The 57,671-nt window shown below is 32.5% G+C and carries 57 protein-coding genes and 1 pseudogene (1 of these 58 running past the window's edge); 42 read left to right on the top strand and 16 right to left on the bottom strand.

The window, feature by feature from the left end:
* Positions 1-861, top strand: the 3' portion of a protein-coding gene (locus AC2D8K_RS08905) for a branched-chain amino acid aminotransferase (protein WP_002451994.1). 216 nt of this gene lie to the left of the window's left edge; 861 of the gene's 1,077 nt are visible here — the last part of the coding sequence; its start codon lies beyond the left edge, outside the window; it ends in the stop codon at positions 859-861.
* 231 nt (positions 862-1,092) lie between these two features.
* Positions 1,093-1,782, top strand: a complete 690-nt coding sequence (locus AC2D8K_RS08900; protein WP_207024465.1) for an HAD family hydrolase — start codon at positions 1,093-1,095, stop codon at positions 1,780-1,782.
* A 93-nt stretch (positions 1,783-1,875) separates the two neighbouring features.
* Here the strand turns inward: AC2D8K_RS08900 and AC2D8K_RS08895 are convergent, their stop codons facing one another.
* Together AC2D8K_RS08895 and AC2D8K_RS08890 are read right to left on the bottom strand one after the other, a co-directional pair.
* The gene (locus AC2D8K_RS08895; protein WP_002451992.1) at positions 1,876-2,538 is read right to left on the bottom strand and encodes a deoxynucleoside kinase; all 663 of its coding nucleotides are present in this window, start codon (positions 2,536-2,538) and stop codon (positions 1,876-1,878) included.
* 1 nt (position 2,539) lies between these two features.
* Positions 2,540-3,148, bottom strand: a complete 609-nt coding sequence (locus tag AC2D8K_RS08890) for a deoxynucleoside kinase (RefSeq protein ID WP_049423312.1) — start codon at positions 3,146-3,148, stop codon at positions 2,540-2,542.
* 66 nt (positions 3,149-3,214) lie between these two features.
* Between AC2D8K_RS08890 and tadA the strand changes: the two genes are divergently transcribed.
* From tadA to AC2D8K_RS08865, 5 genes and pseudogenes are all read left to right on the top strand, one after another.
* A complete protein-coding gene (tadA, locus tag AC2D8K_RS08885; RefSeq protein ID WP_484698513.1) occupies positions 3,215-3,721 on the top strand; it encodes a tRNA adenosine(34) deaminase TadA in 507 nt (168 codons plus the stop codon).
* A gap of 77 nt (positions 3,722-3,798) precedes the next feature.
* Complete coding sequence (locus AC2D8K_RS08880; protein ID WP_484698512.1) at positions 3,799-4,665, top strand: Cof-type HAD-IIB family hydrolase; 867 nt, start codon at positions 3,799-3,801, stop codon at positions 4,663-4,665.
* Positions 4,666-4,691: 26 nt separating this feature from the next.
* Positions 4,692-5,258, top strand: a complete 567-nt coding sequence (locus AC2D8K_RS08875) for an NADPH-dependent FMN reductase (RefSeq protein WP_049414917.1) — start codon at positions 4,692-4,694, stop codon at positions 5,256-5,258.
* A 444-nt stretch (positions 5,259-5,702) separates the two neighbouring features.
* Complete coding sequence (locus tag AC2D8K_RS08870; protein ID WP_484698510.1) at positions 5,703-9,572, top strand: SdrD B-like domain-containing protein; 3,870 nt, start codon at positions 5,703-5,705, stop codon at positions 9,570-9,572.
* 131 nt (positions 9,573-9,703) lie between these two features.
* Positions 9,704-11,322: pseudogene (locus tag AC2D8K_RS08865) on the top strand (poly(glycerol-phosphate) alpha-glucosyltransferase).
* Positions 11,323-11,382: 60 nt separating this feature from the next.
* Here AC2D8K_RS08865 and AC2D8K_RS08860 read toward each other — a convergent pair.
* On the bottom strand, positions 11,383-12,867 hold the full coding sequence (locus tag AC2D8K_RS08860) for a glycosyltransferase family 4 protein (protein WP_484698509.1): 1,485 nt from the start codon (positions 12,865-12,867) through the stop codon (positions 11,383-11,385).
* Between the two features lie 190 nt (positions 12,868-13,057).
* Between AC2D8K_RS08860 and AC2D8K_RS08855 the strand changes: the two genes are divergently transcribed.
* A complete protein-coding gene (locus AC2D8K_RS08855) occupies positions 13,058-14,359 on the top strand; it encodes an MFS transporter (RefSeq protein WP_107536230.1) in 1,302 nt (433 codons plus the stop codon).
* Positions 14,360-14,411: 52 nt separating this feature from the next.
* Here the strand turns inward: AC2D8K_RS08855 and folE2 are convergent, their stop codons facing one another.
* From folE2 to AC2D8K_RS08840, 3 genes are read right to left on the bottom strand one after another with little or no spacing between them, the layout of a single operon-like run.
* Positions 14,412-15,290, bottom strand: coding sequence for a GTP cyclohydrolase FolE2 (gene folE2, locus AC2D8K_RS08850; protein WP_002451099.1), 879 nt, complete (start codon positions 15,288-15,290; stop codon positions 14,412-14,414).
* A gap of 12 nt (positions 15,291-15,302) precedes the next feature.
* On the bottom strand, positions 15,303-15,968 hold the full coding sequence (gene bshB2, locus AC2D8K_RS08845; RefSeq protein WP_002451098.1) for a bacillithiol biosynthesis deacetylase BshB2: 666 nt from the start codon (positions 15,966-15,968) through the stop codon (positions 15,303-15,305).
* A 14-nt stretch (positions 15,969-15,982) separates the two neighbouring features.
* Positions 15,983-16,345, bottom strand: a complete 363-nt coding sequence (locus AC2D8K_RS08840; protein ID WP_172852425.1) for a YojF family protein — start codon at positions 16,343-16,345, stop codon at positions 15,983-15,985.
* Positions 16,346-16,582: 237 nt separating this feature from the next.
* Here AC2D8K_RS08840 and nagB point away from each other — a divergent pair, with 237 nt between their 5' ends.
* The 5 genes from nagB (at position 16,583) to AC2D8K_RS08815 (ending at position 21,509) form a co-directional block, all read left to right on the top strand.
* Positions 16,583-17,320 (top strand): glucosamine-6-phosphate deaminase, encoded by a 738-nt coding sequence (gene nagB, locus AC2D8K_RS08835; protein ID WP_002451096.1) that lies wholly within the window; start codon positions 16,583-16,585, stop codon positions 17,318-17,320.
* A 99-nt stretch (positions 17,321-17,419) separates the two neighbouring features.
* Positions 17,420-18,052 (top strand): 3-hexulose-6-phosphate synthase, encoded by a 633-nt coding sequence (gene hxlA / locus AC2D8K_RS08830; RefSeq protein WP_002449613.1) that lies wholly within the window; start codon positions 17,420-17,422, stop codon positions 18,050-18,052.
* 2 nt (positions 18,053-18,054) lie between these two features.
* On the top strand, positions 18,055-18,603 hold the full coding sequence (hxlB, locus tag AC2D8K_RS08825; RefSeq protein ID WP_172852427.1) for a 6-phospho-3-hexuloisomerase: 549 nt from the start codon (positions 18,055-18,057) through the stop codon (positions 18,601-18,603).
* 108 nt (positions 18,604-18,711) lie between these two features.
* Positions 18,712-19,359 (top strand): HAD family hydrolase, encoded by a 648-nt coding sequence (locus AC2D8K_RS08820; RefSeq protein ID WP_002451094.1) that lies wholly within the window; start codon positions 18,712-18,714, stop codon positions 19,357-19,359.
* Positions 19,360-20,096: 737 nt separating this feature from the next.
* The gene (locus tag AC2D8K_RS08815; RefSeq protein WP_002451093.1) at positions 20,097-21,509 is read left to right on the top strand and encodes an MFS transporter; all 1,413 of its coding nucleotides are present in this window, start codon (positions 20,097-20,099) and stop codon (positions 21,507-21,509) included.
* Between the two features lie 150 nt (positions 21,510-21,659).
* Here AC2D8K_RS08815 and AC2D8K_RS08810 read toward each other — a convergent pair whose 3' ends face one another.
* The 5 genes from AC2D8K_RS08810 to AC2D8K_RS08790 form a co-directional block, all read right to left on the bottom strand.
* A complete protein-coding gene (locus tag AC2D8K_RS08810) occupies positions 21,660-21,977 on the bottom strand; it encodes a staphostatin A (RefSeq protein ID WP_037552014.1) in 318 nt (105 codons plus the stop codon).
* Positions 21,978-22,001: 24 nt separating this feature from the next.
* The gene (locus tag AC2D8K_RS08805; RefSeq protein ID WP_002451091.1) at positions 22,002-23,168 is read right to left on the bottom strand and encodes a C47 family peptidase; all 1,167 of its coding nucleotides are present in this window, start codon (positions 23,166-23,168) and stop codon (positions 22,002-22,004) included.
* Between the two features lie 435 nt (positions 23,169-23,603).
* Positions 23,604-23,777 carry a C1q-binding complement inhibitor VraX gene (gene vraX, locus AC2D8K_RS08800; RefSeq protein ID WP_002451090.1) on the bottom strand — a complete coding sequence of 58 codons (174 nt, stop codon included), beginning with the start codon at positions 23,775-23,777 and terminating at the stop codon, positions 23,604-23,606.
* Between the two features lie 209 nt (positions 23,778-23,986).
* Complete coding sequence (thiD, locus tag AC2D8K_RS08795) at positions 23,987-24,817, bottom strand: bifunctional hydroxymethylpyrimidine kinase/phosphomethylpyrimidine kinase (RefSeq protein WP_002451089.1); 831 nt, start codon at positions 24,815-24,817, stop codon at positions 23,987-23,989.
* A 99-nt stretch (positions 24,818-24,916) separates the two neighbouring features.
* Complete coding sequence (locus tag AC2D8K_RS08790; RefSeq protein ID WP_484698505.1) at positions 24,917-25,897, bottom strand: choloylglycine hydrolase family protein; 981 nt, start codon at positions 25,895-25,897, stop codon at positions 24,917-24,919.
* A gap of 147 nt (positions 25,898-26,044) precedes the next feature.
* Between AC2D8K_RS08790 and AC2D8K_RS08785 the strand changes: the two genes are divergently transcribed.
* From AC2D8K_RS08785 to AC2D8K_RS08770, 4 genes are all read left to right on the top strand, one after another.
* Positions 26,045-26,713 carry a uracil-DNA glycosylase gene (locus tag AC2D8K_RS08785; protein WP_002451087.1) on the top strand — a complete coding sequence of 223 codons (669 nt, stop codon included), beginning with the start codon at positions 26,045-26,047 and terminating at the stop codon, positions 26,711-26,713.
* A complete protein-coding gene (locus AC2D8K_RS08780; protein WP_002451086.1) occupies positions 26,706-27,083 on the top strand; it encodes a DUF5327 family protein in 378 nt (125 codons plus the stop codon). Before AC2D8K_RS08785 ends, AC2D8K_RS08780 begins: the two co-directional genes overlap by 8 nt.
* Before the next feature lie 24 nt (positions 27,084-27,107).
* Complete coding sequence (locus AC2D8K_RS08775; RefSeq protein ID WP_100066975.1) at positions 27,108-27,476, top strand: DUF423 domain-containing protein; 369 nt, start codon at positions 27,108-27,110, stop codon at positions 27,474-27,476.
* A gap of 110 nt (positions 27,477-27,586) precedes the next feature.
* Positions 27,587-29,071: an APC family permease gene (locus tag AC2D8K_RS08770; protein ID WP_484698503.1), complete on the top strand. Its 1,485-nt coding sequence runs from the start codon at positions 27,587-27,589 to the stop codon at positions 29,069-29,071.
* 69 nt (positions 29,072-29,140) lie between these two features.
* On the opposite strand, the gene AC2D8K_RS08765 is transcribed toward AC2D8K_RS08770, so the two are convergent.
* The 3 genes from AC2D8K_RS08765 to hemQ form a co-directional block, all read right to left on the bottom strand.
* Positions 29,141-29,593, bottom strand: coding sequence for a threonine/serine exporter family protein (locus tag AC2D8K_RS08765; RefSeq protein WP_002451083.1), 453 nt, complete (start codon positions 29,591-29,593; stop codon positions 29,141-29,143).
* 12 nt (positions 29,594-29,605) lie between these two features.
* Positions 29,606-30,370, bottom strand: coding sequence for a threonine/serine exporter family protein (locus AC2D8K_RS08760; protein WP_002451082.1), 765 nt, complete (start codon positions 30,368-30,370; stop codon positions 29,606-29,608).
* A gap of 516 nt (positions 30,371-30,886) precedes the next feature.
* Positions 30,887-31,636, bottom strand: a complete 750-nt coding sequence (gene hemQ / locus AC2D8K_RS08755) for a hydrogen peroxide-dependent heme synthase (protein WP_002451081.1) — start codon at positions 31,634-31,636, stop codon at positions 30,887-30,889.
* 170 nt (positions 31,637-31,806) lie between these two features.
* On the opposite strand from hemQ, the gene pta reads away from it, so the two are divergent.
* From pta to AC2D8K_RS08630, 25 genes are all read left to right on the top strand, one after another.
* On the top strand, positions 31,807-32,796 hold the full coding sequence (gene pta / locus AC2D8K_RS08750; RefSeq protein ID WP_002451080.1) for a phosphate acetyltransferase: 990 nt from the start codon (positions 31,807-31,809) through the stop codon (positions 32,794-32,796).
* Positions 32,796-33,638, top strand: coding sequence for a lipoate--protein ligase family protein (locus AC2D8K_RS08745; protein ID WP_002451079.1), 843 nt, complete (start codon positions 32,796-32,798; stop codon positions 33,636-33,638). The genes pta and AC2D8K_RS08745 overlap by 1 nt, the downstream gene beginning before the upstream one ends.
* A 448-nt stretch (positions 33,639-34,086) precedes the next feature.
* Positions 34,087-35,007 (top strand): mevalonate kinase, encoded by a 921-nt coding sequence (gene mvk / locus AC2D8K_RS08740; RefSeq protein WP_002451078.1) that lies wholly within the window; start codon positions 34,087-34,089, stop codon positions 35,005-35,007.
* A 4-nt stretch (positions 35,008-35,011) separates the two neighbouring features.
* A complete protein-coding gene (gene mvaD, locus AC2D8K_RS08735; RefSeq protein WP_002451077.1) occupies positions 35,012-35,995 on the top strand; it encodes a diphosphomevalonate decarboxylase in 984 nt (327 codons plus the stop codon).
* Positions 35,996-36,007: 12 nt separating this feature from the next.
* The gene (locus tag AC2D8K_RS08730; RefSeq protein WP_002451076.1) at positions 36,008-37,084 is read left to right on the top strand and encodes a phosphomevalonate kinase; all 1,077 of its coding nucleotides are present in this window, start codon (positions 36,008-36,010) and stop codon (positions 37,082-37,084) included.
* A 445-nt stretch (positions 37,085-37,529) separates the two neighbouring features.
* Complete coding sequence (locus AC2D8K_RS08725; protein ID WP_002451075.1) at positions 37,530-37,871, top strand: YuzB family protein; 342 nt, start codon at positions 37,530-37,532, stop codon at positions 37,869-37,871.
* Positions 37,872-38,058: 187 nt separating this feature from the next.
* A complete protein-coding gene (locus tag AC2D8K_RS08720) occupies positions 38,059-38,997 on the top strand; it encodes an aldo/keto reductase (protein ID WP_002451074.1) in 939 nt (312 codons plus the stop codon).
* 223 nt (positions 38,998-39,220) lie between these two features.
* Positions 39,221-39,769: a flavodoxin family protein gene (locus AC2D8K_RS08715; protein WP_002451073.1), complete on the top strand. Its 549-nt coding sequence runs from the start codon at positions 39,221-39,223 to the stop codon at positions 39,767-39,769.
* 256 nt (positions 39,770-40,025) lie between these two features.
* The gene (locus AC2D8K_RS08710; RefSeq protein ID WP_002451072.1) at positions 40,026-40,502 is read left to right on the top strand and encodes a GNAT family N-acetyltransferase; all 477 of its coding nucleotides are present in this window, start codon (positions 40,026-40,028) and stop codon (positions 40,500-40,502) included.
* Positions 40,503-40,572: 70 nt separating this feature from the next.
* Positions 40,573-41,871, top strand: coding sequence for an HD domain-containing protein (locus AC2D8K_RS08705; RefSeq protein WP_002451071.1), 1,299 nt, complete (start codon positions 40,573-40,575; stop codon positions 41,869-41,871).
* A gap of 67 nt (positions 41,872-41,938) precedes the next feature.
* Complete coding sequence (locus AC2D8K_RS08700) at positions 41,939-42,448, top strand: YwhD family protein (RefSeq protein ID WP_002451070.1); 510 nt, start codon at positions 41,939-41,941, stop codon at positions 42,446-42,448.
* Between the two features lie 602 nt (positions 42,449-43,050).
* Positions 43,051-43,443, top strand: a complete 393-nt coding sequence (locus tag AC2D8K_RS08695) for a hypothetical protein (RefSeq protein WP_002451069.1) — start codon at positions 43,051-43,053, stop codon at positions 43,441-43,443.
* 94 nt (positions 43,444-43,537) lie between these two features.
* Positions 43,538-43,672: a hypothetical protein gene (locus AC2D8K_RS08690; protein ID WP_484698500.1), complete on the top strand. Its 135-nt coding sequence runs from the start codon at positions 43,538-43,540 to the stop codon at positions 43,670-43,672.
* Between the two features lie 139 nt (positions 43,673-43,811).
* Complete coding sequence (locus tag AC2D8K_RS08685; protein ID WP_002451067.1) at positions 43,812-44,225, top strand: YwiB family protein; 414 nt, start codon at positions 43,812-43,814, stop codon at positions 44,223-44,225.
* The gene (argS, locus tag AC2D8K_RS08680) at positions 44,225-45,886 is read left to right on the top strand and encodes an arginine--tRNA ligase (RefSeq protein WP_002451066.1); all 1,662 of its coding nucleotides are present in this window, start codon (positions 44,225-44,227) and stop codon (positions 45,884-45,886) included. The genes AC2D8K_RS08685 and argS overlap by 1 nt, the downstream gene beginning before the upstream one ends.
* Positions 45,887-45,960: 74 nt before the next feature.
* Positions 45,961-46,608 carry an endonuclease III domain-containing protein gene (locus AC2D8K_RS08675; RefSeq protein ID WP_037552033.1) on the top strand — a complete coding sequence of 216 codons (648 nt, stop codon included), beginning with the start codon at positions 45,961-45,963 and terminating at the stop codon, positions 46,606-46,608.
* A 132-nt stretch (positions 46,609-46,740) separates the two neighbouring features.
* A complete protein-coding gene (locus AC2D8K_RS08670) occupies positions 46,741-47,250 on the top strand; it encodes a DUF805 domain-containing protein (RefSeq protein ID WP_002451064.1) in 510 nt (169 codons plus the stop codon).
* 172 nt (positions 47,251-47,422) lie between these two features.
* Positions 47,423-48,769, top strand: coding sequence for an MATE family efflux transporter (locus AC2D8K_RS08665; RefSeq protein WP_484698498.1), 1,347 nt, complete (start codon positions 47,423-47,425; stop codon positions 48,767-48,769).
* Between the two features lie 194 nt (positions 48,770-48,963).
* A complete protein-coding gene (locus AC2D8K_RS08660) occupies positions 48,964-49,860 on the top strand; it encodes an ABC transporter substrate-binding protein (protein ID WP_002451062.1) in 897 nt (298 codons plus the stop codon).
* Positions 49,861-50,005: 145 nt separating this feature from the next.
* Positions 50,006-50,956: a FecCD family ABC transporter permease gene (locus tag AC2D8K_RS08655; RefSeq protein ID WP_107533013.1), complete on the top strand. Its 951-nt coding sequence runs from the start codon at positions 50,006-50,008 to the stop codon at positions 50,954-50,956.
* A 52-nt stretch (positions 50,957-51,008) separates the two neighbouring features.
* Positions 51,009-51,731 carry an HAD family hydrolase gene (locus AC2D8K_RS08650; RefSeq protein WP_002451060.1) on the top strand — a complete coding sequence of 241 codons (723 nt, stop codon included), beginning with the start codon at positions 51,009-51,011 and terminating at the stop codon, positions 51,729-51,731.
* On the top strand, positions 51,715-52,521 hold the full coding sequence (locus AC2D8K_RS08645; RefSeq protein ID WP_002451059.1) for an alpha/beta fold hydrolase: 807 nt from the start codon (positions 51,715-51,717) through the stop codon (positions 52,519-52,521). The genes AC2D8K_RS08650 and AC2D8K_RS08645 overlap by 17 nt, the downstream gene beginning before the upstream one ends.
* A 141-nt stretch (positions 52,522-52,662) precedes the next feature.
* A complete protein-coding gene (locus AC2D8K_RS08640; protein ID WP_484698496.1) occupies positions 52,663-53,169 on the top strand; it encodes an SA0570 family protein in 507 nt (168 codons plus the stop codon).
* A gap of 322 nt (positions 53,170-53,491) precedes the next feature.
* A complete protein-coding gene (locus AC2D8K_RS08635) occupies positions 53,492-54,208 on the top strand; it encodes a hypothetical protein (protein ID WP_484698494.1) in 717 nt (238 codons plus the stop codon).
* 589 nt (positions 54,209-54,797) lie between these two features.
* Positions 54,798-55,601 carry an alpha/beta fold hydrolase gene (locus AC2D8K_RS08630; protein ID WP_002451056.1) on the top strand — a complete coding sequence of 268 codons (804 nt, stop codon included), beginning with the start codon at positions 54,798-54,800 and terminating at the stop codon, positions 55,599-55,601.
* Positions 55,602-55,833: 232 nt separating this feature from the next.
* Here the strand turns inward: AC2D8K_RS08630 and sarA are convergent, their stop codons facing one another.
* On the bottom strand, positions 55,834-56,208 hold the full coding sequence (gene sarA, locus AC2D8K_RS08625; protein ID WP_002451055.1) for a global transcriptional regulator SarA: 375 nt from the start codon (positions 56,206-56,208) through the stop codon (positions 55,834-55,836).
* Between the two features lie 352 nt (positions 56,209-56,560).
* Complete coding sequence (locus tag AC2D8K_RS08620) at positions 56,561-57,523, bottom strand: efflux RND transporter periplasmic adaptor subunit (protein ID WP_232501525.1); 963 nt, start codon at positions 57,521-57,523, stop codon at positions 56,561-56,563.
* Positions 57,524-57,671 lie beyond the last annotated feature (148 nt).

Here is a 57,671-nt window from a genome sequence, read left to right as displayed (position 1 = left end):
TTGAAAGCATATAAATATAATGATGAAGTTGTTTTATTCCGCCCAGATCAAAACTTCAAACGAATTAATAATTCTTTAGCACGTTTGGAAATGCCAGAAGTAGATGAAGAAGTGTTGTTAGAAGGTTTGAAACAATTAGTAGATGTTGAACGTGATTGGATTCCAGAAGGCGAAGGTCAATCATTATATATTCGTCCATTTGTATTTGCGACTGAAGGCATTCTTGGCGTAAGAGCATCTCATTCATATAAATTATTCATTATCTTATCACCATCAGGTGCTTATTATGGTGGTGACACACTAAAATCAACTAAAATTTATGTTGAAGATGAGTATGTACGTGCAGTACGTGGTGGTGTAGGGTTTGCTAAAGTAGCAGGTAACTATGCTGCGAGCTTATTAGCGCAAACGAATGCTAACAAATTAGGTTACGACCAAGTGCTTTGGTTAGATGGTGTTGAACAAAAGTACGTTGAAGAAGTAGGCAGTATGAATATCTTCTTTGTTGAAAACGGAAAAATCGTTACACCTGCATTAAATGGTAGTATTTTACCTGGTATAACACGTAAATCTATTATCGAATTAGCACAAGATTTAGGTTATGAAGTTGAAGAACGTCGAGTTTCTATTGACGAATTATTTGAAGCGTACGACAAAGGTGAGTTAACCGAAGTATTTGGTACTGGTACAGCAGCAGTTATTTCACCGGTAGGAACTTTGCGTTATGAAGATAGAGAAATTGTCATTAATAACAATGAACCAGGTGAAATTACGACAAAACTTTATAATGAATATACAGGTATTCAAAATGGTTCACTAGAAGATCGTCACGGTTGGCGTTTTGTAGTGCCTAGATATTAAAATATTAAATTAATGCTAGGAGCCTTTATTAAAGGTTTCTAGTTTTTTTATAAGCAATCACAATGTGCATATATGTGTTGAAGTTAAAATGTTATTCCTATCGTTTGGATTAAGATGATTATGTTTGTTTTGAGAATTTACTCTAAAGTGTCTTTCCTACATTTTTAACTATGGTTGTACTACAATAATACGTATTGAAACAAAAATAAAATATGGAGTGTAGTGATATCAATGGAATGGATACTGTTTGATAAAGATGGCACGTTAATAGAGTTTGATAAGAGTTGGGAAAAAATTGGTATACGTCTGGTTGATAAATTGTTAGATACATTTCCTGTTCATGATAAAGAAGTAGCGCACAGACAATTAGGAATCATAGATGATAAAATTGTTCCAGATTCTGTGATGGGTTCAGGATCTCTAGGTGAAATGATCAAATCCTTCGATGATGTTACCGGTCAAGACACATCTGAATGGACAAGAAATACGAGTCAAGAGTTAGTGGACTCAAGAGAGCCTGAAAATCATTGGGTAGATGGTGTATACGATACGATTGTAGCTTTACGTCAAGATGGCTATAAAATAGGCATTGTAACAAGTGATACTAAAAAAGGGGTTACCCAATTTTTAGAAGCAACACAATCAAAACATTTATTCGATTTAGTTATTTCAACTGAAACACATGCTGAAGAAAAACCGAGTCCCAAAGTATTAGACCCATTATTCGAAGTCTATGATGTTAAACCAGAACATGTAGTGATTGTAGGGGATACAGCAAATGACATGAAGACTGCAATTAATGCACAATTAGGATTGAGTATTGGTGTCTTAACAGGTATTGCTAAAAAAGAAGAACTTCACGAAGCGGATGTCATCGTTGAAAGTGCGAGTGAAGTTAAACAAGTGCTTGATAAACAATAATAATCGTGATTTTTAAAATAAAAAAGCTCCCGACTTTGTCTCCACTATATATGTGGGTAAATAAAGTTGGGAGCTTAAATATTTGGTTATTGATTATCTTGGGTCAACTTGACGATACGTATCGATAACATGTGCAATTTTATCGATAATAGGATTAAGTGTGTCAGGGTCGTTATGAATATCGTATTCATTTATATTCACGCGAACAACTGGACAAGCATTAAAGTTATTAATCCAATGATCGTAACGTTCGAATAATTTTTGCCAATATTCAGGGTTGGTATCAATTTCAATGTCACGACCACGCTGCTTGATGCGTTCAATGACTTCGTCATAATCACATTCCAAATAAATAAGTACATCTGGCTTTGGAAAATAAGGTGTCATGACCATGGCATTGAATAGTTCTGAATAAGTATTAAAATCGTCTTGACTCATAGTTCCTTCTTCTTCATGCATTTTGGCAAAGATATCTACGTCTTCATATATAGAACGGTCTTGTACAAATCCACCACCATACTCAAACATACGCTTCTGTTCTTTAAAACGTTCTGCTAAAAAGTAGATTTGTAAATGAAAGCTCCAACGCTCAAAATCTTGATAGAATTTATCCAAATATGGATTATGATCTACATTTTCAAATGAGGTTTTAAAATTTAACTTATCTGCTAAAGCTTGAGTAAGGGTAGACTTACCGACACCTACTGTACCTGCAATTGTGATAATGGCATCTTGTGGTATGTTAAATGAATTCATTTTATTTATCTCCAATCATTGATTTTACCTGAGTAAGTATCTCTTGATAATCTTTGTTATTATTGACAAAATCCATATTTGACGTATTGATGTGCAATACTTGAACGTTACTATCTTTTAAAGAACTATAAAATGTATGATAATCACGTTTCAAAGCCAGTAAATAATCATCTTCGATTTGATGTTCGAAACTACGATTTCTTTTAGCAATTCTGTGTTTTAATACATCTAATTCTGCATCTAAAAAGATAATTGTATTTGGCATTGTTAAATCCTCAGTTAAAATGTCATATATACGTGAGAATTTATTGAATTCATGACTGTCTAATGTATTTTTAGCAAAGATTTTATTTTTATAAATGTGATAATCACTTACTATACCTTTATGAAGTGACTCGATATCTTTAAACTGTTTGTATCTATTACATAAAAAGAACATTTCTGTTTGGAAACTCCATTTTGAAATGTCATCATAAAAGTCAGATAAAAATGGATTTTCATCGACAATTTCTTTTTCTTCATAAAAATCTAAGGATTGACTTAATTTGTGGGCAAGAGAAGATTTTCCAACACCGATTGGACCTTCAATTGCGATAAATGGTTTATTCATATTCACTTCTCCAAATGTTAAGATAGACAGTGAGTATTGTAACACAAGTGAGGTGTCTGGACACGAATGGAAACTGATGAATATTATATGAAACTTGCAATCCAAGAAGCTAAAAAAGCCGAACTACTAGGTGAAGTTCCCATTGGTGCAATTATAGTTAAGAACGGTCATGTAATCGCAAGAGCGCATAATCTGAGAGAAACGATGCAACAACCTACGGCCCATGCTGAACATTTAGCTATTGAACGGGCAGCCAAAGTAATAGGTAGTTGGCGACTTGAAGATTGTACTTTATATGTCACGTTAGAACCTTGTGTGATGTGTGCAGGCACTATTGTCATGAGTAGAATACCATATATTAAATATGGCGCAGCAGATCCTAAAGGCGGATGTTCAGGCAGTTTAATGAATTTATTGACGCAATCGGACTTTAATCATAGAGCACAAGTAGAGAGTGGACTTTTAGAAGAACAATGTGGTGATTTACTAAGAAACTTCTTTAGAAAGTTAAGAAAAAAGAAAAAATCCAACAAACGGGCTATACTAAATCATGAATCGGATTTGTTAGAATAGTGTAGTAAGGCAAGTTATTGTCAATCCACGAATCTTTAATATAATGAATACTATATAGTATGAAACGAGGTTAACGAATGATTAAGTTAATAGCAACAGACATGGATGGTACGTTATTAAACGCAGCACACGAAATTTCAGAAGAAAATCAGCAAGCAATTCGATATGCCCAAGAACAAGGTATTACTGTAGTCATAGCGACAGGTAGAGCATTTTATGAAGCTAACACGCCAGTTGCTGAGACAGATTTGAAAGTACCTTATATTTGCTTGAATGGGGCAGAGGTTCGAGATGAAACATTCAATATAATGAGTACCTCTCATTTGAATCATGAATTAGTGCATAAAGTTACTTCAAAATTAAAAGAGGAAGGTATTTATTACCAAATCTATACCAATAGAGGTATTTATACTGAAGATCCACAACGTGATTTGGATATTTATATTGATATCGCTGAGAGAGCAGGTCAAAAAGCAGATGTCGAAAAAATTAAAAATGGTATTCAAAAACGTATTAAGAATGGAACTTTAAAAGTTGTTGATAGCTACGATGCGATAGAGGACATCCCTGGTGAATTAATAATGAAAGTGTTAGCCTTCAATCCTGATTTAGGAAAAATGGATCGTGTTGGACAAGAACTTGCAACGTCACCTAACCTAGCTATATCTTCTTCTTCAAGAGGAAATTTAGAAATTACACATTCAGATGCCCAAAAAGGTATTGCGTTGGAAACAATCGCAGAACGTTTAGGTGTGAAAATGGAAAATGTAATGGCGCTTGGTGACAACTTGAATGATATGTCTATGTTAGAACGTGTTGGCTATCCTGTTGCAATGGAAAATGCCGCATCGGAAGTGAAGGCAATTGCAACATACACTACTGACACTAATGAAAATAGTGGTGTTGGTAAAGCTATAATGAAATTGATTGATCAGAAAAAATAATACAATCGACAAAGGAGATATAGATAATGAAAGGACTAGCAATTATCGGTAGTGCACAATTAGGATCTCATACACACGCATTGTCCCAATATTTACAAGGTCAATTCGAAGAACATGGTGTAGAGTTGGAAATTTTTGAATTAGCGAAAAATCCTATACATCAACTTGATTTTGCAGGGACAACACAAGCGACTGAAGAGATTAAAAATAATGTTGATTTATTACAAAGTAAGGCTATGGAAGCGGATTTCTTCATATTAGGGACACCTAATTACCACGGTTCATTTTCAGGTATTTTAAAAAACGCATTAGACCACTTGAATATGGATTACTTTAAAATGAAACCTGTTGGATTGATTGGAAATAGTGGTGGTATTGTAAGTTCTGAACCACTATCACATTTAAGAATTATCGTGAGAAGTTTATTAGGCATTGCTGTACCTACGCAAATTGCTACGCATGATAGTGATTACGCTAAATTAGATGATGGCACATTATATTTAGAAGATGATGAATTCCAGTTACGTGCTAGATTATTTGTAGATCAAATTGTATCTTTCGTAAATAATAGTCCATATGACCATTTAAAATAAAAGCACAACTAAAATAGAAAATGATTAAAATCAACTCAAACAAGTATTGAATAGATATTAAAGAGTAGTTAGAAAATATACTAATTTCTAAATATCTACATTATATAAAACAATAATCCTTTTGATTGTTATATTTGTCATTAAAAATATAGTGCGAATCGATTAATCATTATTTTATAGCGTAACTATATGACATATAGCTTTCAAAAGGATTATTTATTTGAAAAATTTTCAAACTGAATGTTTTAACAAATGTAATTTCTATTTTTAATTCATTATTTGTTTTATTATATTTAGAATACTAAGTGTATGAACTTTATTATTAAAATATTATGTGTTGTAAAATAATATTGCTTGTATTATATTTGTGTTAGCAATCAAAAGAATATATAATATATATGGTTGTTACATATAATTATGAAAAATTTCTCTAGGAGGAAATATATGAAGAAAAGAATGGATTTTTTACCAAACAAAATGAACAAGTACTCAATCAGACGATTTACAGTAGGGACGGCGTCAATTTTAGTCGGAGCTACATTAGTATTCGGTATTAGTAATAACGAAGCGCAAGCTGCTGAGAAAACAAGTACTGAAGAATCTACACAATCTAACGAAGATACATCATCACAAGACAGTGTTAAACAAAAAGGTGATGTTCAAACTAGTGAACAAGCAACTAACAATAATGACATTCCTGAACAAGTTGATGTAACAAATGAAGCTAGCACTTCAGAAGAAGCAACAACAGAAGCACCAAAAGCTGACATAACAAAAGAAGAGCCAGCAACAACAGAAGAAGCACCAAAAGCTGACACAACAAAAGAAAAGCCAGCAACAACGGAAGAAGCACCAAAAGCTGACACAACAAAAGAAGAGCCAGCAACAACAGAAACACCAAAAGCTGACACAACAAAAGAAGAGCCAGCAACAACAGAAGAAGCACCAAAAGCTGACACAACAAAAGAAGAGCCAGCAACAACGGAAGAAGCACCAAAAGCTGACACAACAAAAGAAGAGCCAGCAACAACAGAAACACCAAAAGCTGACACAACAAAAGAAACTCCAACAACTACAGATCAAACTCCAGAATCAAACCAAACTGATTCTCAAGAAACAACTACAGAACAATCAACTCAACCAACAACTCAAACTCAAAATTCACCAGAAGCAAAAACAACACAGAAATTTGATACAGTAATAAATGATGTTCAAAATGCATCAACAACTGAAGATAAACAAGAAGCTTTAACGAATTATATTGCTGATACAAACAATACAAGCAAAGAAGATGCAAAAGCACAAGTTGAAAACTTAGATTTAGATTATAAGAATCTTGATGAAACAACATTATTAAGTGTACTAGCTCAAGATTATTCAAATAAAAAAGATTCAACAACAACGTATGCTACACCACGTTCAACTACATCAACACCAAAACCTGTTAATCGTTTAGGTATTAAAAAATTAGCAGCAGTAAGACAAGGTACAAATGTAAATGATAAAGTTCATTTTTCTAATATCGATATAGCTATTGATAAAGGACATACAAATCCTCAAACAGGACAAAAAGAATTCTGGGCTACATCAAGTGATGTTTTAAAATTAAAAGCAGATTATACAATCGATGATGATGTACATGAAGGCGATCAAATGACTTTCCAATACGGTGACTACTTCCGTCCTGGTTCAGTAAGTTTACCTTCTACTCAACAGAATTTATATGATGCAAATGGTGGATTAGTTGCTAAAGGTATTTACGATAGTAATACTAATTCAACTACTTATACATTTACTAACTACGTTGATCAATATAATAATATTAAAGGTAGTTTTGAACAGATTACGTTTGCTAAACGTGAAAATGCAACAACTGATAAAACGGCTTATCCAATGCAAGTCACTTTAGGTAATCAATCATATTCTAAAGATGTTATTGTGGATTATGGTAATAAAGAGAATGCACCTATCATTACAAGTACAAATTATATTGAAAATGGTACATTAGCACGTCATATGACAGCTTACATTAACCAACCTAAATCAACATTTACGAAAGAAATATTTACTACAAACCTAACGGGATTTAAATTCGATCCAACTAAAAATAACTTCAAAATCTATGAAGTAACAGATCAAAACCAATTTGTAGATAGTTTTACACCAGATACATCTAATCTTAAGGACGTAACTAGTAATTTTAAAATTAATTACAGTAATAACAATCAAACTGCAACTGTTGATTTATTAAACGGAGCAAGAAGTAGTAATAAGCAATATATTATTGAACAAGTTGCCTATCCTCTAGATACAGCAAATGATACGAATGGTAAAATTGATTACCGTTTAGATACTAATGAAAAAATTTATACTTGGTCTAACTCTTATTCAACTGCTGCAGGATCTTCCACTGCTAATGGAGATTTAAAAAAATATTCATTAGGTGATTACGTATGGGAAGATACGAATAAAGACGGTAAACAAGATGCTGATGAAAAAGGTATTCAAGGTGTATACGTCATCCTTAAAGATGCTAATGGAAAAGAATTAGATCGTACTACTACAGATTTCACTGGTAAATATCAATTTAATGACTTAACAAATGGAACGTACACAGTTGAATTCTCAACTCCAGAAGGTTATACACCAACAACAGCAAATGCTGGTACAGATGATAGTGTCGATTCAGATGGCTTAACTACTACTGGTGTGATTAAAGATGCAGATAACTGGACATTAGATAGTGGTTTCTATAAAACACCAAAATATAGTTTAGGTGATTATGTTTGGTTAGATACAAACAAAGACGGTAAACAAGATGATACTGAAAAAGGGATTCCTGGTGTAACTGTTACATTAAAAGACAAAGATGGTAACGTGCTTCAAACAACAACAACAGATGAAAATGGTAAATATCGTTTTGATAATTTAGATAATGGTGATTACGTTGTTCATTTTGATAAACCAGCAAACTTAACACAAACTAAAGTAGATTCTAGTGATGATGATAAAGATGCTGATGGGGAAGATGTACATGTAACTATCAAAGATCATGATGATTTCACAATAGACAATGGTTACTTCGAAGAAGATTCAGATAGTGATTCAGACTCAGATAGTGACTCCGACTCAGATTCAGATAGCGATTCCGACTCAGATAGTGACTCAGATTCCGACAGTGATTCCGATTCAGATAGCGACTCAGATTCAGATAGCGATTCCGATTCAGACAGTGACTCAGACTCAGACAGTGATTCAGATTCCGACAGCGACTCAGACTCAGATAGCGACTCCGACTCAGATAGTGATTCTGACTCAGACAGCGACTCCGACTCAGATAGCGATTCTGATTCAGACAGCGATTCAGACTCAGATAGCGATTCTGATTCAGACAGCGACTCAGATTCAGACAGCGATTCTGATTCAGACAGCGACTCAGATTCAGACAGCGATTCAGACTCAGACAGCGATTCTGATTCAGACAGCGACTCAGATTCAGACAGCGATTCCGACTCAGACAGTGATTCCGATTCAGATAGCGACTCAGACTCAGACAGCGACTCAGATTCAGACAGCGACTCCGACTCAGACAGCGATTCTGACTCAGATAGCGATTCCGATTCAGACAGTGACTCAGACTCAGACAGTGATTCCGATTCAGACAGCGACTCCGACTCAGATAGCGATTCCGACTCGGATAGCGACTCAGATTCAGACAGCGACTCCGACTCAGATAGCGATTCCGATTCAGACAGTGACTCAGACTCAGACAGTGATTCAGATTCAGACAGCGACTCCGACTCAGACAGCGATTCTGACTCAGATAGCGATTCTGATTCAGACAGCGATTCAGACTCAGATAGCGATTCTGATTCAGACAGCGATTCAGACTCAGATAGCGATTCTGATTCAGACAGCGATTCAGACTCAGATAGCGATTCTGATTCAGACAGCGACTCAGATTCAGACAGCGACTCAGATAGCGATTCCGACTCAGACAGCGATTCTGATTCAGACAGCGATTCAGACTCAGATAGCGATTCTGATTCAGACAGCGACTCAGATTCAGACAGCGACTCAGATTCAGACAGCGATTCAGACTCAGACAGCGACTCAGATTCAGACAGCGACTCAGACTCAGATAGCGACTCAGACAAAGATGCTGATAAAGATCATTCCGACAGAGAAGCATTACCAGAAACTGGTGAACAATCAAATTCAAATAATGCGACATTATTCGGATCATTATTTGCTGGCTTAGGATCTTTATTCTTATTCGGTAGACGCCGTAAAAAAGATGCAGATAACAAATAATATCAAATAAAAATACAATATTTATTAATGGTAAAAGCCAGGTTTAAAAAACCTGGTTTTTATTGTTTTTATAAGTTACATAATTGAGGAAAATGTTATAATTAATATATGTTATGTAAATGGAGGTAATCATGAGAATTGAAGAAAAAATAAACAAATTATTAAGTTTCATAAAAACAGAGGATTATAAAGACGCCTACGTATTTGTAAGTTTAGGAAAAGCAAATGTTAAAGCGACTATTAAATTATTAAAAAAGACTAACTATATAGATAGAGAGATATTAATAAGCTATGCTTAAAGTTTAAAAAACAATCTGGTGAGTATCCTCAATGGATAAAACTTGATTTTGTTACTGGTGAAGAAAATATATCATTTAAACAAATTAAAGAAGAATTGGAAGAAACGCGTCGTAATTATGTACAATTTGGTATTGCTTTTGACCAATACTGGAACTTAGCATTTTTACCTGAAGAAATTAATATTAATGCTTTTGTAAAACCAAATAAAGAAACAGGAAATATAGAGTTATCAGAAGATAATATTAATAATTATTTAAGAAAGTATACCAACCATAAAAAAGGTTTTACCCATGAATTTTATAACGATAAAAATGTCATTAAATTTTTCACTCAAAGTTTTATATTAGATGAAGAGGAAGTTTTTGAATTATGGCCTGAAGGTAACAGAAAAGGATTACGTAAAGTTGATAACTTATCAGATGAAATAGATAAACTAATCAACAGCAGTGTGCCTTATTTATTAAATATGCTAGGGGAAAACGGTAAGTATAATTATGGTTATTTCCCACACTTTGATAAAAAAATTAATTTTTATAATATTTTACGACATTCTTCATCTACCTATGCTTTAATAGAAGGATTAACTTATATAGATCAATCAGTCGAACCAGTAGAAAAGGCAATTGATTTCATTATTGAAAACTATATTTTAGAAAAAGATGGTAATTGTTACGTTTTTGATGATACAGAAAATAGTAATGAGATAAAATTAGGCCAAAATGCTTCATTTATTTTTGCCATTTGTGAATATCTTAAGGTGAAAAATAATGAGCGCTATCTAAAAGTGGCCCAAAAAGTAGCTAATGGTATATTAACAATGATTAATAAAGATACCTTTGAAACTACTCATGTATTAAACTATCCTGATTTATCTGTTAAAGAGAAGTTTAGAATTGTTTATTATGATGGTGAGGCAGCGTTAGCATTATTAAGATTATATCAACATGATAAAAATAATTTATGGTTAGAAACAGTTGAAAATTTATTTGAATTCTTCATTAAAAACGAGTATTGGCAATATCACGATCATTGGTTAGGATATTGTACAAATGAGTTAGTACAAATAAAACCAGAGGATAAATATATTATTTTCGGTATTAAAAATGTCAATGAAAATCTTGCTTTTATAAGAAGAAATAAATTAGCTTTTGCTACATTTTTAGAATTACTGATGGCTACTTATCGTTTGATTCAAAAAGCAAAATCTATTGGTAAACAAAATTTAATTAATGAGAATATTGATGAAGACAAATTTATAGACACTATTCATTTGAGAGCAGACTATCAGAGGATTGGCTATTTTTACCCTGAAGTAGCAATGTACTTTAAAAATCCTCAAAGAATCTTGGGATCATTTTTTGTTAAAGACCAAGGATATAGAGTCAGAATAGATGATATTGAGCACTTCCTTTCAGGGTATGTACAATACCAAAAAGCATTTAAGGATTAAAGGGTAATAAAATTCCCAAGGTACAAAATGTATCTTGGGAATTTTTATGATTATTAGAAATTATAACGTTTTAAGGAAGGAATGCCATTGTTTAATTAAATGATCTTCAGAAAATTGATTGGCAACTTGTATGCTATTTAGTGAAAATTCGTGTTGTAGTTCAGGATTATCTAATAGATATTTTACTTTTTCGTATAATGCATCTTCATCATTTTTTTCAATTAAATAGCCATTTTCGCCATTATTAATCATTTCTTTAGGACCATATTTAATATTGTAACTTATAGTTGGAACTCCGTGTGCTAATGATTCAAGCAGTGCTAAAGAAAAGCCCTCCATATTACTTGTTATAATTGACAGATAGGCATCATTAAATTCGTTTTCTAAATCTGGTAAAAAACCACGTAAAAATACATGATTCTCTAAATCTTGCTCTTTTATAAGATTTTGTAATTTAACTTTTTCCATTCCTGAACCATACATATGTAATTCTATATTTGGAAAACTATTTTTTAATTTTTTAATTAATCTGAGTTGGTGATCAAGTTGTTTTTCTGGTGAATATCTAGCTACAGAAATTAATTTGTTATGATTGATATTATTATTTGCTAATTTAATAGGATTTGTAAAACCAACAGGTATATTGTGAACAGGGATTTCTGAATTAACACGATGAGATACATCTAACTTTTGTTCATTTGTCGATGCAATTATAGCTTGGTATCTAGATAAATTGTTAAAAATTTCTTTATATACATTTTTGTAATTAGATGTAGAAACATTATTTGAATCTTTTACGTGTGTACTGTGTAAAACAGCAACTACCGGAATATTTGTTGAAGTTAAATTAAAGGCAGGTGCAGTGTATAGGTTTTTATCACTAAAGAATAAATCATTTTCTTGGAATAAAGTTTCGATAAAATAAGCTACTAACTCTTCTTCTTGATAAAAATAATGATTTTTATTATCAAAATTCAATACAATCAAATCTAACGTATCTTTGTCTGATTGAGCATGATAATATTTTTCAATTACAATTTCACCATTTGCGTTATGATATGATTCATATACCGTATTTTGGTTTCCAGTCAATAACTTAGTACAACTTAAAAAGCCTCTAACATCAAATAATTCTCTTTTAACTTTTCTTCTATTTTTATCAAAATAGTTAATGTAATCAATGTTTTTATGACTAGAATTGAAAAAATGAGCATATATAATAAAAATACCATTATTATAGACCCTTACATCGTTCGTATTTGGAACATATTCTATATCATAATTACATTGATCTTCCCAATAACTAATCCAATCAAATTGATAAGTTTCATTTAAATTCTCTACTTCTTGAAAAAAGTCATACATGTTGATAATATCGTCTTTATTTATAAATTTATTATAATAATTATATAAAAATCGATTCCATTTAATAAAAACACATTTAGCTGGCAATCCTGCTTTTTTAAAAAGATTAGTACGATTTATCATGGCTTTTTCAATACCTGTCAATGTACTTCCTAAATTAAAACCTACAAAATAATTCATATAAATACCTCATATTTAGTATATTTTTCATTAATTATAACATGTTTATTACATCTAAATATATTAATGCATACAACATTTCGCTTTTTTTCTAATTATTTTAAAATTCTAACTATTTATGGTAGCGCTTCCAAATGTAACTGTGCTACACTACTAACGAGTTTAAAAGTTCATGAAGGGGTGGGAAATAATGAAGCGTTATCGCTATTTTATTATTACGATGATTGTCATTATGACAATGATTAATTATATTGATAGGGGTGCTATTTCATACGCTCAAGAGGATATTATCAAAGAATTTGGTTTTGATACGATTGCTTGGGGCTCTATTCTAGGTTATTTTGGTTATGGTTATATGTTTGGTTCGCTGTTAGGGGGTATTACAGCGGATAAAAAAGGACCGAAATTTGTATGGATTGTAGCAGGAACTGCTTGGTCATTAGTAGAAATTGCTATGGCATTTGCTGGTGAATTAGGTATTGCAGTATTTGGAGGTTCTGCTTTAGCAGGATTCGGCATGTTGCGTGTCATGTTTGGTGTGGCTGAAGGGCCTATTTTTTCTACAATTAGTAAAACCAATGCCAATTGGGCTGCGCCTAAAGAAAGAGGTTTATTATCTGCATTAGGATTAATCGGTGTACCATTAGGTGCACTCATTACAGCACCCATTGTTTCAGGTTTTTTAACAATTTCTAATTGGCGTTTACTATTTATCTTGCTAGGGATATTAGGCCTGATTTGGGTAGTTGTTTGGTCTATGGTATTTACAGATTACCCTGAAGATAATAAAAGAATTTCTGAAGAAGAATTACAATCTATTCGATCTACTGAGGATAGTTTAAATGTCGAAAAGACAGTTGATACAGAACAATCTAAAGAAAAATGGTATCATTTTTTTACAAGTACTACGTTAATTTGTAACATGTTAGGTTATTTTGGTTTCCAATATGTAAATTTTTTAATTTTAACTTGGACGCCTAAATATTTACAGGATGAATATCATTTTGAAATCCATTCATTATGGTATTTAGGTATGATCCCATGGATTGGGGCAGTCTTTACAGCATACTTCGGTGGTCAATTATCAGATTGGCTTAGAAAAAAGACAGGAAGTCTACGAATTGCGAGATCTGGACTTTCAATAGCAGGTATGATTTGCGCTGCTACATGCTTTTTGATTATTCCGTTTACACATAGTATCGTAGCGGTCATGATTTTAATGATGATTGGAAACGCATTCATTTTCTTACCTAATGCCGTATATTGGGCTGTAATCATTGATACAACTCCTAACAATACAGGCACATACGGTGGTATTACACATTTCTTTGTTAATACTGCAACAGTCATTGCGCCAACATTAACAGGCTATTTAGTAGCATCTTATGGCTACTCCTCAATGTTTGTATCTGCAGTGGTTGCATCATTAATTAGTATCATTGCAATGTGCTTTGTTAGACCAGGTGAAAAGAAAATGCATATGACAAAATAAAAAATGCAGTACTTCCAAAATTGATATATTTGGAAGTACTGCATTTCTTTTATTATTTTCTATATTTTAAACGTGCAAAAGCATCATGTTGATGTATGGATTCTTCGTTACGACATTCAATATCAAAGCCTTCTATCCAATCAAATTCAACTAAATCAGCTGCTATCAATCGGATTAAGTCTTCAACAAAACGTGGATTTTCATAAGCACGTTCCGTGACACGTTTTTCGTCAGGTCGTTTTAAAATTGGATAAAGTACGGAGCTTGCATTTGCTTCCATTGCATCTAAAATTTTATCTTTATAATCATCAATGACAATGTCATCTTTATTTAAATACGTTTTCACTGTAACGATACCACGTTGATTATGTGCTGAGTATTCACTAATTTCTTTTGAACATGGACATAATGTCGTAACGGCGGCTTGAATCGTTAATTCTTTGCGCGTTACTTTTGTACCTTCAATTGCTAAACCATAAGTGACATCAGCATTTCCAATGGCTTTAATTTGGGTTACCGGACTAAAGCGGTCAAAGAACCATTTGCCACTAACATCCACACCTGCTGCGTTTTGGTTCATCTTTTCTTGTAATGTTCTTAATACTTGATAGAGCGTATTAAATTCTAATTCAATACCATTATTATAATGCTTTTCAACACTTTCTAAGATACGGCTCATATTAATACCTTTTTCATCTTTATTTAAACTTGTTGAAAAGCTAAATGTACCTGCTGTTTGAAATTGATCAATCAATACAGGATAGGTTAAATTTTTAATACCTACTTCTTCTATTTCAAATAAGAAGTTTTTGTGTGTGCTTTGTAGATCAGTCATTTCATTTTTGGTAGTTGGTTTCGTACCTTCGATAGGGTCAACAGAACCAAAATGTTTCCATCGGCCTTCTCGTGTAGATAAATCAAATTCTGTCATTGTTAACCTCCATTAAGATTCGAAATGATATGTCCAAAATGGTTCGATTTCTAAAAAGCTATGAACTTGTCCATCTACTTGTGGACTTGCTAATTCTTTTAAGAAAGGGCCAGTTTGTGATGCATGTGCTTCAAAAGCTTTGATTTTAATGTCTTTATATTTAGAAATATCGTTTTGGATGTCTGGCTCGCCTAAAATATCTGGCGCATCATTACTGAATGCAACTAAAGTCAACCTTGGACGCTCATTTTTAGGCATGCGTCCAACAGTTCTTACTACAGCTTCGCCAGTTGCTTCGTGATCAGGGTGAACAGCGAATTTAGGATAGAATGAAATAATTAATGAAGGATTCGTTTCATCAATTAATTTTTTAATCATGTCATCCATTTGATCATGGGGTTCAAATTCTACTGTTTTATCTCGTAATCCCATTTTGCGTAAATCTGTAATACCAATCGCTTTAGCAGCCTCTTCTAATTCTTTTTCACGATAATCCGGTAATGATTCTCTTGTGGCAAATGGGGGGTTACCTAAATTTCTGCCCATTTGACCGAGTGTTAAACAAGCATAGGTTACAGGAATGCCTGCTTCAATATAGCTTGCAATGGTTCCCGCAGATGAGAAGGTTTCATCATCTGGATGAGGGAATATCACGAGTACATGTCTTTCATCAGTCATGATTTTGACCTCCTCTATATAGTAAATGGCTTTTCGCTAATTTCTAATGTAGCAGCCAATTGCCCTTCATAATTAAATCCTGCTATGAGACATTCGTTATCTTGGTTGACTTCGTAATGTGTTAGTCCCTGAACATAAACCCAACCGCCATCGCGAAGTTTTAAACCGATACGGTATGGATCTTTATCTCCGCCTTTTAGTTGTGCGTGTTCATAAGTCACTTGTATATTTCTTAAAAAAGTACCTGCATTAAATACACGTTCATCAAAATGGTTAGCATATGCACCATTTGTCGTCTCAACATGTAGGTAAACGGGTTTATTTTCATAAGAGGTGAGTAATTTCATCACTTCTTCATATTTGATAGGTTCCAACACGTTCACTCCTTACACCATTCAATGTGTTTATCAGTCTATTTTACTAAAAACAACGCAATAAATGTACATCTCTGCTCAATTTCTTTTATGAAATTTAAAATTATTCATATATATCAGTGTTTTAAAGTTGGCATATCACTTTAGTACTAAAAAAATGTTGTATCGTGTTATAATCCAAATGTAATTAAGGGGTTTGTTTTTATGTTGGTTGATAGCAAATTTTTGAGGTGATTAATTATGAAAATTATTAATTTAGGTTCTAAAGAATTAGCATCATTTTATGTTGCCTGTGAGTTATTTAAACAAATGGACTATAGCCCAGATAGTAAATTAGGATTAGCTACAGGAGGTACTATGACAGATGTTTATCAGAGTCTAGTTACACTATTAAAGAAAAATCAAATAGATGTCTCACAAGTGACTACGTTCAATTTAGATGAATATGTCGGTTTAGAACCTGAGCATGAACAAAGTTATCATTATTATATGGATGACATATTATTTAATCAATATCCATATTTTAATCGCCAACGGATTCATATCCCTAATGGAGACGTAGTTGATTTTGAACAAGAAGCAAGACGCTATAATCAATTAATTGAATCAGAAGGACCGATCGATATTCAATTGTTAGGTATTGGTGAAAATGGACATATCGGATTTAATGAGCCAGGAACATCATTGGAAAGTGAAACGCATGTAGTGGATTTAACTGAAAGTACAATTAAAGCAAATAGTAGATACTTTAACGATGAGTCTGAAGTACCTAAGCAAGCAATATCAATGGGCCTTCAGTCAATTATTAAAGCTAAAAGAATCATTTTATTAGCGTTTGGAGAGAAAAAGAAACAAGCAATAAATGACTTATTGAATCAACCGGTAAGCAAAGATATCCCGTCTACAATTTTAAAGACACATCCAAATGTAGAAATCTATGTAGATGACGCGGCTGCACCAGACTTAAAGAATAGCTAAGCTATTTTGAAAAATATATTTCGTTTAAAATAAAAGTGTACAGGGTAATTCATTCAATGAGATAGATAAATACAGATAAATTTGAAAGGATGAATTATAGTGGAATTACAATTAGCTATTGATTTATTAAATAAAGAAGAAGCAGCAGAATTAGCGAAAAAAGTAGAAGAATATGTTGATATTGTAGAAATTGGTACACCAATTGTGATTAACGAAGGTTTACCTGCCGTTCAACATTTAAATGAAAATATAAGCAATGCTAAAGTATTAGCAGACTTAAAAATCATGGATGCAGCAGACTATGAAGTAAGCCAAGCTGTTAAATTCGGCGCTGATGTTGTAACAATTTTAGGTGTAGCTGAAGATGCATCAATTAAAGCAGCAGTTGAAGAAGCACATAAAAATGACAAACAATTATTAGTAGATATGATTGCTGTTCAAGATTTAGAAAAACGTGCGAAAGAATTAGATGAAATGGGTGCTGACTATATTGCAGTGCACACTGGTTATGATTTACAAGCTGAAGGACAATCTCCATTAGATAGCTTACGTAAAGTTAAATCAGTAATTAAAAATTCTAAAGTCGCAGTTGCTGGTGGTATTAAACCAGATACAATTAAAGAAATTGTTGCAGAAGAACCTGACTTAGTAATTGTTGGTGGCGGTATCGCAAATGCTGATGACCCTGTTGAAGCAGCTAAACAATGTCGTGATGCTATTGAAGGTAAATAATGATGGCAACTTTTAATCATTATCAATTAATTTTAGATGAGCTAAAGGGCACTTTATCTCATGTTAAAGATGAAGAATTTGATGGATTTGCATCAGAAGTAACTGAAGCATCACGTATATTTGTTGCAGGTAAGGGGCGTTCTGGATTCGTTGCAAATAGTTTTGCAATGAGACTCAATCAATTAGGCAAGCAAGCATTTGTTATTGGCGAATCAACAACACCATCAATTCAAAAAGGTGATTTATTTATTGTGATTTCTGGTTCAGGCTCAACAGAACATCTTCGCTTATTAGCAGATAAAGCGAAATCAGTTGAAGCAGAAGTGGTATTACTAACAACTAAACTAGATTCTGCAATTGGTGAAATTGCAGACACAGTAGTTGAATTACCCGCAGGTACAAAACATGATGCCACTGGATCTGATCAACCTTTAGGTAGTTTGTTTGAACAATCATCACAAATCTTTTTAGATAGTGTAGTCATTGGATTAATGACACAATTTGACGTAGATGAAACGACAATGCAAAATAATCATGCAAATTTAGAATAAATCATATAAAGTAACTCTCATGAAATGGGAGTTGCTTTTTTTATAGAAAAAATTATTGAAATTACTATATAATGAAAATATGTTATATGTACTTTAGAGGTGATCATCATGAATTTTGACAACTATATTTTTGACTTTGATGGAACGTTAGCGAATTCTAAGCAGTGCTCTATTGAAGCAACTAAAGAAGCTTTTGCGCAATTTGGATTATCTGAACCAAGTGATGCAGATATTGTACATTATATGGTGATTCCTATTGAAAAGTCATTTATAGAAATGAGTGACCGTTTTTTAACAGAAGATGCATTAAATCAATTGTTACAATTATTTAGAGAACAATACCGTCAATTAGAAACAACATATTTATGTTCGGTAATCGGTATATCTGAAACATTAGAACAATTATTGAGAAAAAAGAAGCAGGTGTTTGTGGTTTCTAGTAAAAAAACAGAGGTATTGTTGAGAAATTTAGACCATTTAGGCCTTGGTAGATTTATTAAAGAAGCTATTGGTTCTGATAAAGTAACACGTTATAAACCAGATCCAGATGGTATCAACTATATTATTCAGAATCATCATCTTAATCCGGCACGCAGTATATACATTGGCGACGCTATACATGATATTCAAATGGCTAAAGCAGCTGGTATTAAGTCTTGTGGTGTAACTTGGGGTGCTTTTGACGCAAAGGCATTATTAAGAGAAAATCCAGATTATATTTTAAATGAAGCGGATGAAATCAATACCATACTATAAATAGATTATCTTAATGCCAGTGAAGTGTTATTACTTTGCTGGCATTTAGAATGTTAAATGTAAGTTTGAAGTTATTAAAGAAATACAAAAGGGGCAATATTTATTTTGCTTCTACATAAACTAAATCATTATTTTAAAATTATAGAATTAATATACCTAAAATAATAAATTTGTTACATAGATTATTTGAAAAGCGATTTTACGGGAAATTTTGAGAAAAAGAGAGGCAAAAAACGTCAAATTTTAGCAATGATTCCAAATTAATAAAAATAACTGAAGATGTATATATATTTAAAATAGTATTTTTGTCCAATTGATTATGAAAATGAAGCTATGGTGAAATCAAGAAACATTATTATGAAATGACACCGATATCAAATTAAAAGAAATTTTAGTTTGATAAAGTGAATGGTGGCGCTATTTAGTGAAGATAGTACAAGTTTGTTGCCTTAAAACCATTGATATCATTAATGATTGACAAATATGTTTATTTTAAACGGTTTGGATCAAAAAAGAGAGGGTAAAACTATCTATATTTAAAAATAGATAAAAAAATAATCATTTCAAATTATTATTCGTATAACACTTAGTTAATCGTGTCGGGTTCAAATGTTAAATAAAATATTCTGCAAATTGAATAAACTTGTATTTTTGAAAAGAATTAATTTTGAATTAATTTGACATTGATATTTAACTGAGTATAATTATGTAACATATAAAAGGGAGTGTTTAAATTCATGGATTTCGAAAAAGAAAATATTAACATGGTCAACGCTCAAAAAGCGAAAAAAACCGTTGTTGCAACCGGTATTGGTAATGCCATGGAATGGTTTGACTTTGGTGTTTATGCTTATACGACTGCATACATAGGAGCGAATTTCTTTTCTCCAGTGCAAAACCCTCAAATACAACAAATCTTTACATTTGCTGCACTAGCTATAGCGTTTTTACTTAGACCTATTGGTGGAATAGTATTTGGTATTATTGGAGATAAATATGGACGTAAAGTTGTATTAACAACGACTATTATTTTAATGGCCCTTTCAACACTAACAATCGGGTTATTACCGAATTACGATACGATTGGTATATGGGCGCCTATCCTCTTACTATTGGCGCGTATATTGCAAGGTTTCTCAACTGGTGGGGAATATGCAGGTGCCATGACTTATGTGGCTGAATCGTCTCCAGATAAAAAACGTAACAGTTTAGGTAGCGGGCTTGAAATTGGTACATTATCAGGTTACATTGCAGCGTCAATTATGATTGCGTTATTAAGTTTCTTCTTAACACATGATCAAATGCAATCATGGGGTTGGAGAATTCCATTTATTTTAGGATTATTCTTAGGATTATTTGGGTTATACTTACGTCGTAAATTGGAAGAATCACCAGTTTATGAAAATGATGTAGCAACAACACCGAAACGTGATACAATCGGTTTCTTCGGTATTATTCGCTATTATTATAAAGATATCTTAGTTTGCTTTGTTGCGGTAGTATTCTTCAATGTTACAAACTATATGGTGACTGCATATTTACCAACATACTTAGGGCAAGTAGCGAAAGTAGACGAAACAACGACAAGTGTGATTATTACTTGTGTGATGGCTATTATGATTCCTTTAGCATTAGGATTTGGTAAAATGGCTGATAGAATTGGAGAGAAAAAAGTATTCTTAATCGGTACAGGTGGACTTACATTATTAAGTATTGTTGCATTTTCATTGTTAGCAACTAAATCTTTACCGTTTATTATTATTGGTGTACTTATCTTAGGTTTCTTCTTATCAACGTATGAAGCAACAATGCCTGGATCGTTACCAACAATTTTCTATACACATATTAGATATCGTACGTTATCAATCACATTCAACATCTCAGTATCAATTTTTGGTGGTACAACACCATTAGTTGCGTCATGGTTAGTTGAATCTACTGGTAATGTATTAGCGCCAGCGTACTATTTAACAGCAATTAGTGTGATTGGTTTCTTAGTCATTTTATTACTTCATGTCACTACAGCTGGTAAGTCACTTAAAGGGTCTTATCCAAACGTAGATAATGAAGAAGATAGAGCATATTATGAAGCACACCCTAAGGAAGCATTATGGTGGGTTAAAGAAAGACAAGATAAAGAAAACTTTTAATTTAATATGATGATTTTAGTTACTTATTGTTAGATACATTCTAAAGTGAAACAGAGTAAGTAATAGTCATTAAAGAAAGGCTAAAAGGTGAAATGTGTATTTCATCTTTTAGCCTTTTTATATTGCTATGAAAGAGTTACCTTCTATTGCCTATCTTTCAAATATAATCTTAGGTGAAGCGCCAATAGCATTGATATTAATTAAATTGAAAATGATTTTATTTGGATTGATGATGCATATTTCAATCACTATAGATAAAGTGGATTTTTCAGTTAATACAATCGTCCGTTGATTAGTATCTAATTTGGTACAGTAATAACTTGGTTGCATTGTTTCATTAAATACGAATTTAAGAGGTGTTGTGTCAAAATTTTTAGGAAACCAATTACCCTCTAAAACCTTAAGGAATGAACTATTTGGAGAGTAGGGATTTACATCTATAATATTGATTATTTCGAATTGAGTCATATAGTCCCTCTATCTTTCACATTATTAGTAACCATAAATGGAAGCATTCCATCTAAAATGAGTACCATCAGACACAGGTATCACATTACTGTCAGCTGATTGCGTAGTTAAACCATTATCCCATGGATTCCATATTAGAATAACACGTTGGTTATTATTTAATACAGCATTACCAGCAACAGCCATAGCATGACCAGCATGAATACCGTTTCTAGGTTCTACACTAGAACTGATTAAAGCAATACCTTTATTTTGTTTAGTTAATCTATCTACTTCATCAAACTGAGGCATTCTATTTAAGTAATTGACATTTCTACCTTGAGATTGACCATATCTCATCATTTCTTGAGGGGTTAACCCTGTGAATTGGAAGGCTTGGCCACTTAGATTTGGATGTAATGCTCTCATAATCATTTCAGCATTATAATGACCAGTGTTATAAGTAGCATTTAATAAAAATGCCATAGTATAACCTGCACACCATCCATTTTGGCCTTGAGTTTCTCTAATTTGCATATTTTTAAGGGTATTAACATATTGAGGTTGTTGATTAATAGCTGTTTGATATTTAGTAATTGGTTTTGCAATATGGCTTGTTTGGTTAAATTCATTACTATATCTTACGGCTGATTCTTTAGTAAGATTTTTATCTGATTTGGCATATTGTCGAGGTGTTTTTAAAACTAAGTGAGGTGCTTTATCTTCACCCATTATAAAGTAACCTTTTTTACTAGTGAAGATAGTGACCTTTTGATTTTTATAGTTATTTAATGCTTTTGAAATGAAAGGGGAAACATTAATTGAATATTTTGCTTTATTAGAAGGATTAGGAGAAATTGTAACGATATATTTTACATCGCCACTTTTATTAAGGACGGGATAATAGAAGTTGCCATCACTTTGTTTATTGAGTTTGTAAATTTTGAATGGCTCACCCAATGTATAAGCACTTTTTGAAGTGTGAGATGCTTGATCTAGCAAACTGACATGTGATAGGAAATTTTTCTTTGCTAAACGGTCAACATCTTTAGGAACATCCTTATTTTCTACTTTAACTTGAGTACTATTGGATTGTGTGGTTTCTTGATTTACGTTTGAGTTTGCATGTGCTTGATTGAGAAAACTAAAGATACTCAATCCCATTAAAAACAGTAGTACCAAGGTTATGGCATTGCGACATTTGGTTATCATATAAACACTCCTTTTCTATTAATTTAAAGGTAACTCTTTCATAAATTAATATAACATTATATTTTATACTTAAATCATAAAAATCTAAAGTGATATAAGTTTATGCAAATTCGTTAATAAAATTAATAAAACTATAGAATGCTTTGCTTGACTCTTGTGTTTTTATGCTTATATGTAAATTGGATTCAATAAGAAAAGCACTATTGTTAGAATAGCTCAAAGTTTCTCTCTGAGCGCCAAAGGGGACAACTTTGGCTAACAATAGTGCTTTTGATCAATATTAAGATGAGTATTTTAGGGGTGATGGCATTTAAAGTATGCATTGGTTAGGGGACAAGCAACTTTAAAATCATCATTTTGGGCAGCTATACAATATGGAATGATTAATGTTCAATAGCAAATAATGTATCTCTTTTTTGATGTTGAAAATAACACTCATGTTTGACTGAATTGCATAGTGTCTATGTCATTTTCTAGTAGAGAGAGCAAGCGATAGATATCATTGTCATTTAAAGTTTCATCAAATTTAACTGTTATTGTCTTGAACTTTTTCGTGATGATTTCATACATAGGGACACCATTTTGTATATCTTGTTTATGAATAATCATGTTGTCTTGCCTCCTTTGTCTCTCTACACTTTATATAATCTCTCTCTTTTTAATAAAAAACATGAGGCTCTAGTATCAACTTTGTATCAGTCAAACATTGGAGGCAAGACTACGACTTTATGCGTAGTCCATTTTCATAATTTATAGAGACATAAAAAGCCCAAAAAGAACGTTAATGTTCTTTTTGAGCTTGAAAGTACCATTATGGTTTACACTTCAGTGACTTGTACGTCGATTTGTTCAACACGACGATTGGCACCGTGATCAACGGGTCCTACAAAATCGTTCATTTTCCAACCGTTTTTAATAGCTGAAGCAACGAAAGCTTTGGCTGCTATGACAGCTTCTTTTGGAGATTTACCGTTTGCAAGATAAGCTGTGGTAGCTGCTGCAAATGTACAACCTGCACCGTGATTGTAACTTTGTTGGAACATATCCGTTGTTAATTGATAGAATGATTGGCCATCGTAGTATAAATCATATGATTTATCTTGGTCTAGTGCTTTACCACCTTTAATAATGACATGTTTAGCCCCTTTATCAAAAATGATTTGAGCTGCTTTTTTCATGTCTTCGATAGAAGTAAGTTTACCTAGGCCAGATAATTGTCCAGCTTCAAATAGGTTAGGTGTCACGACCGTTGCTTTAGGTAATAAATATTGAATCATTGCGTCAGTATTTCCCGGGTTAAGTACTTCATCTTCCCCTTTACATACCATTACAGGATCAACAACGAAGTAGTCTGCACCAGATTGTTCATATACTTCACCAGCACGTTTGATAATTTCTTCAGTACCTAACATGCCTGTTTTTATAGCATCTGGACCAATTGAAATTGCAGTTTCAAGTTGTTTTTCAAATACATCCATAGGTAATGGTGTTACATCGTGAGACCATGTTGCTTTATCCATTGTAACGATAGCTGTTAAAGCGACCATACCATAGACATCTAACTCTTGAAATGTTTTTAAATCTGCTTGCATACCAGCACCTGCACTAGTATCTGAACCAGCTATTGTTAATACTTTTTTTAATGCCATTTGTATTCACTCCCAATGTTTTCTAATACATGTACCATCATATCACGATTCAAGTATGAGAAAAATAAAATTGTGCTATGGTAGGCTTGGTTAATTGTTTTAATTCAATTGTGTAATGGTCAACTGATGATTAACATCTATAAAAGTCATATCTTTTTTAGTAAGTAATTGTTCGTTTAATTGTATTTTAAATATTTGATTCGTGAAATAGGGTTTGATGTAGTACGCACGGTCTTTACTATCCATTACTAGTTGGTATTGTGTATAATGCGTTTCTCCTGCATCGACCACTGCACCTTGAGGAATACTCACTGCGTCTAACACTTTAAAGCAATTCATTAAATTTACGCTTTCATCGTGTGATTGAGGCAAATGATGTCTTAAATAAGTTGTTCTAACAAAGCGCTCAGTAGATGTATAGCCGCCTGGTAAACCGTTAGTGCCTGCCTCACAACCCATAGAACGCACAAGAACTTTACCAACTAGTTGATTAGTTGACTTTTCAGGTGATAAAAATGCATAATTCCTTAAATTTTCAATATGCCATTCTAATTTCGGGGCATTGGTTAGTACCTTTACATGATTATCTTTAACGATAAGTAGACCATTATGTGGTTCAACTGAAACGGTATGTCCTTCACGGTCAGTGATAATAAAATGAAGTGGAGGTACAATATTTAGTGTTTCGTTTTTTTCATTCATAATATTAACTTTTTTAACTTTATGTTTTAAGTCTTGAATACTTTTAGTGAAACCTAGAACCCAAATAATAAATTCTTCAGGAGCCATATTGAAATAGCCATATCTCTTATGTTTACTGTAGGAAGCTTCACCGGTGAAATAATGATTCGAAATTGCTACACCACATTCATTAATACCATCCCCGAATCGATAGCGGCCTACCTTTAAATTTGTTCCTACAAAGCCATAGGTCAGTTTCATTGAAGGCTCTAAATCAAATTGATACTCAAAGTTTCTAGGTACTGCAGTTGGTACTCCGTTAAATTCAAATGCAAAGTCCATCGTTCTAGCTAAATAATGATGTTGTTGTTGTGTGAAAAATGAAAATCCTGTACACATATACGTCGCTCCAAACTTAAGTCATCTTAATATGCACTATATACAAAACGAATACATTTGTAAACTTTTCTATTTATACAGTTTACATTAATGAGACAATATAATTTATAGAGATAGTTGTGTTAAAATACCATTGAGGTGAATAGGATGGAATGGTCTGAAGTATTTCACAATATAACGACAAAACATGATTTTAAAGCTATGCATGACTTTCTTGAAAAGGAATATACAACACAAGTCGTATATCCAGATAGAGAAAATATCTATCAAGCTTTTGATTTAACACCATTTGAAAATATTAAGGTCGTGATATTAGGACAAGATCCTTATCATGGTCCTAATCAAGCACATGGTTTAGCTTTTTCAGTTCAACCAAATGCGAAATTTCCGCCTTCATTAAGAAATATGTACCAAGAATTAGAAGACGATATAGGATGTCGACGTCAGTCACCTCATTTACAAGATTGGGCAAGAGAAGGTGTCTTACTTTTGAATACGGTTTTAACAGTAAGACAAGGTGAAGCACATTCTCATAAAGACATTGGATGGGAAATATTTACAGATGAAGTGATTCGCACAATTTCAGAAGAGCGAGAAGACGTCGTCTTTATTTTATGGGGAAAACCGGCCCAACAAAAAATAAAGTTAATAGATACGTCTAAACATTTTATTATAAAATCACCACATCCAAGTCCTTTATCGGCCTATAGAGGTTTCTTCGGCTCAAAACCTTATTCTAAAGCAAACGCATATTTAGAATCTAAAGGGCAAACACCTATTCAATGGTGTGAAAGAGAGGATACAACACATGGATAAAGACAAAATTATTCAATTAATTGAGCGTGAATTAGTTCAAGCTGATGAATCATCATCACAACATGAATTTGAGAAACATATGTATGCCATACACACCATTACATCTCTGTACACAACATCATCTACGCAAAGCTTACAACATAATGATTTTACACACACAGATATTGATACACAGAATAAGTTGATGAAGACAACAAATCAGCAAAAGTCATATGATCATGTGACACCAGAAGAAATTCAAGCAATGGGTGGAAAGGTGACGCATACAAATCATTCAAATAAAGAACAATCATCCTCAACGTTATCTAATTCTAATTTAATGACAACAGATGATGAAATTGGAAACGGTGAATCGATATTTGATTTTTAATAATAAAGGAGAACGTAAATTATGATGAAATTATTTATTATTTTAGGGGCCTTAAATACAATGATGGCAGTAGGTACTGGCGCATTTGGGGCACACGGTTTAGAAGGTAAACTATCGGACAAATACATGTCTGTTTGGGAAAAGGCAACAACGTATCAAATGTATCATGGCTTAGCATTACTTATCATCGGTGTCATTAGTGGTACAACACCTATTAATGTGAATTGGGCAGGTTGGCTCATCTTCTTCGGTATTGTATTCTTTAGTGGATCATTATATGTTTTAGCGTTAACTCAAATTCGTATTTTAGGTGCCATTACGCCAATTGGAGGCGTTTTATTCATCGTTGGTTGGTTAATGCTTATTATTGCTACATTTAAATTCTCAGCATAATGTATGGTAATTTTACGAATTACATGTAAATTTGATAACAATAATTTAATAATTAAGTTACATGACTCACCTTTTCGGGTATATGAATATCTCGAGGTGAGTTTTTAATTATGGAAAATGACAAAAATAAACAGGTAGATAGAGGCGACCTCAAACAAAACTTATCAGAGAAGTTTGTTTGGGCGATTGCATATGGTTCGTGTATTGGTTGGGGCGCATTTATTCTTCCAGGTGACTGGATAGGACAATCAGGTCCCATTGCAGCATCCATCGGTATAGTGATCGGTGCCTTGCTTATGATTTTAATTGCAGTAAGTTATGGTGCCTTAGTAGAAAAATTCCCTGTATCAGGTGGGGCGTTTGCATTTAGTTTTTTAAGTTTCGGTAGATATGTGAGTTTCTTTTCTTCATGGTTCTTAACCTTTGGGTATGTCTGTGTCGTAGCTTTAAATGCTACCGCATTTAGTCTATTGATTAAATTCTTATTACCTAATGTATTGAATAATGGGAAATTATACACTGTTGCAGGTTGGGACGTCTACATAACAGAAATTATTATTGCGACAATATTGTTGCTTGTATTTATGTTTGTAGCTATTAGAGGTGCAAGCGTATCTGGCTCGTTACAATATTATTTCTGTGTAGCGATGGTTGTTGTAGTATTACTGATGTTCTTTGGTTCGTTCTTTGGTAATAATTTTGCTTTAGATAATTTACAACCTTTGGCTAATCCAGAACAAGGTTGGTTTATCTCAATTATTACGATTGTATCGATTGCGCCATGGGCTTATGTAGGATTTGATAATATTCCGCAGACAGCTGAAGAATTTAACTTTGCGCCTAATAAGACATTTAAATTAATCGTCTATAGTTTACTTGCAGCATCAATGACTTATGTAGTGATGTTGTTATATACAGGATGGTTAAGTACAAATCAGAAAAGTTTAAATGGACAACTATGGTTAACAGGTGCTGAAACGCAATCAGCATTTGGTTATGTTGGATTAGCCGTTTTAGCCATTGCCATTATGATGGGCATCTTTACTGGATTAAATGGTTTCTTAATGAGTGCCAGTAGACTGCTTTTCTCAATGGGACGCTCAGGCATTATGCCAAGCGTATTCAGTCGTATTCACAGTAAATACAAAACACCTTATGTGGCAATTATTTTCTTAGTAGGTGTATCATTAATTGCGCCATGGTTAGGACGTACAGCGTTAACATGGATAGTTGATATGTCATCAACAGGTGTTTCTGTTGCGTACTTTGTAACCTGTTTATCAGCTACTAAATTATTTAGTTATAATAAACAAAGTAATACGTATGCACCTATTTATAAAACATTCGGTATCATCGGTTCAGTCGTATCATTTATCTTCTTATGTTTATTATTGATTCCTGGTACACCGGCTTCATTATCATTACCATCATACATTGCATTAGGTATATGGTTAGTATTAGGATTAGTCTTCTTTGCGATTCGCTATCCTAAACTTAAAAAAATGGACAATGATGAATTAAGTAGATTAATTTTAAATAGAAGTGAAGACGAAGTAGAAAGTATGGTCGAAGAACCAGCAAATCATAAATCATAAAAAATAGTCATGGTGAGTGAAGAGAGAATCTCTTTATACTCACCATGACTTTTTTATTTATATTATGACTTATAATTTCTTTCTTGTTCTATCGAAGCCAGAGATAATAATTTTTGAGATTTGATCTGCAAAAAGTAAGCCCAGGGCTATTGCGCCTGCGATTAATGTCACCTCTAACATCGTATTGATGGCTTTATTGAAATGTAAAAGGACTAAGCTTTTAGTAGCATAATAGGCAAGTCCTCCAGGTACTAATGGAATGATTCCAGTAACCATAAAGATAATTGCTGGTTCTTTCTTATATCGTGCCATATAGTGGCTTAATAAGCCTAACGCAAGACTGCCAAAGAAACTAGAATATATGGTGTGTACTTGTAAACCATTATAAAAGAGAATATATATCATCCATCCACACGCACCTACAACACCACAAGAAAGATATAATTTTCTAGGAGCATCAAATATCACGCAGAAGAACAGCGATGCTAAAAAACTAAATATAAAATTTAATATCCAAAACATATAACAGCTCTCCTAGACTAAAATTAAAATTGAACTAACACCAGCACCTATACCAAAGGCAGTGACAAGTGCTTCTAATGATTTAGTGGTAAACATTAGCATATGACCACCAAATAAATCTTGAATGGCATTTGTGATTAATACTCCAGGTACAATAGGCATGACTGAAGCAATAATAATTGTTGCGAGATCGCCATGAGGTATGAGGGTATGACCGGCAACAGCTATAATGGCTATGACGACGGAACCAATAAATTCAGGAATGAATTGTGCATGTAGTTTTCTATCTAGAATTTCAACGACTAGATAACCTAGACTTCCTGCAAGTAAGGCAGTCAAAATGTCTATAAGTGAACCACCTTGCAAATATAAAAAGCTAATAGCGATCATTGCTGCTGCAAATCCCTTGAAGGGGAGACTACTATCTCGTTTAGCAACATATATTTTCTCTAATTTTTCTTTAGCTTCTTCTAATGTGATAGCACCTTTAGTGATCAAACGAGAAATTTCATTTGCTTGAGAAATCTTAATTAAATTCGTATCTCGCGCATTAATTCTGAACATGCGAGGTGTTGATTCGTTGTGTAAATGGAATTGAATTACTGTATTTGTAACAAAGCTATTGCTCTCTTGATAGCCTAATTTTTTGGCGATGCGATTCATTGTATCTTCGACTCTTGTACCTTCAGCACCAGATTCTAGTAAAATGCGCGCTGCCAACATGACAACATCTTTAATAAGACGCTCATGATCGTTTTCATTCACTACTTTTGTCATCTAATCACCAATTTTTAAAAATTTTGAAGTTAGATTTATTATAGAGGATGTATTGAGAAAAAACCATTATATAAAGTTAAAGGTGTCTTAATAAAAGGCGAAATGAAGTAAAGACTGCAAAAGTAAGAAGACGCATTATGGTTGTTTGGATATATAATGTAGAATGGTTTTATATTGAACATTATTTGATAATTTTTAGAAAATGTAGGTTTTGTAGGTTCAATTGTCAACTTATATAAACTTATTACATCTTTTATATAAATAAACACTAAAGTTATGTTTCAAATATTTCAAAATGGTTAAAATAACATTAGTTAACTATTACAGAATATATTGGGTAGCGACAATATATTTTTTGTAGTTAACTTATACGTAGTAGTGATTAAAGTTCTCCCAAGGATACTACTCGTCAGAAGTACACTTTGCATGCAAAGTGTACTTTTTTATGCCATTAAAAAACGATGAATCCCTATTTAATAAGGATTCATCATAAGGATTCATCGACATCGCTTATATTTAAAATTTAAAAAATTGAGTAAAGTCTTCTGATTTTAAGATATGGCCAACATAGAAACTGCCAAATTCTCCGTAACGTGCAGTTGTTTCATCAAAACGCATTTCATAAACAATCTTTTTGAATTGTAGAATGTCATCAGAGAATAATGTGACACCCCATTCAAAATCGTCAAAACCTACAGAACCTGTGATGAATTGTTTGATTTTACCGGCATATTTACGGCCAATCATACCATGGTTATACATCAATGATTTTCTTTCTTCCATAGGTAACATGTACCAGTTATATGTTTCATTTCTACGTTTATCCATTGGATAGAAACAAATATATTCTGCATGAGGTAGTTCAGGGTATAATCTAGCTTTTACATGAGGATTTTCATAAGGGTCCTCATCAGATTTACCTGCTAAATAATTACTTAATTCGACAACAGATACATATGAGTATGTTGGAATAAAGAAATCTGCAATACGTAGCTTATTAAGCTCGTTTTCAATTGAATTGAGTTCTTTCATTTCAGGTCGTAAAAACCATAATAATAAATCTGCTTTTTGACCAGTAATATTATAAACTGCTTGATCGCCAGTACGTGTTGTTCTTGCTTCCGCTTTACTGTTCACGAAATTTTCAAATTCAGTAATCATAGTTTCACGTTCTTCTTCTGGTACTAATCTAAATGTTGCCCAATCAATTGCGTAAAATAAATGTAAACTGTACCAACCGTCTAGTGTTTCGGCTGCTTCACTCATGTTTATCGCTCCTTTAAAACTATATGTTCAATTCATACTAAATTTTATCATAAACAAATAGCTAACTACTAAGTAAATGATTACAAAAGAGTGAAATGGCATTCTATTTTAAAATGACGTATAATTAGTTTTGTAAACGTTATTATGAAATGAAATTCAAGGAGGACATTATGGCTAATCTATTAAACGTATTAGAAGACAAATTAGCAGGGAAAAATGTAAATATTGTATTACCTGAAGGGGAAGACGAACGTGTGTTAACTGCAGCAACGCAATTACAAGTGACTGACTATGTAACACCAATCGTTTTAGGTAATAAAGATAAGATTCAATCATTAGCAAAAGACAAAGGTTTAGACCTTGCCAATATAGAAGTCATCGATCCTTCAACAAGTGAATTGAAATCAGAATTGGTAGACGCATTTGTTGAACGTCGTAACGGTAAAGCGACAAAAGAACAAGCTGAAGAATTATTAGATAATGTTAATTACTTTGGAACTATGCTTGTATACACTGGTAAAGCAGCAGGATTAGTAAGTGGTGCAGCACATTCTACTGGAGATACAGTACGTCCAGCACTACAAGTCATTAAAACTAAACCAGGTGTTTCTAAAACATCAGGGATCTTCTTTATGATGAAAGGTGAAGAACAATATATCTTTGGTGATTGTGCAATTAATCCAGAATTGGATGCACAAGGATTAGCTGAAATTGCAGTAGAAAGTGCCAAATCTGCTCAAAGTTTCGGTATGGAACCAAAAGTTGCTATGTTAAGCTTTTCAACTAAAGGTTCTGCTAAATCAGACGATGTGACTAAAGTTCAAGATGCATTGAAATTAGCACAAGATAAAGTAGCTGAAGAACAATTAGATTATGTTGTCATTGATGGTGAATTCCAATTTGATGCCGCAATTGTACCAAGTGTAGCTGAGAAAAAAGCACCAGGTGCAAAAATTCAAGGAGATGCAAATGTGTTCATTTTCCCTAGTTTAGAAGCGGGTAATATTGGCTACAAGATTGCACAAAGATTAGGTGGCTATGACGCTGTTGGTCCGGTTCTTCAAGGACTTAATTCTCCTGTAAATGATTTATCACGTGGATGCTCTATCGAAGATGTCTATAATTTATCAATTATTACTGCTGCACAGTCATTACAATAATGGATTTAGGTAACAAATATTTTAATGGTATTGAATGGCGATATGTAGATCATTCTAGTGGCTTAGAACCTATGCAATCATTTGCTTTTGATGATACGTTTTGCGAAAGTGTAGGCAAAGATATGTCACCTAATGTAGTGAGAACATGGGTTCACCAACATACAGTGATTTTAGGCATTCATGATTCACGTTTACCGTTTTTAAAGGATGGTATTGCCTTTTTAACAGATAAAATAGGATATAATGCAATAGTACGTAATTCGGGAGGTCTAGGGGTTGTCTTAGACCAAGGTGTGCTCAATATTTCATTGATGTTCAAAGGACAGACAGAGACAACAATAGATGAGGCATTTACAGTCATGTACTTACTTATTGCTAAAATGTTTGAAGATGAAGATGTAGACATCGATACACATGAAATTGAACGTTCATACTGTCCTGGTAAATTTGATTTGAGTATTGATGGTAAGAAATTTGCCGGTATTTCACAACGACGTGTGCGTGGTGGAATCGCTGTACAGGTATATCTATGTGTCGAAGGATCTGGTTCTGAGCGTGCATTAATGATGAAAGAATTTTATGAGCATGCACTTAAAGGTGAAGCAACTAAATTCACTTATCCTGACATTGAACCCAATTGTATGGCTTCACTTGAGACGCTATTAAACCGAAAAATTTCAGTTCAAGATGTCATGTTTTTACTATTGTATGCTATCAAAGATTTAGGTGGACGTTTAAATATGGATCCTATCACTGATGAAGAATGGCAACGCTATGAGGGTTATTTCGATAAGATGATTGATCGTAATGCGAAAATGATTACAAAAATGAACGAAAAGTAGTATAAATTAGATATTAAAGACAACAAAATAGTAATGACCGTCTTATTCAGACATCTTTTGTCATCATAACTATGCACTTGAGACTGGTTGCATAGTCCTAGTTTGTGATGCATTTTGAATAAGGCGGTTTTTTACGCATTCATCTCTCACGAAAGCCAAATTTTATGTATTAAACTTGCCTTATTATATATAAATCTGTGTATTCCAAGAAATATTTGTAGTATTATAGTTGAGGTGGAAAAATTTAAGAATAAATAGCAAACTGTTTATATATTATTCGAAAAATGTTTACAAAATCTTATTTAAAGGTAAATATATGCAAGATTTTGAACAAAAATTATAAAATCATGTGTTTGCTATTAATGATAAACTTAATAGTACAAATAAAAGCACGGGCATTAATAATACGAAACAGATTAGTGAAGGTATATTAAAAGGTGATAATAACATGACAAAAAAAGGATACGGGGAGTCTACCGGTAAAATTATTTTGATAGGTGAACACGCAGTAACTTTTGGTCAACCTGCTATAGCTATTCCATTTAATTCCGGTAAGATTAAGGTTTTAATTGAAAGTCTTGAAAAAGGAAATTATTCAGCGATTGAAAGTGATGTTTATGATGGGCTATTGTATGATGCACCAGAGCATTTAAAGTCTATGGTAACGCGCTTTATAGATAATACAGGTGTAGAAGAGCCATTATTAGTTAAAATACAAACGAATTTGCCGCCTTCTAGAGGCTTAGGCTCAAGTGCTGCTATAGCAGTAGCATTTACTAGGGCCAGTTATGATTTCTTAGGCAAGCCGTTAAGTGACGCAGAATTAATTGAAGAGGCCAATTGGGCTGAGAAAATTGCACATGGTAAACCAAGTGGTATTGATACACAAACCATTGTCTCTAGCAAACCTGTTTGGTTCCAAAAAGGACATGCAGAAACGTTGAAAACACTACAATTAAATGGTTATATGGTTGTCATTGATACAGGTGTAAAAGGTTCTACAAAACAAGCAGTTGAAGACGTTCACCAATTATGTGAATCACCAGAATATATGAGTCATATAGAACATATCGGGGATTTAGTGTATCAAGCAAGCCAAGCAATAGAACATCACGATTTTAATCAGATTGCCCGTATTTTTAATGAATGCCAGCAAGATTTAAGAAATTTAACAGTAAGCCATGATAAAATAGAAGAGTTGTTAGAAATCGGTAAAGCACATGGTGCCATTGCAGGTAAATTAACTGGTGGCGGCCGAGGTGGTAGTATGTTATTACTTACTGAAGATTTAAAAACAGCTAAAAACATTGTAGCTGCAGTTGAAAAGGCTGGAGCAGCACATACATGGATTGAGAATTTAGGAGGTTAACCCATTGGCAAAGAGTGGTAAAGCACGCGCACATACAAATATCGCATTGATTAAATATTGGGGTAAAGCTGATGAAAAATTGATCATACCTATGAATAATAGTTTATCAGTATCATTAGATAAGTTTTATACGGAAACGAAAGTCACATTTGATAGTGATTACCCTGCTGATCAATTGATTTTAAATGGTAAAGAAGCCAATGAGAAAGAAACTAAAAAGATTCAATCATATATGGATATAGTTAGAGAGATTGCTAATACAGACTTGCATACACGAATTGATAGTCAAAACTTTGTACCAACAGCAGCTGGATTAGCATCATCTGCGAGTGCTTATGCAGCATTAGCAGCGGCATGTAATGAAGCGTTACAACTTGAGTTATCAGATAAAGATTTATCGCGTTTAGCACGCCGTGGTTCTGGCTCAGCTTCACGTAGTATTTTTGGTGGATTTGCAGAATGGGAAAAAGGCCATGATGATGAAACATCATATGCACACCCTATAGATGCAGATCATTGGGAAGATGAACTTTCAATGATATTTGTGGTCATTAATAATCAATCGAAAAAAGTATCAAGTCGATCTGGGATGTCATTGACACGTGATACGTCACGTTTTTATCAATATTGGTTAGATCATGTCGATGAAGACATTAAAGAGGCTAAACAAGCAATTGAAGCTAAAGACTTTAAACAACTAGGTGAAGTCATAGAAGCCAATGGTCTACGTATGCATGCAACGAATTTAGGTTCTCAACCACCGTTTACATATTTGGTTCAAGAAAGTTACGATGCGATGGCTATTGTACATGAATGTCGTAAGATGGGAGTGCCTTGTTATTTCACTATGGATGCAGGGCCTAATGTAAAAGTCCTTGTCGAAAAGAAAAATAAACAATTAGTTATCGACCAATTTTTAAAACATTTTGAAGCATCACAAATTATTGCGAGTGATATTATCGCTACAGGCGTTGAAATAATTAAGTAAGGAAATGATAGAATGATTCAGGTCAAAGCACCCGGTAAACTTTATATAGCTGGTGAATATGCAGTTACAGAACCAGGGTATAAGTCTGTCTTAATTGCACTAAACCGCTTTGTTACAGCTACTATTGAACCTTCTACACAAGTTGAAGGTACGATACACTCAAAGACATTACATCATGAACCGGTCACTTTTTATAGAGATGAGGATAGTATTGTCATTTCTGACCCTCAAGCTGCCAAACAACTAAATTATGTTGTTACAGCAATAGAGGTATTTGAGCAATATGCCAAAAGTTGTGAGATTCCGTTAAAACACTTTCATTTAACGATAGACAGTAACTTAGATGATGCGAATGGTAATAAATATGGACTTGGATCGAGTGCAGCAGTGCTAGTTTCAGTAGTTAAAGTATTGAATGAATTTTATGGACTAGAATTATCCAATCTTTATATTTATAAATTAGCTGTTATTTCAAATATGAAATTACAAAGTTTAAGTTCTTGTGGCGATATTGCAGTAAGTGTTTATAGTGGTTGGCTAGCGTATAGTACGTTTGATCATGATTGGGTGAAACAACAAATCGAAACAACATCGGTCAATACAGTATTAGAGAAGAACTGGCCTGGTCTACATATCGAGCCATTGCAAGCACCAGAAAATATGGAAGTTCTGATCGGTTGGACTGGATCACCTGCATCCTCACCGCATTTAGTAAGCGAAGTTAAACGACTAAAAGCGGACCCGGCTTTTTATGGTGAGTTCTTAGATCATTCTCATCAATGTGTTGAATATTTAATTCATGCATTTAAGACTAACAATATTAAAGGCGTCCAAAAAATGATTCGTCAAAATCGCGCCATCATTCGTAAGATGGATGACCAAGCATCAGTTGATATTGAAACGGATAAATTAAAATCATTATGTGATATTGCTGAAAAGCATGGTGGCGCTGCTAAAACATCAGGTGCAGGTGGTGGCGATTGCGGTATCACTATTATTCATCAACATGTAGATAAACAAAAGATTTACGATGAATGGATAGAGAATGATATCAAACCATTACAATTTAAAATCTATCACGGACAATAATGAAACAATCTTTACAATGATAATTAATGATCATCTATCTCATCTTTTAGATGGTCATTGAGTTTTTCATTTAAAAAGGTTGTTTTTTTATGTTCTAAAAGCGTGTTGGAAAAAATGACCTTGAATTTTTAAATAAAAAGAGTAAAATAATTAGAGTTGATAATTAATAGAAACGAGCGGAACAGAAGTAATGAAGAACCACTTTTCGATTATTATGTAGTGGTTCAAACGCATTAACCTTAGCTCATTTATTCTTAATAAGAATCATAGATATTATGAATATGCGTAAGAAATACTAAGGTTTTAAAGAAAAGAATGGCTTTAAAAGCTACTATTGGTAAATATGATTATATACTGGGACATTTATTCATGTTCCAGACAATTAACATGAACGTTAAAAAGTAGATTGGAAATAAAACAAATGAGCAGAAAGGTGGGAAGCAATATGAAGAATAAGTTTTTAATTTGTGATGAATGTCAGGCTGTAAATATTAAAACATTAAAAAAGAAATTAGAAAAACTTGATCCCGATGCAGAGATAGAAATTGGTTGTCAGTCATATTGTGGTCCTGGTAGACGAAAAACCTTTGCATTTGTGAATAATCGTCCACTTGCTGCTTTGACTGAAGAAGAATTAATGGAAAAGGTTACGAAACAACTTAAAAAACCTAGAGATCCTGAAGAAGAAGAGCGACTAAGAAAGCGAAATGAAGAACGTAAACGTCGTAAAGAAGAACAAGATCGTAAATTAAAAGAAAAGCTAGCTAAGAAAAAAGCAGTTAAATAATATATGATGAATGAAGAGGTCGGGACAAAATCCTGCTTTTGGGACACTGTTAAAGCGTTTCAAATGCACAAAACTTTTGTCAGTCCTCTTTTTTTGTTAATAATAAAGTAGCGATTTCCTTATGAATGATTAGATTTAAATTAGGGTAAATATTAAATATATAATCACTGAAGGAGAGATGTCTATTATGGCTAAAGAAGTCACTTTAGGTAAATCAGATGTTAAAGTTTTCCCTATTGCATTAGGTACAAATGCAGTTGGTGGACACAACTTATATCCAAATTTAGATGAGGAACAAGGAAAAGAAGTTGTAAGAAAAGCAATAGATCATGGTATTACTTTACTTGATACAGCCTATATATACGGTCCAGAGCGTTCTGAAGAATTAGTTGGAGAAGTAGTCAAAGAATATCCAAGAGAACAGGTTAAAATTGCTACAAAAGGATCTCATTATTTCGATGAAGATGATAATGTACAACAAAATAATGACCCTGAATTTATTAAACAACAAGTTGAAAACAGTTTGAAACGTCTACAAACTGACTATATAGACTTGTATTATATTCATTTCCCAGATGATAATACGCCAAAAGACAAAGCTGTCGCTGCTTTACAAGAGCTAAAAGAAGAAGGGAAAATCAAAGCAATTGGTGTATCTAACTTTACATTAGACCAATTGAAAGAGGCTAATAAAGATGGCTATGTAGATGTTGTGCAGTTAGAATATAATTTATTGCATAGAGAAAATGAAGAAGTGATGCAATATGCAGCAGAAAATCAAATTACATTTGTACCATACTTCCCATTAGCATCTGGTATTCTTGCAGGTAAATATGATGAAGATACAACATTTGATGATCACCGTGCGACAAGAAGAGACTTTAAACCAGAAGTGTTTAAAGATAACGTGCGTCGTGTCAATCAACTTAAAGATATCGCCGAAGCGCATCAAACTTCTATTGCTAATATCGTTTTAGCATTTTACTTAACTCGTCCTGCATTAGACGTTGTTATCCCTGGAGCTAAACGTGCAGAACAAGTGATAGAAAATATTGATGCAGCTAATGTCGAATTATCTCAAGATGAAATTAATCAAATTGATTCATTATTCCCGATTAATAAATAATATTGAAAGTGATGAAATCATTTGAGTCACTAACTTTTTTTAGAATATGCCCGTAAAGGAACTAGTACATAGTTTTTTACGGGTATTTTTTTAATGGAAAAATTATCTTTGGATAATAACAATATTTTGCTCAATACATACATAAAACTTTTATAAACGGGTAAGGAAAGATATTGAATAAATGAAAGCGTTTCAAACTGAAATGATATAGGAGGAATAATGAATGATTACGGTATTATTTGGTGGTAGTCGTCCAGAAGGCAATACTGCACAACTCACAAAATATGCGCTAGAAAATGTTGAACACCAGTGGTTAGATCTTACTAAATATCAATTGAATCCAGTAAGAGATGTGCGTCATGATAATAAAAATATTGAGACATATTCTGATGACTACGAACAACTCATACAAACTGTATTAGATAGTGATGTCGTTATCTTTGCGTCACCGGTTTATTGGTACAGTGTATCAGCTTCAATGAAAGCTTTTATTGATCATTGGTCTGAATCGATGGTAGATCCAAGATATTCAGATTTTAAAGAAGTGATGTCTAAAAAAGAATTTAGATTAATTTTAGTGGGTGGCGATTGTCCGAAAGTTAAAGCCAAGCCATGTATTGCTCAAATGAAATATACATTAGAATTTATTGGTGGCGAATTAGCAGGCTATATTGTTGGCACGGCCGAAAGACCTGGAGACATTATGAAAGACACCTACGCTTTAGAAAGAGCTAAAGAATGGAATAACAAATTTAGTCAAAGCAATTCTTAAGATTGTTTAAATAGGTAATGACTTAATACACCCCCTTTACTATAACTTAATGTATCGGGGGTCTTAATATTTTATGAGTCGTTTCAACAGTAGAGGCATCATTAAAAAAACGATTTATAAAAATGATAGATGTTTTCATAAATACTTTTAAAAAATATATAAGTACAAAACGTTTAATTCACTCTATTAAATGAATAGGATATATATGTGATATAATACATTTATTAATAACTTGGAATTGTTAGGGGAGACATACATGTATAGAGTTAGAGAAGCAACAAGTGCCGATGCGATAGCAATTAGAGATGTCGCAACAAAGGCTTGGTACAATACGTATTTAAATATTTATGCTGCAAGTACGATCAATGAATTATTAGCAGCCTCATATAATGAAGAACATTTGAAGAAACGTATGCAAGAACAACTATTTTTAGTTGCCGAAGAAGATGAAGAAATTGTTGGCTTTGCCAATTTTATTTATGGAGAAGAATTATATTTATCAGCACATTATGTACATCCTGAATCACAACATAAAGGATATGGGACACATTTATTAGAAAAAGGGTTAGAGGCATTTAAAGGAAAATATGATACGGTTTATTTAGAAGTAGATAATCAAAATAATGAAGGCATTTACTTCTATAATGAACAAGGATTTGAAACGGTTCGCTCATATCAACCTGAAATGTATGGCGAAGTTATGAATTTGGCTTTAATGAAAAAGACGTTCTAAGACATTTGTCATAAATATATATCAAAGACAGAGACATTGATGAAAGTCTCACATAAAAAGGAGGTATTACATGACACAATCATCGTATACAACGAGTAAATTAGCAGAGGAAAAGGTATTTAAAGATCCTATACATAGGTATATCCACGTTAAAGACCAATTGATTTGGGATTTAGTTAAGACAAAAGAATTTCAACGATTACGTAGAATTAAGCAACTTGGCACATTATATCTTTCCTTTCATACAGCTGAACATAGTCGTTTTGGTCACTCTTTAGGCGTTTATGAAATTGTTCGCCGCATGATAGATGAAACGTTTGAAGGTCGTGACGCGTGGGATAACAATGATCGTCCTCTTGCTTTATGTGCTGCATTGTTACATGATTTGGGTCATGGCCCTTTCTCTCATAGCTTTGAAAAGATTTTCAATACGGATCACGAAGCGTTTACTCAGGCGATTATTACAGGTGATACTGAAGTAAATGAAGTGCTAAGTCGTGTGTCAGATACATTTCCTCAAGAAGTGGCAGATGTGATTAATAAAACACATCACAATAAACTAGTTATTTCTATGATATCGTCTCAAATTGATGCTGATAGAATGGACTATTTACAACGCGATGCGTATTTTACTGGCGTGTCTTATGGTGCGTTTGATATGGAACGTATATTACGATTAATGCGTCCATCAAAAGACGAAGTGTTAATTAAAGAAAGCGGTATGCATGCAGTTGAAAATTTTATCATGAGTCGTTATCAAATGTATTGGCAAATTTATTTCCATCCAGTTAGTCGAGGTGGAGAAGTATTGCTTAATAATTGTTTGAAAAGAGCAAAGCAATTATATAATGAAGGTTATCAATTTAAAAAATCACCAGAAGATTTTATTCCATTCTTTGAAGGCACAATGACAATTCAACAATATGTAGATTTAGATGAAGCGGTTGTCTTATATTATTTGAAAAAATGGATTGATGAAGATGACGAGATTTTAAGTGATTTATCACGTCGTTTTATTAATCGTGATTTATTTAAATACATTCCATTTGATGGTTCGATTATTACCATCTCTGAACTTCAAGAATTGTTTGAAGCAGGTGGTATTAATCCGGATTATTATTTCGTGAGCGAATCATTTTCTGACTTGCCTTATGATTATGATAGACCGGGTTCCAATCGTAAACCAATTCATTTATTAAGACGAGATGGTACGATAAGAGAAATTAGTAATCAATCCCTAGTGATAAATAGTATTACAGGAATTAATAGAGAAGATTATAAATTGTACTACCCTAAAGAATTAGTTTTAAATATTGAAGATGACATGATTAAAGGCTCTATTATCAATCTATTAAATGAATTAAATTAATGATTTGATAGAATGTGCTAGCTCATTTAATATAGTAATCAGTTGAAAATTGTATGAGGAGGTACCGATGGTGACTGAGAAAAAAGGATTTAATTTTAACATCATAAAAAATGACCCATTAGATGGCCATAAAGGTACAAATATCGGTTCAATTAGTTTAGATAATATTGCGCCTGTCTTTATAGATGTTGAGAATCAAGAAGCTTTTGTTGATATTGGTGGTATGCATGCCCGTGCCAAAGTTGAAAAAGGCGTAAAATGGATTACAGATAAATCAGAAGTAGAAGGCGAAGAAGCTAAAGAATACTGGTTATGTTGGGTTACAACTGAAAGAGGCGAAAACGGTCCTTATTATGCAGGTGTAACGGCATGTTACTTATTAGTAAACAAAAGTATTAGACGTGGATATAAGAGTATGCCAGAACACGTTAATATGATGGATAAATCAATGAAACATCAAATTATTATCGACCATATTGGTGAAGACAATAAAAAAGTATTAAAAACATTTTTACAAAATCATAATGAAGAAATGTGGAACAACTCTACAGAAGAATTGTTTAAGGCATTGGGATAAACCCAATTGTAAATGTAAATGAATTTTATCTAAACAATTAGAGTTTTAACTTAATATTAATTTGATATTATAGGTTACTTTTCCTTATAAAAAATATAGGAAGAAGTAACCTTATTTTTATAAGGGTATTAATATTTAAAGTATTATTTTTGAAATATATTAATAAAATGTTTGAAAGTATTAACAAATTCATCAAAAAAATGTATATTTAAATTAAATAAAAAATAAGGAGGTATTATATGTCTGAACAATAAAAAGATAACAATGCGTTAGTTTTTATAATCCTTGGATGGGTCTTTTCTGGGTTATCACTAATTATACTGCCAATTATATTTGGTCCAGCAGGTGTTGTTTTTGGGGCTTTAACAATTAGTAAAGGTAAAAAAGTACATGGTATAGTTATTATCATTGCTGCAATTGTTTTTGCATTAATTGGATTTACATTAGGTTATATTATTGCTTCGCAAGCAGGTCTTTAAATTTTATAAATAATTACATAAAACTATAAATAAGCTACTCATTTCTATTTAGAAATGAGTAGCCAGTTTTTTAAAGTAGTCATTATCTATATTCAATCTAAAAGAGAATAGGGGGATGGGTTTATGCAATTCAAATTAAAAGAAGAAGAACTGATTGATTTTTTAGAATTGAAATTTCCGGAATACACCTTTGTTAAAGGTAGACTTCTAGTGGGACAACATAAACAAGAAGATTTGCATGTCTATTATTTAGGGGAAGAAACGTTGGCATGTTTAACTATTGCATTTAAAACATTTGAAATTAGAGACGCTGACATTTTAGATTATGAACCGTTAAAAGAAATTCGTCTCAAAGATGGTTTGCTATTTAGGAAAATGCAAATCATTACTGACGGTGGCATACTAAAATACGGTACGTCTAAAGCGTTATTAACGGACTTCCAAAATGACAATTACAATCAATTTATTGATGGTAATAAGGAAAAAGTGATTTATAAAGATGGTACCTTTCAATAATTAATAAACGTGGATAAATCATATTTACTCATAGTTATGATGATGATAATATAAAAAAAGAAATAAATATCATTATAGAATATGAGGTAAAAAAATGAATAAATTAATATTCATGACAACACTGATTTTCGGCATCGTATATTTCTATAAGTATCAACTTGTAAAAAGTAAATATCAAAGACATATTGTTGAAATAGAATCATTAGAAGATGTTATTGAGGTTAGATAGTATGAAATGAGTGGATAAGCTATTTTTGGCTTATCCGCTTTTTATATTTATTAATAAATTAAATCCCCCAATACTACAAGCAATAGGGCAATTATGCTATAATATCATGTATTATTGTGTAGGATAAGGGAGTAGTAAATTGGAAAATAATGTTAAAATCCAAACGAAACAGATAATTAAACAAAATGGCGAAAAAGAGAAGTTTGATTTTACTACTGAAGGATCATGGCACAAACGTCAATCTCACATCATTAGATATACTGAACATATAGATGATGCTAATGTTAACGTAACCATTAAAATAGAAGAAGATGGCGTAAAATTGATTCGAAAAGGCGATATTAATATGAACTTTCATTTTGTAGAAGGTGCTGAAACAACTACATTTTATGATATACCTGCAGGCCGTATTCCGTTAAATGTTAAAACGTTAAGTATTCTACATTTTGTTACCCCAGATGGTGGTAAACTGAAAGTACATTACGAATTATTTCAAAATGAAGAGAAGATGGGTTCATACCAATACGAAATAAATTACAAGGAGTTAGGCTAATGAACATAATAGAACAAGTCAAACAGACGCTAGTTGAAGAAATTGAAGCAAGTATTAAAAAAGCTGAATTAGCAAATGACATTCCAGAAATTAAAATAGAGATTCCTAAAGATGTAAAAAATGGCGACTATTCAACGAATATTGCAATGGTACTTACTAAAATAGCTAAACGTAATCCACGTGAAATTGCACAAGCCATCGTGGATCATTTAGATGCTAGTAAAGCGCATGTTAAAAAGGTAGATATTGCTGGGCCAGGATTTATCAATTTTTATTTAGATAACCAATATTTAACAGATATTATTCCAGAAGCTATTCAAAAAGGCGATCAGTTCGGTAAAGCAGAAGCATCTAAAAATAAAAATATTTTACTTGAATATGTATCAGCCAATCCAACAGGAGACTTGCATATTGGCCATGCGCGTAATGCGGCAGTTGGTGATACATTAGCTAATATTTTAATAGCAGCAGGTTATCATGTGACACGTGAATATTATATTAATGATGCCGGTAATCAAATTTCAAATCTTGCACGTTCAATTGAAACACGTTTCTTTGAAGCATTAGGTGATAACAGTTATGAAATGCCAGAAGATGGCTATAATGGTAAAGATATCGTTGAAATCGGTAAAGATTTAGCGGATAAACACCCAGAAATCAAAGATTATAGTGATGACGAACGTCTGAAGACATTTAGACAACTTGGTGTTGATTATGAAATGTCTAAATTGAAGAAAGATTTATCAGACTTCAATACACATTTTGATAATTGGTTTAGTGAAACGTCTCTTTATGAAAAAGGCGAGATTAAAGAAGTATTAGCTAAAATGAATGACTTAGGTTACACATATGAAGCGGATGGTGCAACTTGGTTACGTACATCGGATTTTAAAGATGACAAAGACAGAGTGTTAATCAAAAAAGATGGCAATTACACTTATTTCTTACCTGACATTGCTTATCATTTTGATAAAGTACAACGTGGTAATGATATTTTAATTGATTTAATGGGTGCTGACCATCACGGTTATATCAACCGTTTGAAAGCATCTCTAGAAACATTTGGTGTAGATAGTGATCGCTTAGAAATTCAAATTATGCAAATGGTACGTCTAATGCAAAATGGCGAAGAAGTTAAAATGAGTAAACGTACAGGTAATGCTATTACATTACGTGAAATTATGGATGAAGTCGGTGTCGATGCGGCACGTTATTTCTTAACAATGCGTAGCCCTGATACACACTTTGATTTTGATATGGAATTAGCGAAAGAACAATCGCAAGATAACCCAGTTTATTATGCACAATATGGTCATGCACGTATTTGTTCTATCTTAAAACAAGCTAAAGAACAAGGTATAGACATTAGTACGGACGTTGATTTTTCAAAAATCACTAATGAAAAAGCAATTGAATTATTGAAAAAAGTGGCAGAGTTTGAACCAACAATTGAAAGTGCAGCAGACTCAAGAGCACCACATCGTATGACAAATTATATTCAAGATTTAGCGTCACACTTCCATAAATTCTATAATGCTGAAAAGGTATTAACAGATGATATTGAAAAAACAAAAGCTCACATTGCGCTTGTAGAAGCAGTAAGAATTACTTTAAACAATGCATTAGCATTAGTTGGCGTATCTGCACCGGAGACAATGTAATATTAAATTTGATTAAACCCTTATAGCTCTATGGTTATAAGGGTGTTTTTATGACTATGAAAATGGGGGATATTTTGTTACAAACAGAAGAATTATATAACATTTTATATCAAAACATGGGTCCTCAACATTGGTGGCCTGCAGACAGTAACATTGAAATGATGTTAGGAGCGATACTTGTTCAAAACACTAATTGGAGAAATGCAGATTTAGCTTTACAATCATTAAAAGAAGCAACGGATTTTAACCCGAAATATATATTAAATATGCCATTAGAAGACTTACAAATGGTGATTAAATCTAGTGGTTTCTATAAAAATAAGGCTAAAGCGATTCATGCATTGTTCTTATGGTTAGATCAACATCATTTTGATTATAATGGTATTGTTACACAATACAGGGATGATCTTAGAAAAGAATTATTAAGCATACGTGGCATTGGCAGTGAAACAGCGGATGTATTAATCGTGTATATTTTTGGTGGGGTTGAGTTTATCCCAGATAGTTACACGAGACGATTATATGCCAAACTCGGTTATACGAATACGGATAGTTACGATAAATTTAAAAAAGAAATACAATTACCTTCAACATTTACCAATCAAGATGCGAATGAATTCCATGCATTGTTAGATAACTTCGGTAAAAATTACTTTAATATTAAGAATGGTACACATTATACATTTTTAGATACTTATTTTGAATCATCTGTCAATGATTAGACGACCAAAATGTATTAGTTCTTTTAAAGTAAATATGTTTTTTAATTAATTGAAAAATTCTAGTCATATTGAATGATAATTGATAAATTATATAATAGATATTGAAATAAATTTTTGTGAAAGGGGTACAAAATGTTAAGGTCTTATAAAGCGTTTTGGCAAAAGGCATTGATATTAGAGGGTAGGACACGAAGAAAAGATTTTTGGTGGCCGGTTTTATTTAACATGATTTGTTTATTAATGATTGCGATTATTGCATCGTTAATATTAGTACCACTTCAGCATGGAAAAATCATTTATGACACTGTCTTTTATATCGTGTATCTCATTTTTACAGTACCGATGTTTACAATTTCTGTAAGGCGATTTCACGATATTGGAAAAGGTAAAACGATACCCGTCATCTATTTAGTATTAACCCTTTTAAACCCGATAAATCAAATGGCAAATGACTATGGATGGTTTTCTCAACTAGAGCATTTAAATATTGTTGTCATTATTGTATTATCTATTATGGCAATTATATTTGCCATTGGAAGTATTGTTATTTCAATTATGGCATTAGTGTATTGTGTTCAAGACAGTGAAAAAGGTACGAACCAATATGGACCAAATCCTAAAGAACACATGCTTGAAACATAAAAGTTATCAAATTAATTTCAATCTACTGCATTACAAGTTGGTCTACTTGTAGTGCAGTTTTTATTTTGTATGGCTTAATTTCTTATATGGGTTAAATTGACATGATATATGGGAATAGATATCATAAATGAATTGATATATGAAAAGTTACAAATACAAAGGGGGTGTCTGAATGCCGAGTCAGCAACGTGATTTTACACATGGCAATATATTTAAAGGATTGGTTTTATTTTCAGGCCCCATCATGTTAACCAATCTACTTCAAACCTCATTTCAAATTATAGATAGCTTATGGGTAGGAAATTTATTAGGGGCTCACGCACTGGGTGCTGTGGCGATTTCCACTACTATTTTAATAACAATACTTTCATTTATTTTAGGTTTAAATAATGCAGTTTTAACGATATTATCTCAATATTACGGTAAAAAAGACTATAAAGGTCTTAAGCAATATTTAAATGCATTTGTTGTTGTGATGACGTCAATGGCTCTATTATTTGGTGTGGTTGGATTCATATTTTCAAAACATTTACTATTATTGATTGGTACGCCCACCACTTTATTAGGACAAGCAACGACATATTTGCAGATTAGTTTTTTAGGTATTTTATTCTTATTTGGTTATAACTTTGTAAATACGGTATCGCGTGCACTCGGAGATAGTAAGACACCCATGCGTATTGTATTTTTAGCAGTAGTACTTAATGCTATTTTAGCGCCATTATTTATTGGTGTTTTTCAATTAGGTATGGTTGGTGCCGCATTATCGACAGTCGTATCACAAGGCCTAGCTTTTCTGTATAGTTTATATCATTCACTTAAGCATCAACTTATTCCTTTTACAGTCCCTAAACTGCCTCAAAAAGATGAAGTCATCTTAATTTTGAAATTAGGTATACCCGCAGGCTTACAGATGGCAGTGATTCAAGGTGGTAATGCCGCTATACTTAGTGTGGTTACCCAATTTGGTGGTGACACTGTAGCAGGGTTTAGTGCTTCTCAAAGGGTAGACAGTTTAATTATGTTACCGGCAATGGCACTTGGAACTGCAGTGAATAGTATGGCAGGTCAGAATATTGGTGTCGGTAACTGGAAGAGAGTTCGTCAAATTGCGAAAGTATCAGTATTATATAATTTCGCTATTATGATTACTATTGCCATAGTTGTAATGGTAGTTGCAGAATTTGCTATTAAGTTCTTTATACAGGATAAACAAGCTGTTGATTTTGGTACGCACTATTTACGTATTGTAGCGCTTTGTTTTCCATTTTTAGGATTGAATTTTGTATTAAATGGTATCGTAAGGGCATCTGGTGCAATGTACCAAGTATTAGTTTTAAATATTATTTCATTTTGGATACTACGGTTTCCATTAACAGGACTATTCTCAAAAATGTTTGGCCAAATAGGTATTGGTATGGGCATCGGTACAGGTTTTATCATTAGTAGTTTATTTGCATTTGCCTATTATCAATTTGGCAAATGGGACCAAAAAGTTATACTTGAAGACCATGATTAGAAAAGGTTAAAAACTAACATTAAAATATCAAATAGCATACTTGGGATATCCTATTACTATAAAAATAGTGATAGGATATTTTTATTAAAAATATTTTAAAATGATTTGAAAATCTAATGAAAAATATGTGAAATTTGATATGATAAAATGAAGTGATATACATATTAAAATAAAAATGAATGGAATGAGCAAACATGAAACGTAATTTTTGGATAATTATGATGTCATTATTGATAATTCTTGCAGGATGCAGCCAAAATGATCAGCATCAATCAGATAAAGGTTCTAAAAATCAATCTACTACAGGTAAGACACCATATCATCGTATTGTTTCATTGATGCCAAGTAATACTGAAATTTTATATGAACTTGGACTAGAAAATCGTATTGTGGGTGTGTCTACCGTTGATGACTATCCTAAAAATGTTAAAAAAGGGAAAAAGCAATTTGATGCGATGAATTTGAATAAAGAAGCCTTGTTAAAGGCAAAACCTGATTTAATATTAGCACACGAATCTCAAAAATCATCTTCGGGCAAGGTTTTAGATGCTTTGAAAAAAGAGGGTGTGAAAGTTGTTTACGTTAAAGATGCACAATCACTTAAAGAAACATATGAGACATTTAAATCAATTGGGAAGTTAACCCATCGTGAAAAGCAAGCCAATCAGTTAGTAAATGAAACTAAAGATAATGTCGACAAAGTGATTCAATCCATCCCTAAACACCAAAAGCAACCAAAAGTATTTATGGAAGTATCATCTCAACCAGAGATATATACTGCCGGTAAACATACATTCTTTAATGATATGTTAAAACAATTAGATACTAAAAATAGCTTTGATGATATTGATGGTTGGAAATCAGTCAGTAAAGAAAGCATCGTCAAACACAATCCAGATATTTTAATATCTACGGAAGGAAAGTCACAGGCTGAATATGAAAAAATCATTGAAAAACGTGGTGGCTTTGATAAAACGAATGCTGTGAAACATCATCGTATTGAAACAGTTAATGGTGATGAAATATCACGCCCAGGTCCAAGAATAGACGACGGCTTAAAAGAACTAAGGGATGCTATTTATCAAAAATAATGATTTCTAAAAGTACTAGTACACATGAAGCAGATATATAATGAACGATGTCAGTTAGCTATGTCAATGTGAGACTAGTACTTTTTTGATTTAAAGTTTGTTATGATGGGCACAATAATGAAAATGTATTAGAAATGAGAGTATTATGAAAAAGATAAAGGTTATTTTAATTTGGACATTGATATTAACTGTCACTATTCTAATGAGTTTAATGTGGCAAATTGGTGACTTGTCTGATCCGTTTAACCAAACAATTTTATTGAAAGTAAGACTACCTAGGGTGTTAGAAGCATTACTTACTGGAGCGACATTAACATTGGCTGGGCAAATGTTTCAGACGGTACTCAATAATCCACTTGCAGATAGTTTTACATTGGGTTTAGCCAGTGGTGCTACGTTTGGTTCAGGCTTAGCCTTATTTTTAGGACTGAGCTTTTTATGGATACCCTTCTTTTCAATAGGATTTAGCCTCATAACGCTAATCATTGTATTAAGTCTAACGATGGCGTTATCTACGGGGTACCCTGTTCGTGTATTGATTCTACTTGGATTGATGATAGGGGCATTATTTAATGCTTTATTATATATATTGATATTGATAAAACCGCAGAAGTTAAATACAGTGGCGAATTATTTATTTGGCGGCTTTGCTTCTGCAGAAATTGAAAATGATATCATGATAGCCATTGTATTGGCATTGTCAGTTATGGGTCTAGGATTATTATTACGTCCAATTAAATTATTGCAACTAGGAGAGTTGAAAGGGCAATCGTTAGGTTTAAATGTACAACGTATGACCTTTATGGTACTTACCATAGCCTCTGTTGTCACAGCTGTTGTAGTCGCTTATGTAGGTATTATTGGCTTCATTGGCATGATTGTGCCTCAATTGATTCGACGTTATTATTGGCGTTTTGAGCTCGGAATGCAAATGGTTTTAAATATCATCATTGGTGCAATAGTGATGGCGTTAGCTGATTTTATAGGTAGTATTGTGATTCATCCCATACAAATACCTGCTAGTATTATAATGGCGTTATTAGGTATTCCGGTATTATGTTATATTTTATTATCACAATCTAAAGTATTACGCTAATGTCATTCATTTGCTAAAATAAGAATTAATAAACGATGAAGAGGTTAAAAAGATGGATTTGAGTCATATAAAAGCAATCGTATTCGATTTAGAAGGCACATTGCTAGATAGAGTAAAATCACGTGAGAAATTTATTGAAGAACAATATGAAAGATTTCATGATTATTTTGTACATGTACAATTAGCTGATTTTAAGAATAAGTTCATTGAGTTAGATGACGATGAAGACAATGACAAGCCAGATTTATATAAAGCTATAATTAAACAATTTCATATCGATCGTTTAACCTGGAAAGATTTATTTAATGATTTTGAAATGCATTTTTATCGTTACGTATTTCCATATTATGACACGTTATATACACTAGAACGATTATCTAAAGCAGATTATCTTATTGGGGTAATTGCTAATGGTAAATCTAAAATTAAACAATTTAGACTACACTCACTAGGTATCATGCATGTCATTAATTACTTATCAACATCTGAAACTGTAGGTTTTCGTAAACCACATCCAAAGATATTTGAGGATATGATTGATCAATTAGATGTCAAAGCAGATGAAATTATGTACGTTGGAGACGATGCTTTAAACGATGTTGCACCAGCACGTGCAATGGGAATGGTAAGTGTTTGGTTCAAACAAGAAGATGCAGAAATAGAACCACTTGAAGAGGAAGTTGATTTTACCATTACCACGATTGAAGAATTATTGGATATTTTACCGAAGAATTTTAATTTAGAAGGAGAACGATCTAATGGATTTATTTACTAGAAATGATGGTACAACACTACATTACAATACATTAGGTGAAGGATACCCAGTTGTGTTGATTCACACTGCATACGACAACTATACGGTATTTAATGATGTAGCTAAAAAGTTAGCAAAGTCATTCCAAGTGGTACTGATTGATTTAAGAGGGCATGGTTATTCTGACAAACCGAGACATATTGCATTCCAAGAATTTGCGGATGATATCATAGCATTACTAGACTTTATATATATCGACCAAGCCGCATTTATTGGACATGAAATGGCTGCCATGATTATTGCAGATTTATCAGTAAGATATCCTGGCTATGTATCTTCATTAACATTCGTCAATCCTACATCAGTTGAAGGAGAACTACCAGAAGAGCGTTTGTTTAGAAAATATGCCCATACCATTCGTAACTGGGATGATGAAAAACAATCGAAATTCTTGAATGATAAAAAATATTACAAACCACGTAAAATGAATAAGTTTTTAAAACATGTCGAAGATACAAATTCAATTTCAACTAAAGAAGAAATTCAAGCAATTGAAGATGTATTTAAATCAACAGGCATCTCCGATGTTTTTTCAAAAGTAGCGGCACCTACATTAATTATTGCAGGAGAATATGGTGAAAGAACGACAACGCTTGAAGCTAAAGAAGTTGTTGATTTAATCGAACATGGGGACTTTTTAGTATATAACACTTCAAGTTTATATCCATTTGTAGAAGAAGAACAACGATTTATAGATGATGTGACGCAATTTATTACAGAGCATTGCCCAATTAGAAAAAATCATAATTAATGATTGAGGTTTGATAGATAACTACGACTTAAGTATTAAACTTTGTAATAATTTTGTAATGATGTTGTCATATTAGTAATATTTGTAGTATACTGTGATTAAGCACAAGAAAGAGATATTGATATAAAGGAGAGAGTGCTTATGAAAAAGTTAATGGCATCATTACTTGTTTCAGGACTAGTTGTCACAGGAGTAAACGTTAATCACGTCGAAGCAGCAACTGGTAATTCAATTCAAACAGTTCAACAAATCACACAAGGTGATCAATCATTAGAAAATGTAAAATTAGGCGAATCAATGCAAAGCGTCTTAGGTAAATATAGCAGTCCTATTTATTCTTATAATGAAAATGGTTCAGAACATTACTATGAATTTAGAACAAATAAAGGTGTATTATTAGTAACAGCAGATGGTAAAAAAGATAGAGGTCATGTGACACATGTATCTATGACTTATAATAAAGCTAACGGTCCAACATATAATGCAGTTAAACGCAGTGTAAGTCCAAATGCTTCTAGTCGCGTTCATTATAATCATGTTACTGGTAACTTTGGATATATCAAAGATAAAAATGCTAGCTATCAATTTAGTTCAAATTCACCTAAAGATAAAAATGTTAAACTATATAGAGTAGATTTAGGTAAATAATACGTCATCAATATTTTAAATATGAATAGCCGACAAACCGATGTTGAGTTACTTTTTTAAGTTTCTTACAGTGTTTGTCGGTTATTTTGTGTGTAATGATTGATGTCAAGGTTTTATCGTTATAAAGGATAATGACTCATTTTTGATATAAAATAAAAATAAGGTTGAAGAAATGGGAATTCAATTATGTTACAATGCTATATTGATAGTAAGAAAAAGTAATTAAAATGCATGTCGGAAGTAAATACGGATAGGAAATGTCTGCCGTAATTGAAGTTAAGATTAACAAAGCATCTAGAAAGCGTAATTAAAGGAGCTTAACATGAGGACAAATGATAAAGTACTACTCGAAAATATAAATGACTACTTTAGTCATAAGAGAATGTCACCAAACCTTATAGATGATATTAAAGAAAAGTTTCGTATAGATATTCAAAAGTCAGAGGCAAAAGATCAAGATTACATAGAGTATAGACAGAAATCGCCAGCACAAATTATTTTAATTATACAACGTAATCTATTTGCGCTTGAACTTAATCCTATCATCTTTTTTATTATTAATTTTATATTGATTTCATATTTATATGACAAGCAATATGTGCAATTTCAAGCGATTACAGGCATTAGCTTGTTTTACAGCATAGTGATTTTTCCAATATCCATATTGATTTATCATCGAATCAATAAAAAAAATTATCTCTACAGTAATCGATATGAAATGATAGGCGGATTTATAATAGCTGCAATAGCGTTGATACTTATTATTATGCAAGGATTCCATTTCAATTGGTCGATTATACCTATATCTATGTATGGTCATCAATTTGTATTCTTTGTGGGTATTATTTTATGTATTGCAGGAATCTATTTAAAAAAATTAGAATTTACTGGGTTAGGATTGTTAGTTTGTCAAAAAACGATTGATGCGATGGTATCCAATCCAGATATCGCACAAATTTTCTCATTAGTTATATGGATTCTATTAGTGATATTAATTATTTACTGTACAATTAAATTATCAGAGAGAACAAGAAGTTAAAAAAGTTGGGAGAAGGTCTTCATTCGTATTTCGAATGAAGGCTTTTTTCTTTAGAAAGGAGAATGATCTACACATGAGCTATAAATGATTTGGTCAACGAAATGACCCTAATGGATATCTAGTCATCCTTGCGAGGGTAACACTAAGAAATTAAAAATTTCAGAGTAACGCCCTAAGAAGTTCAAAGCAATTTCTTGCAGAAGGGGAGGAACGCCTGAGCTAAAGCTCATGACACGCAGTAGATGACTGATATCAATGGACGTTACACTAATTGATACCTAGTCATCCTTGCGGGGGTAACACTAAGAAATTAAAAATTACAGAGTAACGCCCTAAGAAGTTCAAAGCAATTTCTTGCAGAAGGGAAGGAACACCTGAGCTAAAGCTCATGATACGCAGTAGATGACTGATATCAATGGACGTTACACTAATTGATACCTAGTCATCCTTGCGGGGGTAACACTAAGAAATTAAAAATTACAGAGTTACTCCCTAAGAAGTTCAAAGCAATTTCTTGCTAAGAACTTCTAAATATTGGCATAAAGGTATTTTCAAATGGGTATAGTACATACTAAAGGGAGGTGCCACTATGGACAAAATTCAATTAGGCAATGGTATTGAAATTGCTTATCGTGATGTAGGGCAAGGCATTCCCATCGTATTAATTCATGGATTAGATGGCAACTTAGCAGCATTTAAACAATTATCAGAACGGTTAAGTGATCGCTATAGAGTCATAACTTATGATGTACGTGGTCATGGGAAATCATCTAGATGTGATTCTTTTGATTTAGAGGATCATATTGAAGATTTGTATATATTAATGGAGCAATTAAATATTAGCTCTGCACATATCTTAGGACATGATATGGGTGGATTAATCGGTAAAAGATTTACCGAAAAATATCCATTTAAGACAATTTCATTAACTGCAGTTGCTTCAAAAAGAGAGGATATTACTCACGGATTTACTAAATTAATGGTGGAACATCAAGATTTAGTTGCAGGTTTTAATAAATCGGAGGCAGTTCTTTTACTTTTTCCAATTTTATTTAAAGAGCAAGACAATACAATGAGATGGTTCCAAGATCAAAGAATGTATTATAGACCATCATCAGAGGAAAGTGCTATCGCTATTAGAGCGCTAATCTCTTATAATGCACAAGAACAAGAAGAACGTCCATTGGTCAACGTACCAACATTAATCATTAATGGATTTTATGATCCTTTGATTAAGGATAAAAATAATTATTGTGTAGACGATCATTTTGAAAATATTACTAAAATGGTATTTAATGACTCAGGTCATGCGCCACATATCGAAGAACCAGAAAAATTTGAGAGTGTATATACAGATTTTATTAGTTCAATTGAACAATGGATTGAAAGATAACGATTGACTCAAAAAGGGATTTTATCACACGTGCACATTGCACGAGGATAAAATCCCTTTTGATTTCAGACACGTTATATACTTTTTCAAATCTATTTATCATTAAAAAATACCTATCTTTTCAAAGATAGGTATGAGATGGTTAGATATTTACATTGAAATCTATTAAGTTGTTAGATTAACTGTTTATATCTATCTATCTCTTATCAAACATCATCACTTGAGTTGAAGCTTAGACTTCGTTTTCGTCATTAGCTTCAGTGATTCGTTTGTTAACACGTTTTAATAATTCATCGATTTTTTTACGTTGTTTAGTATTAACTAAAATTAATACTGTTCTTTCATCATGTTCATTACGTTTTTTGTCGAAATAATCTTCTTGTGATAAGTTTTTAACAGCTTTTACAACTTGTGGTTGTTTGTAGTTTAAGTGGTTAATAATATCTTTAAGATAGTATTCCTCTTCTTTGTGTTCACTAATATAAGTTAAAACTGCGAATTCCTCAAAGCTAATTGAGAATTCTTTTTTGATAATACTTTTTAATTTGTCAGCATAAGTGACCATTGCTAGTAATTCGAAGCAATCATTTATTTTTGAAATAGCCATTACTGAAACCTCCCTATTATATACACTTACATATACCTCTATAAGTGCTTTTACCCGATTTTATATATTTATATCTTTTTTTTGAAAAATACGAAGTGTCTGCCATAATTTAGTATTAAATTAATTTAAAGAATTATATTTAATGCTATATTATTTAGTTAATTATAACTAAATAAAATTAAGAAGTAAACAAATAAGTGTTTATAAAACAAATTATTGATTGTGATATATCTTTTTTTCTTAAAAATAGCATTTTTCTAATTCAAATTTATCATAGCAAATTCAAATTTTCTGTAATTTAATAAAAAAACAACTAAAAAGTAAAGTTTTTGAAATGATTATTACAAATAACTTATTTATAAACCTTTTTTAAAGATGCTGAAGGCGTAGAAACAACGTTTTCATTCAACATTAATCCTTGTGTAACATTTATATACCCATGTTGCTTAGCAGTATTGTATTTAATTTCTCGTTTTACGATTTTATTTTTTAGTTTAACGAGGACATACTTGCTTTCTACTAATGCACTTTTAGGGATACGTATATGATCAGAATAGAGTCTAACTTTGAAGTGGGTGCCGATATCATAATGTGGTTGAGTCGATATTTCAATTTGATACATGGATGTTTGCTTATTAATTTGTTTTGGAATATTTGAAATATATTTAACTTTTCCAATGAATCGATTTTTATCATTAGAATAGATTGAAATATTTTGATTTATTTTTAATAAATCTTTTTCAGATTCTGATATAGTAGCACGAATAATACGTTCTTTGCTATTGATTTGCATTATAGGCTGATTATTTTTAGAAGGAGATTTGTTTAGCATATGTATATAGCCGCTAATAGGGGTATAAGTTTGCGTATAAACTTCTGATTTATCTTTTAAGAATTGTGATTGATGAAGTGTTCTTTCTGTTAGTTGTTGCTGTTGGGAAGATGATAATTTAGGGAAGTTGTGCTGGATTTGTTTGAGAGTTAGTTGTTGCTGATCATCAAGTTGTGTTGCTTTCGATGGGTTGAAATATTCTAAAAGCGGGGAATTCTTTTTTACATAAGTATGGGGTTTAACGAATAGTCTATGGATGTAGCCATATTGTTTGTCGTAATAAAGAGTGAAAGTTTCGACAGCTTCTTGCGTGCCTATAGTAGAAAGTAAGGTTTCATGTTTAGTCTTAATTGTTTTAACTTGGTCAAGCTGATCGGGAGAATGAGAAGAACGATAAAGGTAAAAACCGAATCCTGAGGAAATAATGGTTAATAGAAGTATTAAAGAAAATATTATCGTTTTGTTTAAGTTCAATATGTTCACCTCGGTGGAGTAAGATGTGATTATTATACTACAAAAATAGAATTGTAAAAATATTAAAACAAAATATTATTTGAAATGGTGTCATAACTATTTGATAGAGTTACAGATTATGAAAAAACACGATTTAGATGATAAAAAAAGAGGTCTG

This window comes from Staphylococcus sp. 510 (genome assembly GCF_057219715.1).
Note: the sequence above shows the minus strand (reverse complement) of the source record. Positions and strands in the feature narration are given on the sequence as shown.

Excerpts from the sequence above, each read along its gene's own strand:
- AC2D8K_RS08900 (WP_207024465.1), top strand. The coding sequence starts at position 1,093 with ATGGAATGGATACTGTTTGATAAAGATGGCACGTTAATAGAGTTTGAT.
- AC2D8K_RS08895 (WP_002451992.1), bottom strand. The coding sequence starts at position 2,538 with ATGAATTCATTTAACATACCACAAGATGCCATTATCACAATTGCAGGT.
- AC2D8K_RS08890 (WP_049423312.1), bottom strand. The coding sequence starts at position 3,148 with ATGAATAAACCATTTATCGCAATTGAAGGTCCAATCGGTGTTGGAAAA.
- tadA (WP_484698513.1), top strand. The coding sequence starts at position 3,215 with ATGGAAACTGATGAATATTATATGAAACTTGCAATCCAAGAAGCTAAA.
- AC2D8K_RS08880 (WP_484698512.1), top strand. The coding sequence starts at position 3,799 with ATGATTAAGTTAATAGCAACAGACATGGATGGTACGTTATTAAACGCA.
- AC2D8K_RS08875 (WP_049414917.1), top strand. The coding sequence starts at position 4,692 with ATGAAAGGACTAGCAATTATCGGTAGTGCACAATTAGGATCTCATACA.
- AC2D8K_RS08870 (WP_484698510.1), top strand. The coding sequence starts at position 5,703 with ATGAAGAAAAGAATGGATTTTTTACCAAACAAAATGAACAAGTACTCA.
- AC2D8K_RS08860 (WP_484698509.1), bottom strand. The coding sequence starts at position 12,867 with ATGAATTATTTTGTAGGTTTTAATTTAGGAAGTACATTGACAGGTATT.
- AC2D8K_RS08855 (WP_107536230.1), top strand. The coding sequence starts at position 13,058 with ATGAAGCGTTATCGCTATTTTATTATTACGATGATTGTCATTATGACA.
- folE2 (WP_002451099.1), bottom strand. The coding sequence starts at position 15,290 with ATGACAGAATTTGATTTATCTACACGAGAAGGCCGATGGAAACATTTT.
- bshB2 (WP_002451098.1), bottom strand. The coding sequence starts at position 15,968 with ATGACTGATGAAAGACATGTACTCGTGATATTCCCTCATCCAGATGAT.
- nagB (WP_002451096.1), top strand. The coding sequence starts at position 16,583 with ATGAAAATTATTAATTTAGGTTCTAAAGAATTAGCATCATTTTATGTT.
- hxlB (WP_172852427.1), top strand. The coding sequence starts at position 18,055 with ATGGCAACTTTTAATCATTATCAATTAATTTTAGATGAGCTAAAGGGC.
- AC2D8K_RS08820 (WP_002451094.1), top strand. The coding sequence starts at position 18,712 with ATGAATTTTGACAACTATATTTTTGACTTTGATGGAACGTTAGCGAAT.
- AC2D8K_RS08815 (WP_002451093.1), top strand. The coding sequence starts at position 20,097 with ATGGATTTCGAAAAAGAAAATATTAACATGGTCAACGCTCAAAAAGCG.
- AC2D8K_RS08810 (WP_037552014.1), bottom strand. The coding sequence starts at position 21,977 with ATGACTCAATTCGAAATAATCAATATTATAGATGTAAATCCCTACTCT.
- AC2D8K_RS08805 (WP_002451091.1), bottom strand. The coding sequence starts at position 23,168 with ATGATAACCAAATGTCGCAATGCCATAACCTTGGTACTACTGTTTTTA.
- vraX (WP_002451090.1), bottom strand. The coding sequence starts at position 23,777 with ATGATTATTCATAAACAAGATATACAAAATGGTGTCCCTATGTATGAA.
- thiD (WP_002451089.1), bottom strand. The coding sequence starts at position 24,817 with ATGGCATTAAAAAAAGTATTAACAATAGCTGGTTCAGATACTAGTGCA.
- AC2D8K_RS08790 (WP_484698505.1), bottom strand. The coding sequence starts at position 25,897 with ATGTGTACAGGATTTTCATTTTTCACACAACAACAACATCATTATTTA.
- AC2D8K_RS08785 (WP_002451087.1), top strand. The coding sequence starts at position 26,045 with ATGGAATGGTCTGAAGTATTTCACAATATAACGACAAAACATGATTTT.
- AC2D8K_RS08780 (WP_002451086.1), top strand. The coding sequence starts at position 26,706 with ATGGATAAAGACAAAATTATTCAATTAATTGAGCGTGAATTAGTTCAA.
- AC2D8K_RS08775 (WP_100066975.1), top strand. The coding sequence starts at position 27,108 with ATGAAATTATTTATTATTTTAGGGGCCTTAAATACAATGATGGCAGTA.
- AC2D8K_RS08770 (WP_484698503.1), top strand. The coding sequence starts at position 27,587 with ATGGAAAATGACAAAAATAAACAGGTAGATAGAGGCGACCTCAAACAA.
- AC2D8K_RS08765 (WP_002451083.1), bottom strand. The coding sequence starts at position 29,593 with ATGTTTTGGATATTAAATTTTATATTTAGTTTTTTAGCATCGCTGTTC.
- AC2D8K_RS08760 (WP_002451082.1), bottom strand. The coding sequence starts at position 30,370 with ATGACAAAAGTAGTGAATGAAAACGATCATGAGCGTCTTATTAAAGAT.
- hemQ (WP_002451081.1), bottom strand. The coding sequence starts at position 31,636 with ATGAGTGAAGCAGCCGAAACACTAGACGGTTGGTACAGTTTACATTTA.
- pta (WP_002451080.1), top strand. The coding sequence starts at position 31,807 with ATGGCTAATCTATTAAACGTATTAGAAGACAAATTAGCAGGGAAAAAT.
- AC2D8K_RS08745 (WP_002451079.1), top strand. The coding sequence starts at position 32,796 with ATGGATTTAGGTAACAAATATTTTAATGGTATTGAATGGCGATATGTA.
- mvk (WP_002451078.1), top strand. The coding sequence starts at position 34,087 with ATGACAAAAAAAGGATACGGGGAGTCTACCGGTAAAATTATTTTGATA.
- AC2D8K_RS08730 (WP_002451076.1), top strand. The coding sequence starts at position 36,008 with ATGATTCAGGTCAAAGCACCCGGTAAACTTTATATAGCTGGTGAATAT.
- AC2D8K_RS08725 (WP_002451075.1), top strand. The coding sequence starts at position 37,530 with ATGAAGAATAAGTTTTTAATTTGTGATGAATGTCAGGCTGTAAATATT.
- AC2D8K_RS08720 (WP_002451074.1), top strand. The coding sequence starts at position 38,059 with ATGGCTAAAGAAGTCACTTTAGGTAAATCAGATGTTAAAGTTTTCCCT.
- AC2D8K_RS08715 (WP_002451073.1), top strand. The coding sequence starts at position 39,221 with ATGATTACGGTATTATTTGGTGGTAGTCGTCCAGAAGGCAATACTGCA.
- AC2D8K_RS08710 (WP_002451072.1), top strand. The coding sequence starts at position 40,026 with ATGTATAGAGTTAGAGAAGCAACAAGTGCCGATGCGATAGCAATTAGA.
- AC2D8K_RS08705 (WP_002451071.1), top strand. The coding sequence starts at position 40,573 with ATGACACAATCATCGTATACAACGAGTAAATTAGCAGAGGAAAAGGTA.
- AC2D8K_RS08700 (WP_002451070.1), top strand. The coding sequence starts at position 41,939 with ATGGTGACTGAGAAAAAAGGATTTAATTTTAACATCATAAAAAATGAC.
- AC2D8K_RS08695 (WP_002451069.1), top strand. The coding sequence starts at position 43,051 with ATGCAATTCAAATTAAAAGAAGAAGAACTGATTGATTTTTTAGAATTG.
- AC2D8K_RS08690 (WP_484698500.1), top strand. The coding sequence starts at position 43,538 with ATGAATAAATTAATATTCATGACAACACTGATTTTCGGCATCGTATAT.
- argS (WP_002451066.1), top strand. The coding sequence starts at position 44,225 with ATGAACATAATAGAACAAGTCAAACAGACGCTAGTTGAAGAAATTGAA.
- AC2D8K_RS08670 (WP_002451064.1), top strand. The coding sequence starts at position 46,741 with ATGTTAAGGTCTTATAAAGCGTTTTGGCAAAAGGCATTGATATTAGAG.
- AC2D8K_RS08665 (WP_484698498.1), top strand. The coding sequence starts at position 47,423 with ATGCCGAGTCAGCAACGTGATTTTACACATGGCAATATATTTAAAGGA.
- AC2D8K_RS08660 (WP_002451062.1), top strand. The coding sequence starts at position 48,964 with ATGAAACGTAATTTTTGGATAATTATGATGTCATTATTGATAATTCTT.
- AC2D8K_RS08655 (WP_107533013.1), top strand. The coding sequence starts at position 50,006 with ATGAAAAAGATAAAGGTTATTTTAATTTGGACATTGATATTAACTGTC.
- AC2D8K_RS08650 (WP_002451060.1), top strand. The coding sequence starts at position 51,009 with ATGGATTTGAGTCATATAAAAGCAATCGTATTCGATTTAGAAGGCACA.
- AC2D8K_RS08645 (WP_002451059.1), top strand. The coding sequence starts at position 51,715 with ATGGATTTATTTACTAGAAATGATGGTACAACACTACATTACAATACA.
- AC2D8K_RS08640 (WP_484698496.1), top strand. The coding sequence starts at position 52,663 with ATGAAAAAGTTAATGGCATCATTACTTGTTTCAGGACTAGTTGTCACA.
- AC2D8K_RS08635 (WP_484698494.1), top strand. The coding sequence starts at position 53,492 with ATGAGGACAAATGATAAAGTACTACTCGAAAATATAAATGACTACTTT.
- AC2D8K_RS08630 (WP_002451056.1), top strand. The coding sequence starts at position 54,798 with ATGGACAAAATTCAATTAGGCAATGGTATTGAAATTGCTTATCGTGAT.
- sarA (WP_002451055.1), bottom strand. The coding sequence starts at position 56,208 with ATGGCTATTTCAAAAATAAATGATTGCTTCGAATTACTAGCAATGGTC.